This window comes from Flagellimonas maritima (assembly GCF_003269425.1).
GTDB classification, from domain to species: domain Bacteria; phylum Bacteroidota; class Bacteroidia; order Flavobacteriales; family Flavobacteriaceae; genus Flagellimonas; species Flagellimonas maritima.
Genome location: NZ_CP030104.1, coordinates 1,621,604 through 1,679,274, shown reverse-complemented (window position 1 = coordinate 1,679,274; position 57,671 = coordinate 1,621,604). Strand labels below are relative to the sequence as shown.

The following is a 57,671-nucleotide window of genomic DNA, read 5'->3' as shown; positions in this document are numbered from 1 at the left end:
GATGATTTTTATGGAGCTTCGGCAGGATTGGGGTTTAATCTTAACAAGAATCTTTCCTTAGGATATACTGTTGAAAAAGGATTGTCAAACGATTTTGAGAACTTTGGTGTTAGTCATGAGATTTCTTTAGCATATTCGTTCACTCCCAATTTAACGGAAGACCGTGTACTACTGGAAAAAGAGAATGAAGATTTTGTTAAAAACGAAGAGACTCCAGAAGAAGAATTAACTGTTTCTGAGAAAGACTTGAAAATTGCATACTTAGAAGAAAAGTTAGCTGAAAACGATATTATTTTGGATGAGTTGCTGCTTCGTCAAGACTCATTGGAAAACGCAAGGACCAAAGATTTAGAAAGACGCTTTGAGACCGTTATGAAAATGGTAAAGCGTGAAACTAAAGGTGAAATGCCAGAATTGCAAGAAAAAGCCAAGTCGGTATATTTTGCAAACATGGACAGTATGGATATTGTATCCGCCCAACCTAAAAAATCTCTTTCCAATAATAGTCTTTCCAATACTACTGCATCAAAAAAAGCAATCAGGCTTAATAATAAAAAATCTCCTAAGGTCGCTGAAAATACTTCGGTAAAGAAAGATAGAACCAATCGGTATTCCAAAAGAAAAATTGGGCGGTTCAAAAGTTTTGATATTCCAAATATTGAGAGTGGGCACTACTTAATAGCCAATGTTTTCAAAGATGTAAACAACGTAAATGCATTTTTGGAAAAACTTCAATCTCAGGGCATTGATGCCGGTTATTTTGAAAATCCCAAGAACGGTCTTAGTTATGTATACCTAAAAGGCTTCCAAAATAAAAAAGATGCCGTAGATGCTTATCATTCGCAACTCAACGGAACGTATGCAGGTGAAGCGTGGATTATGAATGTAAAAGGAGCTGATTCTTATACTAATTCTGCATTGGCCATAAACAATACGAATTCAAAATACAACAATAACACACTGCAAAATAATATAACCAATACCAAAAATGCATCTTCCCGAGTGTCTTACACGACTAGCAATGTTGATGGCCTGGGCTCTGGTTTTTATATCATAGCAAACGTTTTTAAAAAATCTTCAAACGCAAGACGCTTTGTAAAAAAATTAAATGCCCAAGGACTGAACGCAAGCTATTTCGTTAACCCAAAAGACAATTACAGGTACGTCTACATCAAAAGACATGATACTTGGACCAATGCGCTGACTTCTTATTACACCAAACTTAATGCTTCGTATGATGATAAAATGTGGATCATGCGAATAAAACCAAACTTTAATAGCTAAGATGACCAATCGATTTATTAAATCAGTTGTATGCCTAATAGGCATATGGTTTATAGGCTCTACAATCAATGCTCAAGTAGAGGTTCCCTTTACTCCAAGACTTGAAAATTCTTTTATAAATATTAAAGGAGACTATACCTTTTTATCAAACAGTATTATCAATAGGGTTGATGGCAGTAATACCGCCAATGACCCGTATAACGGAAGCTCAAATAACAATGGTTTCCATAGGGACTATATTGATGTAGATTCAGATCCTTCAACCTTTAGTTCCAGTAGCTCAACATTGTCGGTTCCTTTCTGTTCCAGAATATATTGGGCCGGACTTTATTGGTCTGCCAATTATCAACAAGAGGTATTGAACAACTCGGAGATTGCAAGCCTTCCTGCCAATGATAATAGAAGATTGGACTTTACACAAATAAAATTTAGGGTTCCAGGTGGTAGCTATATCGATTTGGTTGCGGACAATGACCCTGATCCCGTTGGCGAAGAAGATGCCATTGTACATGACGATGTAAATTTTAAAGATTCACCATACACCTGTTTTAAAAATGTAACCAACGAATTACAAGCATTGGCAGATCCATCTGGAGAATACTTTGTAGGGAATGTAAGAGCAACTAGAGGTAGAAGCGTTGGTGGAGCAGGTGGATGGACCTTAGTGGTTATTTATGAAAATCCAACGTTGACAGGGAAATATATTTCTGTGTTCGATGGATACGCGGGTGTTAGCGGAAGCTCAAGTGCAGATATCAATGTTTCTGGTTTTAATTCCATTCCTTCAGGACCTGTAAGAGCGAGGTTGGGAGCAAATGTTGTAGAGGGTGACAGAGGTATCACAGGAGATCAATTTAGAATACAAACACCCTTGAACCCAGGCTTTACCAGTCTTTCCAATGGCGCAAATCCAGCAAACAACTTTTTCAACTCTAATATTACCATAGATGGGGCAAACGTTACCAGCAGAAATATCACCGCTACCAACACGTTGGGATTTGACTCTGATATTTTTGAAATAAACAATCCTGCCAATAGTGTTATTGCCAATGAAGAAACAGATGCCACTTTAAGGTTGGTTACCAATGGTGACGGTTACGGGGCTTTCTTGGTCACTTTCGGTATAGAAATAATAGAGCCCAATATCGTATTGGAGAAAAAAGTAGAGGATATTGGAGGTAATGATATTACCGGGCAGGGCGTTAATCTGGGGCAATATTTAGATTACGTGCTTACTTTCGTAAATACGGGGAATGATGATGCAACCAATTATACCATTAGAGATATTCTTCCCTCCAATGTCACTTTGGATAATACGACGATTACAGTCCCTACAGGAGTTACCTACGTTTTTGACTCCGTTTCAAAAGAGATTACGTTTACCATTCCAGATAATTTAGTGGAAGAGGGCGATCCTGCATCGCAAATCCGTATGCGTGTACAAGTGGCACAAAATTGCTTTGACTTTGTGGATGCTTGTACAGACATTATAGAAAACGTTGCGTTTTCAACCTACGAAGGGGTAATTAACGACAACCAAATCAGTGACGATCCAAGTGTATCGGATTTTGATGACTGCGGTTTTACAACACCAGGTGCCACCAATTTTCTCTTGGATGATTTAACAGCGTGTAGCTTTACCAGAACCGTGCTCCTATGTGGTGCCAATGTGGTACTTGATGCGGGCGATGGATTTGACAACTATGTCTGGTATCGTGACGAAAATGGAAACAATGAGATAGATGCGGGCGATACAGTTTTAAACGATGGCGACCCGGATTCTGACCCTAGCACATTGTTGGTAGACGAGGCAGCTACGTTCATCGTAGATAAACAAGTAGCCGATCCTTGTAAAGACTTCCGTGAAATTATTATCGTTGAACGTTTTGGCGCTACACAGTCCAACCCAATTTCAGCGCTAATCAACGATACATCCAATACGGTTGATGGGGAAATTGTAATCTGTCCCAATGATGGTAGTGAGCTACCGGAAATCTTTCTCTGTGGATTGAACGATACCGAGCTCGTACAAATTAACATACCTGATGCGGACAGCATCGTTTGGGAAAAACTGGACGAAGCAAGTTGTGCTGCTTCAACACAAGATTGTGCTAACACAAATAATTCCTGTACTTGGGACCCTGTTGATACGGGGAGTGATTTTCTTGCTTCGGATGCGGGAGAATACCGTCTGGTCATCAATTATCAGAATGGATGCTTTAGCCGTTTTTATTTCAATATTTTCAAAAACCCATTAGACCCTCAATACACAACAAGAGATATTATTTGTACGACTGATGGAAATATTACCGTAACCAATATGCCGTTGGATTACGAGTATAGATTGATAAATCAAGATACAGGTAATGTTCTTGTAGGCTACAATTCCAATCCTAGTTTCAATATCACCAATAATGGAGCTTACACTGTTGAAATGAGACAACAAGGTGTAACCGATGGTTGTGTTTTTGTTTTGGATAACATAGGGATTCTGGATAGGGATTTTCAAGTAGATGTGGATACTAAGGATACAGACTGTAACGGTTTGGGTGAAATAGCCATTTCAATTCTTAATGTTGAAGCGCAATACTATTACGAAATAGCTCAAGGTGGTACTACTGTAGACACATTTGGTCCATCCAACGATAACAACTACACATTTGAAAATTTAAATGACGGTGTTTATGATGTATCCATATCAACGGATGATGGATGTACGTACACCGAACAGGTTACTATTAACGATGTCACTGATTTAGCTGTAACAGCACTTACTACTAAAAATATTGATTGTACCGATGGTGTAATTACCGTTACAGGTACGGGAGGTTTTCCAAATCCTGAATATGTTTACGCAATTTGGAGCTACAATGGCGTTGATCTATACACTGATATCGGTGATATTCCAGCCAGTGCCTACCAAGTTGAAAATGATTTTACCTTTATCAATGGAGAAGAAGGAGACTACGAATTTATAGTTGTAGACGGTAATAATTGTTCTTTTATATCGAACAGTGTATCTATAGCTGTGGCACCTTCCGCGGTTTATACTACCGCAGCAACAGATGAAACCTGTTTTGGTGCAGCTAATGGCACTTTTGAGGTCAGCGTATCCAACTCCAACGGATACAGTTTATCTTACACACTAACATATCCAGACACGTCTACCGCATCGAATACATCCGGTTTGTTTACGGGATTACCACAAGGAGCATATTCTTTGACCATTACACAAACCCAAGGGGCCGTTTCCTGTGACTTTGTGGAAACCTTCAATATTGGAGGACAGGCATCAGCTGTAACAGCTGACGCTGATCCTGTTGTTATACAAGACTATACGTGTTTACAAAATGGAATTATTGAAGTTCAAAATGTAACAGGAGGTGTCGCTCCATACGAATATAGCATAGATGGGGTCACCTTTGTAAATGGAGCTGGAGCAGAGCGGTTTTCTAATTTAACGGATGGAACCTATTCAATAACTGTGCGGGATGCCAACAATTGTACGTTTGTCACAAACCCTGTTGTTCTTGAGACTGACCCTCCAACAAATTTGGATTTTACAGCATCGTCTCCAACTTGTCCTGCATTGACTTCGGATGTTACGGTAACAGCGACCAATGGAATAGCGCCATTTGTTTTTGAAATTATTGCACCTTCTACAGTTTCCGCTACTTCAATTACTGGAAACTCTGCAGATTTTGATGGCATCGCCCCGGGGACCTACACATTCAGGGTCACCGACAGTAAAGATTGTGCTTATGACGAGACGTTCACTGTTGATCCAATTTCAGAAATAAATGTTACCGGTCAACTGATAAGCAACATTACATGTTTTTCCGATACGGATGGAGAAGTAACCTTTACAGTTTCTAATTTTAATACAGATTACGATTATTCCATTACCGGTCCAGCAAACTTTTCGGCAAACAACCAAACAAGCACTACAATTCCATTGACTGGATTGGACGATGGAACATACGACATCACGGTAACGGATAATGTTACCAATTGTACCGCTACTGCAAGCGTAACGGTAAACGCACCGCCGTCCGCATTAACTCTTGGGGCCTCTGAAACACAGCCAACCTGTACAACTGATGGTAGTGTTACATTAACCGCTACCGGGGGATGGGGTGGAAATACGTTTACATTAACCAATCCGGACACAACACCTTTTGGAACAAATAGCACAGGAGCTTTCGTGGGACTTACACAAACAGGGACCTATACTGCTGGTGTTACGGATGCCAATGGATGTGTAGTTACTACGACTTTTGCTTTAAATGCAGCTGTTGCTCCAGTATTGGCTATAGTTCCCAATAATAGCTGTTATGACGATGCCGTAGGGCTCACCCTTACCGCCAATGTTACTTCTGGTGGTGATGGTAATTATGAATATAGCTTAAATGGGGGTGCATTTGTAACTACCAACGTGTTTTCTGGACTAACCTCTGGAACTTATACTATTGACGTTAGGGATGGCAATAATTGTACAGATTCTGAATCGATAACCATAAACCCAGAACTCTCCGTAGTGGCTTCTGCTCCAAATATTACAGCATGTGCTACAAGTACAGATGTAGATGTAACAGGCGCAGGTGGCGATGGAAATTATGTTTATGCCATTGTTGCTGATGGCGCTGCCGCAACAGGCTTTTCGGCAACAAACCCAATTAGCGTAACAGGTGCTGGTAATTATGACGTATATATTAGAGATAATGCAGGGAATGCAGGCTATTGTGAAGCTTCTTTTGATTTAACCATCGCCCAAGATCCTCCATTGGCAATTTCCACATCGGATACAGGAATCCAATGTAGCGGAGAATCTCAAGCCACGATTACAATCACAGCGTCTGGTGGAGAAGCACCTTATGAATACAGCATTAACAACGGTGCGACCTTCCAAGCTTCGAATACCTTCGTAAACCAGCCCGCAGGAAGCTACAATATTCGTATAAGGGATGCCAATAACTGTATAGAAAATCAAATTTATAATATTTCCGAACCGCTCACGCTATCTGCATCTGCGGCTGTAACGCAGTTAGCAGAATGTAATCCTGGAATGGGCGCTGAAGTACGAATTACTAATGCAATTGGTGGAACTGCACCATACGAATACAGTTTTGATGGTGGAACCAGCTATGGGACCAATTCAATAGGCTTTTTGCTCCCAGGTACACACACGCTGTACATCAGGGATGCCAGCAATTGTACATTTCCCATGACGGTCACTATTGAGCCAGAACCAACCCCACCGGGAGTTACTGCCACAATAGATTATGAATGTGATGGCGAAGGTATTATTACCGTTACGCCAGATAATGCTGGATATAGCTATACTTACGAAATCGATGCTACTCCAAACACTCCTAATACCTCTAACACGTTCGAAAACGTATTAGTTGGATCACATACAATAACCGTTAACTATATAAACAATACGCCACCTTCAGAAAGTGTTTTGCTACTTGAAAATTTTGGAACAGGACCAAACACAAGTATTCCAGAAGTTGACCCTGCGTATTGTTATGAACCACAAGATGGTAGTGCCAGCGCCTGTGGCTTTGGCACCAATATTAGAATACAAGATGGTGAATACTCGGTAACGCAATTAATTGTAAGTCCATATGGTTCTTGGCGCAGTCCAAATGACCATACTGGAAATGCAAACGGTAGATTTTTGGCCATGAATGTTGGTGGTGTAGTAGGTCCCAACGGAATTATTTATGCTAAAAGAAATATTGAGGTTATACCGAACAGGGATATTACAATTTCTCTTTGGGCATTTAACTTATTAAGAACAGGTACAGGTGGTGCAGATCCAGATATCAATATTCAATTGGTTGATGGAGGTGGATCGGTAATTGCAAGCACAACTACTGGAAATGTTCCAAAGAACAACGATGAGGACGATTGGCAGAACTATACAGTAAGTTTGAATCCAGGAGCAAATACCAACTTGGATATTGTTATCCGTACAAATTCGGCAGTAACTGGAGGTAATGACATCGCCATTGATGATATACAGGCTACCCAGACTCCCGAGGTTTGTGAAAGTAGTACTACACTCAACGTAGTTGTTGAAGCTGGTAATGCATTTGGCTCAAATATTACTGCTTTCACAGACGTTTCATGTAGCTCCGGAACTGATGGAAGCATCACTTTTGAAGTAGAGAACTTTGATACTACCAATGGTTTTGAATATAGAATTGGTTCTACTGGCCCGTTCACAAATTCAACTACAAGCCCTGTAACCTTAAACAATTTTACTGCGGGGACTTATGATATTGAAGTGAGGGATGTATTGGATAACTCTTGTTTCATTACCTTAAATCAAACCATTGCAGAACCCAACGCGCTTGTTACAACAGCTTCGGTCACTGAAGTTGCAACTTGTTCAAATGGTGGTGCAACAATCACTGCATCTGTAACGGGAGGTACGCCTACTTACGAATATCAGTTAGAAGATAATGTCGGTGGTGTTATTACAGCTTACCAAAGCTCAACCGTGTTTTCTGGATTGACAGCTGGAGATTATATAGTAAGGGCAAGAGATACGAATTCATGTGAGGATCCAATAGACACGGCCATAACTGTGGCACCATTTGCGTCAATAGCCTTTACTTCTACCGCATGTTATGGTGGAAATAATGATGGAACCATTCAAGTTGATGTTACCTCTGGTAATAACGATTATCAATTTAGCCTTAATGGCGCACCTTGGGTGACTCCAAGTCCAACTACAGCAACAACATATACTTTCACGGGTCTTTCAAATGGGAATTATACCATAAACGTAAGAGATGGTTTTGGGTGTGAAGGAACTGTTCAAAATGTAACTGTTTACAGTACTCCAATTATTGATGTTGTGGACATAAGTACTTGTGCGGACGGAAACATAACCGTAACCGCCCCTGCAGCATTGACCAATTTGGAATATGCCTTTGTGCCAACAGGAAATAGCCCTGCCGGGTTGTTTTCCAGTGCAAGCACGTTTACCATGACGGCCGGAAATGATGGTGATTATGATGTTTATGTGAGGGATGCTTCCGTCAGCAATGCTTATTGCGATTTTATGGAAACCGTAACGGTTTCCCCAGCTACTCCTTTAACTATGACCAATACCCCGACTGACCCATTGTGTCACGATGGTACTGGGTCAATATTTGTCGATATAACTTCGGGAATTAGTCCATATACGATTCAAATCATAGATTTGGATAATGGCGGGGCGTCTGACCAAACGGACACCAACGTAATAGCAACCAGCAGAACCTATTTTAACCTAATGCCTGGCGACTACACCGTTACTATTACGGACGCTACAGGTTGTACGATTACCGAGACGCCTATAAGTATTACGAATCCTGATGAATTAACGGCAACGATTTTAGGTATAACACCTGCTGCTTGTACGGGAGACCCCAACGATTTTGGCTTTGAGTTTACGGCCTATCCAACAACTTTAGGGACTATCGAGTTCAGTGCTGATGGGGGAACCACGTGGCCTGGCGACAGTACAAATCCTGGAACTACCGACCGTTTTACTGGTTACAATTCCGGCGATGTAGTAAATCCATCCATGAGAACTGTTGATGGTTCAGGAAATATATGTCAAACTGATTTCCCTCCTTTTATCATTCCTTATCCTTTGGATGATTTGGATATAACGATAGCCGCACTTGTTGTTAACTGTAATGAATTACAAGTTACCGTTCAAGGTTCTGAAGGAACACCAGACTATGAATACAACTATACGGATGACCCTTTCAGTCCAGGAGCCCCTACACTTCCTTGGACATCTCCTGCAAAAGGATTGGGTGATCCGCATGTATTTACAGGATTAATACCTGGTAGAACCTATGTCTTTTTTGTAAGAGACGCAGCAGGTTGTGTACGCCAGAGTAATGTAAATGTAAACGACCTTATTACCGTTCCTTTGGAAATCACTTCAGACATAACACCATCATGTTCAGGAGGAGCTACGGGCAGTATAACCTACACCGTCACCGATACACAGGCTCCATTTGGAACTGAATTTAGATGGAATGTATATAATATGGTTTCAGGAACTCCTGTTGCTGTCGCTGATAGTGGCGGAAACGTTCCCTTCACTTCTCCGCAAAACATTGTTTTAAATGGTTTATCAACAGGAAATTATTTTATAGAAGTAGTAGAGGTTGATGGAGGTGTTGATAGTTGTCTAGGTGCAACGGAAAATGAACTGCTGGAAGAACTCGACCCGCTTACAGGAACGCCTGTCGTTTTAGAAAACATCAGTTGCGATAATCCAGGTCTTATCCAGATACAAAACCCTATGGGTGGAGGTGGAACTTACACCTATACGGTAACAGGTCCCGCTCCATTTACAACAATCGTTGCAACATCAGATAATCCTATCGAAATACCAGCGAACTCCCCTGCAGGAAACTATGCTGTTTCCGTTGAAGATCAATATGGTTGTTCGGCATCTTTAGGTTCTGTTCCAATGACACTTACACCCAACCCCGTCATTGGCCCTATTGTTGTAGATAATTGTACGGATCCTTCAACCATAACTATTACGGCCACAACTAGTGCTCCACAAATATTCTATTCTTTGGACGGTGGAACTACTTACATAGATAACGGTGGTGTTTTCAACAACGTAACCCCTGGAAGCTATAATATATCTGTTCGCGATAGCAATGGGTGTACTGCTTCAGCAGGCCCTGTCGTGGTTCATCCTGTACTTCAGGCCAATGCAACTTTGACAAAATTATTGGATTGTTCAGGCACACCGGACGCTCAAATCACCATTGAAGTTTTTGATGGTTCTGGAAGTTATGACTATGAAATTTCAGATGGGACTGGAATTGTTACTGCCAAGCAACCCTTGCCAAGCAATCCGTTTGTTTTCAATACCACAACGGTAGAAGACTATACCATTACTGTATACGACAATAACACGTCTACCCCATGTGCAAGAGTATTTAATATTTCGGTAGACCCTGCGATTGATCCTGCGTTCAGCGTAACCTCCCATACGGATTTGACTTGTCATGGAGCTGATGATGGAACCATATCCGTAAGTGCCACAAACAATGGGATTGGTCCATATACCTTTGAAATAATTTCCGGGCCTGGTAGTTCGGCTACTTTTCCAATAGCGGCAACTACTTCCAGCAATGTGAATGCTACATTTACTAATTTGGAAGGAACCGCGGCAGGTATTACCTATACGATTGAGGTAACCGCGGCAAATGGTTGTACCTCAACACAGACACAGGTTATTACTCAGCCAGATATTATTGCCAATATCAATGCAACTGTTGTTGAGTTTGGTTGTTCTGTTGGCAATAACAGCGATAATGCATCCATAACAATAGATGGTTCATCTATAACAGGTGGTAGCGGAATATATGTTATCTACGAATTTATAGAAGAAGACGATCCAAACACAGGTGCTGTTGAATCTCCCACAATTGTTCAATCTGGCACAAATCCCACATTTATTGAAACCGATATCGCGGGTGGTGTTTATACTGTAAATATTTACGATGATAATGGTTGTATCGGAACCATATCAGAAACTATTAATCCTTTTGATGAGTTACAATCAGCAAGTATAAACATAGATACTCCTGCAACCTGTGTTTCTGGAGAAGAAATAACCATAACTGCTACTGGCTCCATAACCAATTCAACAACGACCCCTGCCAACTACGAGTTTAGATTGTTGCCCGCGGGTACATTCCAAGCTTCGGGCAGTTTTACCAATTTGCCTATTGGAATTAACAATTTTGAGGTGAGAAACACTAGTACTGGCTGTATCATTACAATTTCCCATGAGGTCGCAGACCCAGAAGTATTGGATTTGGATGTAGTGAGCACTACAAATATTACCTGTTTTGGTGATGCCAACGGTGAAGTGGAACTAAACCTTAGAGATGCCGGTAGTATCACTTACGGCAGTGCAACGAGCTATACGCTCTATTATGACGTGAATAATACGCCGACCGATTTACTGGATGATGTAACAACGACAGGTAGTGATGCCGATGGAAGTTTTACCATTACCGGGCTTCAAGCCGGAACATATTATATAGAAGTTGTGGATACCAACCCACCGGGCTCTGCTTGTATTTATGGGGAATCTTTCACCATAGCTGGACCTAATATCGGGATTTCAGCAAGCACACAAATTACTGAGGTTACTTGTAACCTGAATGATGGAAGCATCGAAATCATAAATGCCGCCGGTGGTTGGGGTGGATACTCCTACTATGTTGGAACTACTGCACCATCTGCACCTGCAGACTATGTTGCTTCACCCTTGTTTGAAAATCTTATTGGAGGAATCGCTCCGGGAACAACATACCAAGTTTGGATAAAAGATCAGTTTGATTGTGAGCACCAATTATCCGATGTCGTACTCATTGACCCAACGCCAATTACTGCCACACTTCAAATCAATGTAGAAAACTGTACTAATCTACAGGGCGAGATAGAAGTTGTAGGAACAAGTGGTGGTCAAAACAGCAACTTCACCTATCAGCTTATCCGTGATGGAAGCGCTGTAGGTTCCCCACAACCAAATACTGTTTTTTCTGGATTAGGCTCAGGTTCTTATGAGGTGTTGATTACTGATCAATGGTCTTGTACGGCCACTATAGGAACTGCGGTGCTTTATGATGAAATGACGGCGACTCCAACTGTGGTAAAACCAATTGATTGTACCGTTGACCCAGGCGGTCATGTGACTGTAGCTGTGACTGGAGGTTCTTCTAACTTTGATTATGAAATACTCTTCCCCGATGGTACCACAACAGCAAATAATTCCACGGGTGTGTTTACAGGTCTTACGCAAATAGGAACATATACATTTACTGTAACGGATATAGATACAGCCACACCCTGTACCACAACCACAATACAAGTTCTAGAAGATAAGGTTGACCCTGTAATCTCCAATGTAATCGTTGGACCCGTCAGTTGTAATGGCGGTGCCGATGGAAGCCTAACTGTTGAATTGGACCCGGCAACAGTGACCGACCCTACATATACCTATGAACTTTATGAAATGTCAGATCTTGTGACGCCGTTTAGGTTCGCACAGACCAGTATAACGTTTGACAATCTTCCTGAAGGAGATTACCGTGTACGTGTAATTTCTTCAAGGTCATGTGATGATTTTTATGATGAAACAGTGACAGAACCAACTTTGTTAAATGTTTCTGCAACGGCAACACCATTTGCATGTAATGCAAGCAACACTGTAAATACTTCTACAATAACAGTTAATGCTTCTGGCGGTACGGGACCATACTTATATAGTATCGATAATGTGAACTTCCAAACATCAAATACTTTCGATATTACAGATACGGGTGCGGTTCAGAATATAACGGTTTATGTCACCGATGGTAATTCTTGCCCACAAACTGCAGCAGTTCCAGCAATTCAGCCTATAAATATCTTTAGTGCTACAGTAGTGCAAAACGCAGCCATTAGTTGTGTTAATCCAGAAGAAGTGACGATTACCGTTTCTGATGATGGAAATGCCTCGAATACCTACACCTACGAATTATTGCCAACAGGGAATCCATCAGGAATCTTAACAGGTACACCCACTAATGTAACCGCTGAGTTCGATTTAACAGCGCCCGGCAACTACACTTTTAGGGTAACCGATACCAATACAGGTTGTTATTTTGATACAGCGCCGTTCGAAATACTTCCTTTTGATACAATACAGGTTATCGCAACAGCAACAGCCCCCGCAGTTTGTTTTGGGGGAGCGGGTACTTTAGAAATCGATATCACAGGATATTCCGGCACGTATGATTATGAAGTATTTAATGGTGATGGTTCAACTGCCGGTATTACTGGAAGTGGAAACACATCCACCAATCCGTTATCCATAACAGATCCATTGTTGGTGGGTGGCAATTACTTTGTGCGTGTAACGCAAACAGCCAATCCATTGTGTTTAGAAAACTCTAATATAATTACCATTATTTCGCCAGATAGGGCATTGACAGCAACTCCTAATGAAGTGGCCAATGTGACCTGTACGAATGATCAGGGTGAAATTGAAATATCTCCTGATGGGGGCTATCCTCCTTACGACATCCAGTTGACCAATACGACTACAGCCCAAGTGTACAATGTTGCTAATGTTGCCAGTTTTGTATTCTCTGGACTTTCTGCAGGATCATTCACTGTACAGATTACTGATGACAATGGATGTGTTATCAATCCAGCTGCGCCTACTTTGGTAGCGCCTGTTCCAATTACTGCAACCATAGCGGGAGGTCCAGCAATGCTTACTTGTTTTGGGGATACTAATGGAAGTGTTACTGCAACAGCTTCAGACGGAAGCGGAAACTATCAATACCGATTGAATGTTTACGAGAATTTAGCAGATACTACACCAACTTCAAGTTCTGGTTTCCAAGCCAGCCCTAACTTTAATAATTTGGGAGCAGGAATCTATAGCATTACTGTTGCCGATGGTTGGAACTGTGATGATGAAACTCCAAAGTTTGAAATACAACCTACAGATGAAGTAGAAGCCTCGCTAATACAAGCGGCTCAAGTGACCTGTACAACCAATGGTAGCTTATTATTAACTGCCACTGGGGGGGATATTGGCGGAACGTACCAATATTTTGATACGAATACTTCTACTTGGGAAAATTTTGACAGTGGTAGCTCACACACTTTCACGAACGTAGTACCAGATACATACCAATTTTTGATAAGGGATGCCAACGCTTGTGAAGCTATGATTTCAAATCAAATCACACTGGATCCAGTAATTCCTTTAGGTGCTATTATAGACGACAGTGCTGCCCGCATCAATTGTGCCGGTGAGGCGTCTGCTACAATACGTGCAACGGCCACTGGTGGTTTGGGAAGTTATACTTATGAACTGTTTACAGATTCTGGTTTAACCAGTTCTGTCACGGGAACTCCACAAGCATCAGGAGAATTTAACGGGTTGCCCTCAGGATCATATTATGTACATATTACAAGTATGGATTGCGACTTTACGAGCGCTGTAATAAATATTATTGACCCTGCTCCGTTACAGATTGACAGAGAGGAATCAACTGATGTTACTTGTGCGGGACTCGAAGATGGTAGCATTACTGTTGAAGTTTCTGGTGGAACAGGAGCTATTGTTTATGCAATTACTCCGAACTTGGACCAGTTTGATACCGTAAATACGTTTACTGATTTAGCGGCGGGCATTTACGATGTAATAGCCCAAGATACCAATGGTTGTTTTGAAGTATTTCAATTTGAAATAGAGCAGCCCGAACCTATTCAAGCTGAGGCTGTAAATATCATGCACGAAGTATGTTTCAATAGTGCTGATGGTTCTTTTGAGGTAACTATTACAGGTGGTACAGCTCCCTACGAAACAGCTCTCAACTCCAACCTGGATTCTGATTATGTGTTGGGGCAAACCTTGTTCCAAAATCTTCCGGCAGGTACGCATGTTGCATTTATAAGAGATGCGCAGGGATGTGAATCCAACGTATTTGTAGAAATAAACCCGGGTGTTAACTTGGCGGCCACCGTAACGCCTATTTACGAATGTTCTGGAAACTTGCCGACAAATAGCTTGGAAATTATCTTTGAAGATCCAACTGTGGTAAATGAAGTTCTTTACGGAATGGATACTACAGACCCTGCAGCCATGCAATTGACTGCTGATTTTACAAATATCGCTCCTGGCGAACATGATCTTACCATTTTGCATTCAAATGGTTGTACCAACACTATCACTTTCAGCATAATTGCATTTGAACCTTTGGAGTTGGTGCTGGAAAACACAAATATCAATGAGATTACGGCCACGGCCACAGGAGGACTGGAAGAGTATACGTTCTACTTTGGTGATACGGACAATGGGAATGATAATACATTCATTATCAATAGGACCGATACCTATCAAGTAAGAGTAGTAGATCAGAACGGATGTGAGACAATTTCCGAGATATTCTTGGAGTTTATAGATATTGAAATTCCTAATTTCTTTACTCCGGATGGCGATGGTCTTAACGATACTTGGTTACCGGATAATCTTGAAGCCTTCCCCAACGTACTAATGATCATTTTTGATCGTTATGGTAGAGAGCTCTATCGCATGGGATATGGTGACGCTGGTTGGAACGGAATTTACCAGAACAGCGACCTACCTACCGGCGATTACTGGTACATCATAAAGCTTCAAGGCGAAACGGATGACCGTGAATTTATTGGACATTTTACCCTATATCGATAATAATGGCTTAACCTACAGCAGCATGTTTAAAAAAATCTCAACCTCAATCTTTATATTTTGCTTCATTGTAAGTGTTACAGCACAGGAATTGACCATTCCGCAGCTATCCCAATATATTGCGGACAATCCTTTTTTAATGTCCCCTACCTATGCGGGAATAGGAGATCACATAAAAGTTAGACTCAATGGCCTTACCCAATGGGTGGGCATAGAGGATGCTCCTGACACGCAGACCTTGGCAGCCGATGCAAGAATAGGTAATAGATCGGGCGTTGGATTGTTATTGTATAATGATAGTAATGGTCGTACTAGGCAAAGAGGTTCACGGATTTCTTTTGCTCATCATCTTACTTTAAATCGGTATGATGATGTCTTTCTATCTTTTGGTGTTTCATACAACTTTAACCAATTTAGAATTGATATCGAGGATATACAAGAAAATAATGGGCAATTACCAGAAGATGATAAATCCACTACCAATCACAATTTTGATTTAGGATTTTTATATCGTTATAATAAATTTTATTTTACATTAAATGCTTCAAATATCCTTAACAAGGATTTAACAAATTTTAATACGGCAAATGTTATTAATGAACCAAATCAACTAAGAAATTATTACGTATATACTGGATATAATTTTAGTAAAAGTAAAAATAGTAAGCTGGAAATAGAACCTTCCATCTTTTTTCAGTTATTTGAGAGTGATGGCCGTTCCGTTACGGATTTGAATACAAAATTCCGCTTTCATGATTTTGAGGATTATTATTATGTTGGTATTACCTATCGTTTTTTGAACGATCAAGTAGGCAAACCTCTATATGTTGCTCCTATTGCGGGTCTTAAAAAAAGCAACTTCTATTTTGGATATTCCTATCAGGTCATTACCAACGAAATATTGGGCTATAGTCAAGGAACACATGTACTAACAGTGGGCATGGATTTGTTTCAAGGTATCAGCAACTGTAGGTGTATGTATTAATCAATTGGTTTAAGTTATTTTTGTCCCTCTTAATTTAAGAATTGTGGGGAAAATAAAACTGAACAATATTAGGGTACATTCCAATCATGGGTGCCTTAAAGAAGAAATGCTGATTGGAAGTGATTATAGAGTAGACCTGGAAATCCATTCAGATTTGTCAAAACCTTCAGCATCCGATAAGCTTTCCGAAACTGTGGACTATGTTCATTTAAACAATATTGTTAAAGAAGAGATGGCTGTCCGTTCTAATCTTCTTGAGCATGTGGCCAAACGTATCATAGATCGTATCTTTTTAGAGCTTCCCTCAATTACAAAAGCTGAAATTGCAGTATCAAAAATCAATCCGCCTATTGGTGGCGATGTAGAAAGTGTTGCTGTAGTTTTAGGAGCTGATAGCCCAATGAAATGATTTGGGTAAGCTAAAAAAAGTAGTACATTTGCACCACTAAAATGGCATCGTGGCCGAGTGGCTAGGCACAGCTCTGCAAAAGCTTGTACAGCGGTTCGAATCCGCTCGATGCCTCAAAAAAAAGCCGGCTAATTAGCCGGCTTTTTTTCACTTATCCTTTCTATCCCATCCTGTATGTTGAACTTTTCCTTTGGAAGGAATCCTTTTGTTATTAGAACAATACCACAAACAATTATAACGATTCCCAACACCTTTTTTATCAGAAGTATTCTTTCTTGGGTCAAATATCTTTTCAATTGTTTTGCAAGAATTATTTTAACCAAATCCGTGATAAAATAAACTATGAGTACTGTACTAAAAAAAACCAATATCCTGTCACCTTCGTTATCCAAACTTGGCCCTACGATTACAATAAGACCCAACCAAAATACCAAAACGCCAATATTGATAAAGTTCAACAAAAACCCTTTGACCACAAGTCCCAAATAAGTACCTGTTGATGCTTTTAGATTTGCTTTTTTCCTTGTTTTTTTTATAAAAATTACTATTCCATAAACAAGCAAAATAGTACCTCCGAAGACAAATAAACCTGGTTGGTTGCTTAGGTTTTCCAACAATTGAAAACTACTGAAGTAAGCAATGGTCAAAAAAACAATATCCGCGATAATAACTCCTATGTCAAAGAAAACGCCTGCCCTGAAACCTTTGGTAGCACTGGTTTCCAAAAGCACGAAAAATACAGGTCCTATCATAAAACTCAGTAGGAATCCTAAGGGAATTGCAGCCTGTATATCATCCATCATAACTTTAATCCATGCGTTTGATTTTACCTCCAAAAACAGTTTTCTCGTCCATTTTCTCTGGATTTCCATAAACCAAAACTTCTCCGCCCGCCTTTACATTGGCCTGTACATATTCCGTGGCATAAACAGAAGCATTTCCACCTGCATTTACTGATATTGTCGTAAATTTTGTTTTATATCCTTTTCCGTTATAAACCCCTCCCGTATTAATAATTACGTCTTGGTTATCGGAAAATCCAATAGTTGTGATTTTTCCTCCTGTTACCGCTTTTATCAATAGTTGTTCAGTTTGACAATTAATGACCAATTCTCCACCTTCCTGCGCTTTAAGTTCCAAGATATCCTGTATGACGGGATCTTCCGAAGATATTCTGGCATCTTCGTTTACATCAATAATTTTAATTTCATCTGTATGGTACAGATCTATAAATGTTCTATATCCACTAAAAATCTTATCGATTTCCATACGTAATTTCAATACGCCCGCGTTATTGACAATGGCTACTTTTTTGGTATTTGCTCCAGTGATCACGGCTCTATTTGCATCTGATTTGATCAAGTTTATGGAAAGTCCGTCAAAACCTTTTACTTCGGTAAAATTTTTAAGCTCTTGGGTAATCTTTTCATTTTGTGAATGCAACCCTTGAAATGAAAGAAATACCAATAAAATTTTCACTACTACTTTCATGTGTTAAAATTTGATTCTCAAAAGAATAACAAGTTTTATTCCAAAATAGTATTACTTTTCTTACCAATCAACGAAAAATCCAAATGACGCTTCACTAAATCTGTATTTTTTACCATCACATAAACTTCATCACCCAATTGATACATGCGATTGGTCCGTTCTCCTATGATAGCATATTGTTTTTCATCAAAAGTGTAATAATCATCTTTTATATCGCTAATCCGCACCATACCCTCACATTTGTTTTCGACTATTTCTACATAGATGCCCCATTCCGTGACTCCAGATATGACACCCAAAAATTCAGAATCCTTATGGTTTTGCATAAATTTAATCTGCATATATTTTATAGAATCCCGTTCCGCACTTGCAGCCAAAATTTCCATGCTGGATGAATGTTTACATTTTTCTTCGTAAACCATTTCTTTTGGTGGTTTACCCCCATCTAAATAATACTGCAGCAACCTATGGACCATAACATCCGGATACCTCCTAATAGGAGATGTAAAATGTGTATAGTATTCAAAACCTAGTCCGTAGTGACCGATATTTTCCGTTGTATAGATGGCTTTACTCATACTTCTAATGGTAAGGGTATCTACAAGGTTTTGTTCTTTCTTTCCTTTTACATCTTTCAATAATTGATTTAAAGAGTTGTTCAAGCTCTTTTTATCTTTTAGGTCTATACTATGACCAAATCTTGAAATTACCCCGTTCAGTGCCATTAGTTTCTCTTCGTCTGGCTCATCATGAATACGGTAGACAAAGGTTTTCTTTTGCTTGCCTATAAATTCTGCAACTTTCTTATTTGCCAAGAGCATAAATTCCTCGATCAATTTATTGGCATCTTTTGCTTCTTTGAAATAAACACCTTCTGGTTCATTGTTCTCAGATAAATTAAATCTTACCTCAATTTTATCAAAAGAAATAGCACCATCGTCCATGCGTTGTTTTCGCATGATTTTGGCCAACTTATTAAAAGTCAATGTTGCTTCCACAATTTCGTCAGAGACGTTATAACCGGAATTTCTAATAGAGATATTATCTGGAATCATCCTTTTCCCCGATTCAATAATGTGCTGTGCTTCTTCATAGGCAAAGCGTTCATTGGAATTGATCACCGTTCTCCCAAACCATTGATTTATAAGATTTGCATTGGAGTCCATTTCAAAAATGGCAGAAAATGTATATTTCTCCTCATTCGGCCGAAGTGAGCAGGCATTATTGGATAACACTTCGGGCAACATAGGTACCACTCTGTCAACAAGATATACAGAAGTAGCCCTCTCGTATGCTTCATCTTCCAAAATTGTGTTCGGTTGTAAATAATGCGATACATCCGCAATATGGATTCCTATTTCATAATTCCCATTTTCCAGTTTTTGAAAAGAAAGTGCATCATCAAAATCTTTGGCATCCTTTGGGTCTATGGTAAATGTGAGCACATCCCGCATATCCCTTCTTTTTGCAATTTCTGATTCCTTAATCGAAGTATCCAACGTATTGGCAAATTGCTCTACTTCATAAGGAAATTCATAGGGCAGTCCGTATTCCGCTAAAATGGAGTGTATCTCCGTATTGTGCTCTCCTGGCTTCCCTAGAATTTGTGTGACCTCTCCGTAAGGCGAATCGGCATTATCTGGCCATTCTCCCAAATCTACCAACACCTTGTCCCCATCTTCAGCTTCTTTTAGCTTTTCCACGGGTACAAAAATATCAGTATACATTCGTGGGTCGGACGGCCTTACAAAAGCAAACGTCTTTTGTTTGTCGACAATTCCAACATAGGAGGTTTTCTTTCGCTCAATTACTTTTGATATTTCTCCCTCTGCTTTTTTTCCCTTTCGTTTTGGTTTAAGAAAAATCTCCACAGTATCGCCATGCAATGCTTTGTTCAATCGATTATAGGGAACGAAAACGTCATCATCCATATCATCGATTATAATGTAGGCATTTCCGCTAGTGGTCAAATCAACGGTTCCCGTTAAATAGGTGTGGAGTGAAGGTTTCTTCCTAAACTTTCCTTTTTCTTCTTCTAAAATTCTGTCGTTTGCCTTTAACTGACCCAAACGCTTAATAAGTTCATTACGATCATGCGTATCTGTAATACCAAGCTTTGCACTTATCTGTTTATAATTGAAGGTTTTTGAAGGTTCTTTTTCAAGTACTGTAAAAATGCCTTTTGTTATCTCATTCTTTCGCTGACTTCTGGTCCTCTTCTTTTTCTTTGACATTTAAATTTTAATTTTTCGAAAAATACAAATTATAATCCTTGACCTTAGTACGAAGAGAAACTAATCGTAAATCAAAATTGATTTTATCAACAATACTTCATAATACTATTTTCTTTTTTTAAAATTTTAAATAAAAATGGTGATTATGATAGTGTGTTGAAATGTGGAATAAGTAATCCGAAAAAAAGTTGCTCTGAACATAGAAATATTTTTGTTCACAATTTGTCACATGGAATAAAATGTAAAAATCAAAGAGTTAGGTCTTTTATAAACCATATTTGATAAGTGTTCTTAACATGAATTTATTGAAAACTAAATGTATTTTTAATGTTAACTAGTACAGTAAAATGTTTTTTAAGTGTTGATTGTTTTTTAATTGAATAGTAGTTACTGATTACAAAAAAATACTATTGTGATTATTTTTTTTAAAATCAAAATTTAGTTGCTGCTATTTCTTTCAAAAAAATCAACAAAACCAAGTATTTTACAATCAACTGTGTTCTAATGAAATGGAGGTACTTAATAGTTTTTATCAACATGGCTCCATAAAAAGAATTGTATTTTTGTAATGCACCCCAATTAAAACAAGATATATGAAAATAGCTATAGGTAACGACCATGCAGGAACTGAATATAAACTGGCAATAATAGGGTTGTTAAAGTCGAAAGGAATTGAGATCATCAATTATGGTACGGACGGTACGGAAAGTGTAGATTATCCAGATTTTGTACATCCTGTGGCAACAGATGTTGAAGAAGGAAATGCAGATATGGGGATTGTAGTATGCGGGAGTGGAAATGGAGCGAGTATGACCATCAACAAACATCAAAACATACGAGGAGCACTATGTTGGACTAAAGAGATAACTGCTTTGGCGCGAGAACATAACGATGCCAATATTTTAAGTCTTCCAGCACGTTTTATAGCTCTTCCACAAGCATTGGATATGGTCGAAACTTTTTTAAATACCAAGTTTGAAGGAGGAAGGCATGAAAGGAGAATTGAAAAGATTCCCTGTAGATAAATAAAGATTTCATGGGACATCACCATCATCACCATGGTCATTCACATTCCCATAAGGATTTAAAAGGGAGAAACCTACTCATCTCCATTTTTCTCAACATTGCAATTACGATAGCTCAAGTAATAGGGGGAATCATTTCAGGGAGTCTTGCACTATTATCAGATGCGTTACATAACTTCAGCGATGTCCTTTCATTGATTATCAGTTATATCGCTACCCGTTTGGGAAAAAAGAAAGCGTCGTCCTTTAAAACTTTTGGATATAAAAGGGCGGAGATAATGGCTGCCTTTATCAATGCGGCAACCTTGATGGTGGTGGCTATATTTTTGATGGTTGAAGCAGTTGAACGACTCGTTGAACCAAAGGAAATTGTTTCAGATCTAGTGATTTGGTTATCCCTATTGGGTATTGTTGCCAATGGTTTAAGTGTTCTGTTGCTAAAAAAAGATGCTAAGGGAAATATGAACATGAAGTCAGCATATTTACATTTATTGACAGATATGATGGCTTCCGTAGCTGTACTCATCGGAGGAATTTTAATGAAGTTTTACCAGGTTTTTTGGATTGATGCGGTCCTGACCATGGCTATTGGCATTTATCTTATTTATATGGGGTTCGATTTATTGAAAGAATCCACTAAAGTATTGATGTTGTTCACACCAAAATCAATTGTGGTGAAAGATATTGTAAGCTCCATTTGTACTATTGAGTCTGTTAAAAATGTACATCACGTTCATATTTGGCAATTGAATGAGGACGAAATACATTTAGAGGCGCACATAGACTTTAAGAATGACATTAGGTTGTCCGAATTCGATGAAATCTTGGAAGAAATAGAAGAACACGTTTACCATAAACATGGAATAAATCACGTGAACATTCAGCCAGAATTTGATAAATGTGATTCTAAAAATGTTATTGTTCAGGATTAATGAAAGTATGTAGCAAAACATTCAATGAACTTTCCAACACAGAACTCTACGATATCATGCGTTTACGGAGCGAAGTTTTTGTTGTAGAACAGAACTGTATCTATCAGGACTTGGATGATAAGGACCAAAAAGCGTTGCATGTCTTTGGTAAAAAAGATGAAAAGGTAGTTGCGTATACCCGGATTTTTAAACCAGGGGATTATTTTGACAACGTAAGCATAGGAAGGGTCGTAGTAGCCAAAGAAGAGAGGAAATATGGCTATGGCAAACTGATTATGGAAGCCTCTTTAGAAGAAATAAACAAAAGATTTTCCAGTGTAATCATCGAGCTATCGGCACAGACCTATCTTGTAAAGTTTTATACTGATTTGGGTTTCGTTCCTTTCGGGGAAGAATATTTGGAAGATGGTATTCCCCACATCAGAATGAAGAGAAATTAGATTTTAACCCTTTGTGCATTCTGAAAACCGGAAATCTTGATTCAGCGTCGTGTTAAAACTGATTTCAATTTTTGGGTGATAATAAAAATGTAATGTTTTAACACACATACCCCTAAAAATTGAACTGCGTGCAGACTACTATTCATTTGAACTAATGTCAGGTCGAGCGCAGTCGAGACCTGCTTAAAAGTTTAAATCATGAGGACTTCTCGACTGCGCTCGGAGTGACGGCCAACATAATTAATGACATTCGTCTACAATTCTTTCATGTTTTATATCGAACTCACCTTAAAGTAAGTAGCGCTCAACTAACCTCTAAAAATTAAATAAGTGCTATTCAATTGCGCGATTTTTATACAATTCAATAGCATTCAAATAATCCTTGGCGCCTCTCATGCTCAAGTCATGGACGAATCCGTTAAGTTCGGGATGGTTAACCTCAATCCACTTGACCAGGGAGTCCCTTTCTTTTTCCCATATTTCCCAATCAGCATCAATGCACTCCAAGTTCTCTATCTTGGTTATTTTCCCAGATTTAAAATGGAACCTGTGTCTGCAAGTGAGCGGATTATTTTTCAAAAATTCGAACTTTTTGGATTTTACGGATACAGTAGCTATGATTTGTTCTCCCTCATTTTCCAACTCCATCAAATGATAATCAGGTTTAAAGACGGAATCCCATTTAAACTGTTCATAAAAACTCTTAGGGGTAAAGGGCATTGTGTAGTCGCCTTCGGTAATGGTTAGGCTATCGCTTATCGAACCTCTTATCTGGTCATAATCCGAATTTTTAAAGCCTTCATAGTATTTCCTTACCTGGTCTGTTGCTATATCCTTTTTTTTGGAGCAACCAGAAATTGACAGTACAACAAAAAGAAGTAAAATGTATTTCATGGTACTTTTTTGGGTATTTATTGCCACATTATCATGGATAAAATTGGCCTAATTTAAGGATTTGGTCAATTTGGTATTTTTTTTGCAACCCCTATTTCAATCAAAAAGTCCAATCTCAAAATGAGGTTTATGGGTTGTTCCACCTTATTTTTTCTAGAAAAGAAGACATATCCTTGGTGTCTTGAATCGATTGCTTCCAATTGCATTTTTCCATGAAAGTTACCCGAAATAGCCTTTAAATGCTCAAAATGTTCTTGGGTCAGTCCTAGGGAATTCAAATAGACAATTAGTTTTTCCCTATTGACAAGCGTAATGCAACAAGAAGTAAAATCAGCAATAGCATCTGTATATATGCCCGTTACCAGCGCGTAGAATTGCGTTTTCTTGTTTTTATCGAACAGCCAGCCCTGTTTTTGTTTCCCATTGATTTCATAGAAGAGTTCAAAGGCAAAAGTGGGGAGATTATCGTTAAGGTAGTCCAGTTGGGCCTTTTCATCAACATAGAACAGTGAGTTGTTTTTTCTGCTCTTAAAAATTACGTCGACCCCAGCTTTTTGTTCTTCTAAATCATAAATACGTTCAAAAACATAGTGCCGAAGGTATTTAGCATAGTATGCGTCCAGAAACTTTGAAAGCCTTTTTTCTTTTGATAAATCGGACAGGAAACTACTTTTCAAGCTTTTTTATTTTTTTGACCAAGGCATCACCAATTTTGTCTACCACCCCAACAACAAGCGCATTTCCCATAAAGAACGCTCTTTTTGCATCGGAAATACCTTCCAATTTTGTATGGTCATCGGGAAACATGTTCAACCGTTCCAACTCTATTGGGGATAACCTTCTAAGCCCTTTTTTTGTTGCAACCACGTGTTTGAACCGTGAAGGGGATTTGCCACCTTCACCCGTAATAATTGTACGTGATGGTTGATTTAATGCATCAGGAAATATCATACTGCCCTCGCTGTAGTTGTACTTAAAACCAGATTTGGTTTTCCGCATCTCTTTTTTCGCACCCTTTAAATATTCCCATTTGGGAAGCTCTTCTTCCGAAATATAAAGTTCGGGATCGGCAGTGCCATTTTCCATGATATCAGCGATAACTTTTCTATCGCCATCATAACATGCGGCAGTTTTAATAGTTGAGACCATATCATCTATACAAACCCCTGAATTTAAAAAAGGAGAAAGTCCTCCATCTTTGTTAAATAAATTAGACAATGATACCAGGTCACCTTCCAATCCAAAATCAGAAATAGTTTTAGAAACGGTATCAGCTGGAAAAGCAGTAGGAAGAATACCGTCTTTTACCAACCAATTCTTAGTATTGGAATTTTGAAGCTTTTGATAAATTAAAGTTGACCTGTGGTACCCCAAAAAGAACACTCTTCTTCTGCGTTGCGGCATACCATAGTCCGCAGCATTGATAACCCGCCATTCAACGGCATAGCCCAAATTAGAAAGACTTTTCAGCATCAAGGCAAAATCACGGCCCCTTTGGTTGGAGGGTGATTTCAACAACCGATCTACATTTTCAAGCAGAAGGTACTTTGGTTTTTTTTCTTTTTCTGAAAGAATACGATGAATGGACCACCAGAGCACCCCTTTTTTGCCGATCAATCCTTTTGAATTCTTAAGTGTGGTGGCTACGGAATAATCCTGACAGGGGAATCCGCCCACCAACATATCGTGATCGGGAATTTTTGATGTTGGAACCTCTTCGATATTTACATTGGAATGGTTCTTGGCACCAAAACGGGCTTCATAGACTAAGGAAGCATGTTGTTTTTTTGTGGAAGGCTCCCATTGGTTGCTCCAGATAACCTTGAATTTCTCCGTGTTTTCCAATCCTAATCGAAACCCGCCAACACCTGCAAAAAGTTCACAAACGGTAAGTTGTTGCATTTTTCAAAAGTAGGATTTGTTTGTGGGGTTATCAAAAATGACAACATTTTAGTACATGGAAAAATTCTAAGCCAGTTCATTAACTGGATTTGGAAAGCCATTTCTGTATTACCTCCTTTTCTTTGCCTACAGAATAGTATTTCATTTGTTCTCCATTTACAATTTCACCGAACCTTACATCATCTTTTGGATTCCTTTTTAAATATCCGTTGATTTGGTCCGTAACCATTTCGACCACTGGACGATTGATCAAACCAGCATTCACTGCTTTTTGAACATTAAAACAATAGGACCCTGCTGGTTTGGTTCTCCAAAGAGGAACTATGCTATATGGCAACAATCCATTTTCAATTAGAAAATTACCGTCAACCCAGTGCAATTTTTTTGGCATTTGCGTAGCATGTATGAGACCGGATATGTAGTCCTTAAAAGGCATAGGATGGTGGGCAACGTTGAACGACCCAAAAGTTTTTGTTTTTGAACAATGAACAATAAAATCTGTCATACTCTTTACGTCCGTAATTTGAATATGGTGATGAGGTACATCTGGCAATAAGATTTCTCCTCCACGATAAAAGCGTACGGGCCAAAATGGTTCGGCATTGGGATCACCTGGTCTTGTAACCCTGTAGTCCTTCATTCCATGTGATCTATAGATGGTGTAGTTGCTTATTCTCTCCCTAATGGCTTCTTCCGAAAGTGTTTTTCTTATGGCGTACCTGTAATCCTCACTAATGGTCTCCGGGAATTTTGGAAGAGGATTTAATGGCTCTGTTTCTTCAATGAATTTTTTATCCCATTTGTCATAAACGGAAATGGTCGATATGTAATGATAATGTCCAAAACGCCCCTTGAATTCATCAAGGAAATCTGAAACTGCTTTTGGCGATTTTTGCCAAGTGTCGACTACTATATCCCAATACATGTGTTTGTATTTTTTTTCGATAGCCTTCAATCCCTGTTTATTTTCTTTTTCCCGGTCACATATAATTACATCAAGATTTTTGAAAAGATGCGTATTGGTCTTGCCCCTATTCAATAATGTGACCTGATATCCAGATGCCAAAAATGCATTGACTATAGTTGGCCCTATAAATCCCCTGCCTCCCAAAATCAAGACTTGTTTTCCGTTTTCTTTGGGCGCTTCAAAGGTCAACGCTCTCAATGGGTTCACAAAAGCCAACGCCGTAGCGGCCCCTGCCGTTTTAATAAAAGTTCTTTTATTCATATGGATTAATTCTATTATGGCTACAAATAACAGAATCTAGAAGAGACACGGGAATCTCTCAATTAATCCGTACTAATTTCTTTTTTGAATTGACCCGGGGTCTTGCCCGTAATTTTTTTAAAATTTTGAAAGAAAGCTGATTTGGAATTGAAACCGCATTCATAACCAAGGCCTTCGAGAGAAATATTTAAACTACCCCCTTCGCGTATCCTGAACATTGCATATTCAACTCTTTTGGTATTTACCAACTCATAAAATGTTATGCTCATTTCAGAGTTGATGACCTGAGAAAGATGATGTTTGGGAATACCCAATCTTTCTGATAATAGCGCCAATGAAAAATCTGACCGTAAATAAATGCTGCTCTCTTTGAAAAAGTCATTTATATTTTTACTGATTGTAGCGACCGTACTTTTCTTTAATGGGCTATACACGTATTTTTCCCTGCCTGAATTGGGTAATATTTCAGGCTTGTAGACCATTCCATATTTTAAACCAAAAAAGCCAATGATTGTCACTAGAACAACATATCTCAACAAATCCCAAAGTTCAAAATACGCAACACCTACCAAAAGCTCAATAGCTAATCGTATTAGACTTATTGCTAAACTTAGAAGAAACAGAATGGCAACAACCTTTATCCAAGACAGCCCATGCCGATCAAATTTAGATGCGCTTTTACCAAAAGCTTGGTGTTCTTTTTTATAATAAAATAAGATATAGATAGGGTAAATACTTAAAGAAATCAATTTAAATAGGAGAACAATTATTTCCCACTTTGTTTCAAATGTACTAGATATAAAAAAGCCTATAATCGTAAAGCCTAAAAAAGCGGCAAAATGGACTAAATCAATTTTAGGAAAACGATGTTCAAATACGGATTTGGTATATACAAGAAACATGGGCCCGTGCAAGAAACCAATGCTCATAATAAATATATTGGTTATATGCGTTGGATCTACTTCGTTAAAAATACCTACAAGCAAATGGGCAAAGAAGATACAGAACCAAACAGCCAAAATCCAATCAGATAACCCCCGTCTTTTTTTGATTGAAATCAATAGGACAAATAGGATGCATTGAACGGCACCGATTCCTGAAACTATAAGCAAAAGATTTGACATTTAGAGCTTAGGTTTTGTCCAGTTTAAAAATAATACTTAAACTTTTTAGAGCGCAACAGTACATTGTTATCCTTTATGATCTCTATTAAATAGTTGAGATAGCGGATTTCAGAATTACATGTTAGTCCGTTATTTGTTCAAGAAATGTGTTCTTATCCCCATTCTTGATTAATAGCGCCGCACCTATTGCTGCAAGCGATAAACCACCTGCTAATTTTATAGCAGATAGTTTTTTTCGTTTGGCCGTCTCAATTTTAGAAGTGGATAATTTCATTATCCTCCCATTTATCAACAGTCCAATGTTCCGTTCGTTTACCTCTTGGCATGTTGATTCAAAACTTTGACCATTTTTAAGGGTTATTTCGTAAGTTTTTCCTTTTTTAATTTCTGAGACACTTACGTTTCTATAGGTATAACAACTTTGGAATAAGATAACCAGAAAAGCAAGTAAGGCCAATTTTTTCATTTTATATAGGATAAATTGAACGTAAGTTTAGGGAATATTTTCAGAAACCTTTTTTCTAATTTTTAAATCCATATATAGTAGTTTGCATCCCTGCAATTTTCCATTCGCCATCTATCTTCTCCATTAATCTCGTTTCCCTTTTAAGTCCACGTAAGGAATCTTGTTGTTCGTAAAACACCCAAGCACCATTTTTATAAAGGCTCACATTTATGGCATTAAGTAGCTTTGGAATGGGTTCTGGTTCAGGATGTTCATCAAAATAATTTTGTACAAAACCGCTTATCTCTTCCCAGCCAACAGATTCTGAAAAACTACTATCCGCAAAATTGATGTATGTTTTTGTGATGTTCGGATCCTGTACCCATTTACTCTTCCAGGTATCATAATCTCTTTGAAAAGCAGCTTTGGTTTCTTCATTCAGTGTTGTCAAGATTGCTTTTTTTTCTTTTTCGAACTTATTTGTTTCATTCGTTTGTAATATTGGTTTTTCATCTGTTGTTTCTTTACATCCTGCTATAAACAGTATTACGGTAGTGAAAAAAATGATAAGGGTTTTATTTTTCATAGGTGTATTTTATAATTTGGATGATGTCTAAAAACAGTGAAAAAGATAACTCTAAATTCTATGGCCAATATTTTCTATCAACTAGTGTTTTTTAGAATTGTTGAATTGCCAAAGCACATTTACAATTTGCCATTTGCCATTTAGTTTTACAATGTGCATATAATCTATCCAATCATCCGCTATAAGTTTCACCGAAGCTGTTTTATCAAAAATATCCAGAATGATGACTTCCTTTTTTGGGTTCTCTGGAAATTTATCTCCTTTTTGATTGTAAGTTTCCGCAAGCAGTACCATTGCATCAGTAAAAGTTTCCCTCAAATATTCCTTTCCTGTTATTTTGTTTGTCCAAAAAGTCCTTTTAACCATTCTTGGATGGGCGGAACGTTCAAATTGTTCAGCCTTTACATTATGCTGTGATTCAATGTAGTCAAGTGCTGCTTGCTTTATTTCTAAAGAGTCCTTTTTGTTTTGTCCTTGAACACAGAAGCTTAAAAGAAAACATAGTATTGTCGTGAGAATAATTATCTGCTTCATAAATGACTTTTGCTTTTTCAGGGCTTAATTTTTAAATGTATTACAGCGGCTACTTGTATAGCACGTGGCATGTAAATTATAAAATTATTTCCCCTTTCTCTATTAACATAATTTAAAAATTTGGGGATTTTCCAAGAATACAGAAAATACGGTGTTAGCAGAGACTTGTGCTCTTTTTTGGCATCGCTAAAAAGCAATTGGTCCGAGCATCTTTAAAGTGCTTTAAATCTAAACGATATGGAATCTCAACAAAATTCCCTACCAAAGCTATTTATCGGTATCGACATTCATGAGCAATGTTGGAATAGGCATTAGTTGAATTTATAAGATTTAGGAACTTTATAAACATATGCAGACCTTTGGATTTTGCCCAAAGGGGCGCACTATATTTAGGTTTTCTCGTAGCCCATTTTAATCTACGCTAAGTGAAAAATTATCAACAAACAATTCGATATTCCCAGCGGTTGGATTAGCAGTTGCCCCAATTTGTACGCGCTCGTAGATGGTAGGCTCTTTCAAAGTGAAATCAATTCCTTCGTTTGCAAATCTGTCTTTGAAAATTTGTGCGTTTGGCATATTCATAGCGCTCACATTCAGAACCTCAGTTCCATCAATAAGTAATCTATTAAGACCATTTTCATTAGCTGATAGGGTCATTTCCCATTGAACTGATACCCATTGGTTTCTAGGAAAGGCAAAATTCGTTTGCTGTAGTGTGGTTCCTGATATTTTCCCCCTTTCAATTGAGAGATAATCGTTACCGCCAGACATCATTAATCTAACCCCTGGGCACTGATTTTCTGCACCATAATTATCTCCAACACTTGGGTCCCAACAAGAACAGCATTCCAGGTCGATCAGCAAGAGGTTTTCTAATGATTCATTGCTGTTTATATAGAAATCAGCTTTTATAGTCACTTTATCTCCCGTCCCTATATTTAAACCACCTTTCTCAATGTCAATTTTTGATAATTGGTCATCTGATCGGTAGGCGAGAAAACGAATTGCATTTTGTCCTTCTGAAAATTCAGTATTAATAATCGAAATTTCATTAGTGGCGTTCGAAGGATTCGTTTGCTGTATTAACGACCATCTTGAACCATTCGAAGCAAAGAGTTCCTCCAAAGAATTATTTTGGGTTTCAAATCCATCTTCGAATAGGAAGTTTTCTGTAAAAGGCTCTTCTTTGGCACTTTCGTTTTTGTCGCAAGCCACAAAACATAAAAGCAGAATTGCAAATAATAAGTAATGACCACATTTCATAAACATTTAACGTTCAAGTTATTGTCTTGTTGTAATCTTTATGCCAAATTTGCCACAACATCCTTGGCCGTGAGTAATTATGTGGTCTGGCTTTTAATTTTGGAAGCCTGTCCAGTGTTTGTCGGATGGTAGGTGGGAACGGCGTCATTATTTATTGCCATTGTTGTGTAGCGTTTTTATTGTTCATAAATCCATTCGGTTGCTCTTTGAATAACTGCGTCTCCATGTAACCCAACCAAACTAAAGAGAACATCTATTGTTTCATCTGGACTGATTCAACCCCCAAAAACAATGTCTTTTCTATCAGCGTAAATACTTGTTGTAAGAAATATTGCCTAACCATCACTTAACTTGAATTGAGCATTACCAGTAGACAAACCGGTAGTGCTTTTTCCAAAACTTCTCGTATTTTCTTTATTGTCAACAAAATAGCCACAGATACCATCACCTATTAGCGGACCTAATCCAGTCAATATTGGCCAGCAATTTCCTCCAGTATTTTCTCTTAAATGCAGGATCAAACCTTTAATGTTTTTATGGTCAATTGATTTTAATCTGTAAACTATCTGTATATTTTTGGATAGAAATTGAATCTCCACTACTAAATCCCCACATAGAAATATATCCGATATCATTATTTTAGGCTTTGCCATAAAAAGCAATCAATTCAGTAATAGTTTTTTCTTAGAGGTTGATTCCCATTTGATTATTTGCGCTTTTTTATAATGCCGACAGCTGGTTTTGTTCCGTGACATGTGATTTTAAAAATTCCAAAATTTCACTTACAATAATATTTAGTTGTTCATCTCTCGTAATGTTGGCAGCATGATCACCCATTTGATGTCCATAGTATCCGAATTGTGAATGGTTCCCTCCATTTATTTCAAAAAACGCTGCATTCAAAGGCAATCTTGATTTGTTTTCCTTAATTTTTTCAGGGCTAGCAACACCATCGTTCGAACCATAAATTTTTAGCACATTAATATTCAAGTCAGAAAGGTCAATATCTCTTGGATGGGTTGTTCCAAGTAGTATAAGATTTTTTATAGCTTTTGGATTTTCATACACGAATTGCCCCGCCATTTTACCGCCTTGAGAATGTCCGATTAGAGTATAATTACCCTTATCGGTTAATAAATTCTGCTCTTTTATTAAATTATACCCTTTGGTTGCCATTCGCCAAGGCATACGAACGATAATAGTTTTATATCCATTTTTCGCCAGTTCAAAACATAACGGAGAATATGCAAATGGGTCAACTAATGCTCCTGGAAAGAAAAATATTGTGCTTTTCGTTATAGATTTTGGAACAAAGGAAATGTGTTCATCAGAAATATTTACTTCTATGCTAGGGCTATTTTTTAAAATTGACTTATCAAAACCTCTAGCCTTAAAGGTTGAAAACATATAAAGAAAAAAAGATATTCCTATAATTACCCAAGCTGCACCAAAAATTTTAAGGATTTTTTTCATTTAAGTATACAGGTCTTTGAGTTCATTTTTCAGCTTATTGCCAACGGTTTCATAGACTGTCTTTTTCGCCGATGAACTTAAAATTCATTTCGTTTCAGGCTGGATAATTTCCCTAATGGTTGCCCATCCCGTTGGGCTTTTGTCATAGCGGATGTATGTTACCACCGTTCGCCCGTTAAAAATAAATGGTTCCCCTCCTGCCTTTGGCGTTCCTTTAATTGAAAACATGGTTTGTTCGATTGCAATATTGTCTCGAATCAAGATATTCTCCACATCGTTTTTTACAAATTCCAGTTTAAAATTTTCTAAGATTTCAACCAGCCCGTCCATGACTTCATCTCTTCCAATTTTAAGATCGGTATAGCCAAGGGCTTTAATTACATCAGGATGGTGAAGGGATTTGATTTTTTCAACGTCTCCATCTGAAAATGCTTTTCGGATTGTTTCTCCATTTTTAATAATTTCTTTCTTAATTTTTTCATTTTGCGCACTTGCCCTTATTGGGATGATGAGAACCAATGAAAATAATAATATTGAGATGTTCAGTATTCTTCGGATTTTGTTCATAATTTTTGTTTGTTTAGGTCGTCTACAATGGCTTCGGCCATGAGAAGTTGCGTGGTTTGGCAATTGACTTGGCAAGCCTGCCTGCAGTTACACACCAAACTGAAAATCTGCTAGAATTTTCAGAAGCCAGCCCTGAGCGGAACCAAAGGGTAGGTGAGAACGGCGCCATTACTCATAGCCATAGTTGTGGTGCGTTTTTTATATTTCTTTCATTATTGAATAAGTTGTAAAAATCAAATAAAAACTTAATAAAATCAATGCTTCCCATCTATCAAGTTTTTTTCTTTTCCCTGTGAACATTGCAATAACCAAAAAAACTGTTCCTCCGATTAAGATTAATAAATCTTGGTTGAAGTTCGTATTGTATTCTATGGGATTTAAAAGCGAGCTTATGGAGAGTATTAACAGTATATTAAAAATGTTAGAACCAATTACATTTCCAATTGCGATATCGCTATTCTTTCTTAAGGCAGCAACAATTGAAGTGACTAATTCTGGAAGTGACGTTCCAGCCGCAATTATCGTTAAACCAATCACTTTTTGACTAATGCCCAATTGAGTTGCAATATTTATACTATTATCAACAACTAATTTTCCGCCAATTATTAGTCCAGCAACACCAAATAATACCAAAGTCCAAATTTTGAGATTTGATTTATGTTCATAATTAATTATGTCTGTTTTTTCTTGTTTCAATTGGCGAAAAACATAATAGATAAAACAAATAAAACCCGCTAATAATACTAATCCATCAACTCTTGAAATTTTAGGATTCTGATTGAAAAAAAAATCGTTGCCAAACACAAATAGCAATATTGCAACAATTAAGGAAATAGGAATTTCTTTCCAAGCTGTTGAAGATTGAACCGTAATCGGATAAATTAAACCTGCTATTCCCAGAATTATAAACAAGTTAAAACTGTTACTTCCAATAATATTTCCTAAAACGATGTCAGAGAGTCCGTTAAATGAAGCTACCGAATTTACCACTAATTCAGGTGCGGAAGTACCAAATGCAACAATTGTTAATCCAATAACTAAATCGGAAACATTGTTTTTTTTCGCCAATGAAGAGGCTCCGTCAACAAGCCAATTCGCTCCAAAAATTAGGCTCAAAAAGCCTACAATTATCAATATCGAAGATAATATCATATTTTATTCTCGGTGTTTTTTCAAGTGCACCAGAACGGTATGGCTAAAGCTTATGCATTTAGCGACTTCATAAATATACACAGACCTTGCGATAAAGCCCGAAGCCTAAACTATATCTTTTAAATCTTGCCAACCTTCTTCAGCGTCTTGATTTGAAGTCAGTTCAATTAGATTTTTTGTTTTGGCTAAATCCGAAAACACTACTTAAAATTCCAATTATTAATATCAGATTCTTGATTTTCATTAGGTTGCTCTCAAATGCACTACAACGGTCTCGTATAACCGTAGGTTACGGGTTTTAAGTTACTGTTTTTCGGTTTGGCACGGACTTTAGCAATTCCGAGTGGATTGAGCCAGCCCCGAGCGTAGTCGAGGGGTAGTCGAATCCGCCGACTAGCTTACAGCGACTGACGAACTCCATGATAAAAACATAATATTAGTGAGTAATTTACGACTATAGATTGTCAGCCATTAGTATTTTATTCATTTTTCGGCCATATTCTTTTAAATTCTACAGCGACTATGAGCATTTCTTCGGTCGGTTTCTCTCCGCTTTCTTTTAAGAAGCTCTCAAAAAAATCCCAATGTGCTTTTTTCCATTTTTCAAGAGGTTCGGTGTTTGTTCCCATATCCAATTCAGCGTATTCTTTAGAGATTTTGTTGAATGGAATGGTATCGACACTTACATTTTCTATTATAGCTATTGCTCGTCCATTAAAGTCAGTAACGATTTGTTTTGTTCCAACAGTTGGTAAATCCGCATTGTATTGTTGGTATAATTTATTAAGTCCAGATGAAGCTCTCTTTTTTCCAGTCAGAGTCAATTCAGCCAACCGGTTTGCTTCTTTCTCGTTATTGTGGAAAAAGTCAGATTCAGGAATTTCATCGTTTTTAAATTCAGTGTTTGCTTTGGTAAAGTCGTTCCACATTTCAGAAACTGATTTATCAATTCCATCTTCGGTTTCAGTTGTCATTTCAGATTGATTGTCAGTTTCGATTTCACTTTTGTTTTTGGTTTCACTTTTACAACCCACTAAAATTAAAAAGAGGAAGATTGAAATTTGTCTCATAGTTTTTTAGGATTAATGACAACGGTCTCGGCTATGAGTAGTTGCGTGGGTTAGCAGTTAATTTAGCAAGTAAATCACAGATAGAAAGTCCGCGAAGACTTTCGTAAATAGGCTCTAACTAGCAATGAATTATACATGGTGTTCTACGCAGTTTTTATTCAAAATTCAGTTTTATTCAGTTTAGGAATTGTCAAATAAACAGTTCTTTTTTCTTGTTTAATATTTCCGTCGTTCCATTGTCTTACAAATGTGATTTGTATTTTTTCATAGTCAGAAACATTGCTTAATTGTTTAATTACAAATTCCGCAACTTCTTTTGCCGATTCCGTTGCTAATTCTTCGTTCCGATAGTCAGTCAGATTTTTAGAATTCAATAATACAGTTTGCAACCACATTCGCTCATTTATTTGTTCTTTGGTTTCTTTGTCATATCCGTGAATATGATAAGTTCCGATTTTAGATTCTTCCGCAGAAAATAATTCTTTAACTTTAAATTCCGCCGATTCTTGGGATTCAGTATACTTTGGTTCAATCACATAACTGTAATCTGCTAGTGGCATATTCTTTAGTTCATTCAGAGCTTTATATACTTTCTGATTACAAGAAAATAAAGTTATAATTATGATACTTAAAAATGTAAGTTTAATTTTCTTCATAGGTTTTTGTCAAATTGCAGGCAACGGAAGCGCTATACGCAGTGCGGCCGTGGATTTTGTTCTGTTGGGTATCTAAGATAGCCATAAAGGGCAAAATACAGGTAAGGCCGTGCCAAATTGCTTATAGCCAGGTGTTCATGTCAGTTCAACCGTGCGCACTGGGTTATCTGGCCGGGCGCCGGACCTGGAGAGGGGAAAAAGCAATTTGGTACAGCGCTTCCGTTCAGGTCGATTTCCCGTGGGGCGGGTTTTTGCGAAGCAAAATATAGCAACGCGGGTCGGCACCGGCCGAATTGACCTGAACGGTCTTGTATATGGCTCGTAGCGTGCAAATTAGCTTTTATTTTTCGGTTGAGCACAAGCCAGATTTTTAAATTTTACTATTTATCTTTTTTATTGGAAATCGTCAAATTTAAAAATTTGGCGACTTTCCAAATATGCCTTAACTTCGTTTATGCAATCGACTAGCTATGAGCTATATACGTTGTTAGCTGCTGTACTTTTCATCTATAATGTTCCTTTTTACTGCCTCATCATAAAATGGCCAAAGTCCGTATTTAGAAACTTTATCTCTTTCTTTTGGCATAAAGTCCGTTATTCCTTTTTTCAAGTCGTCCTGTGTATCTGTACTAACGGAATTAAATATTTGTTGAAAAACGTCCATTTGATGTCCAACGTGCCATTCATCTCCACCAAAATGGACAACACAAAATTCCGCTAAAGTTTGTAACTTTTCTTTTCCTCTTTTTGTGTGGATGTATTTTCCAATTGTAGAATAAGTTTTGTCATTTGCTAAATCTCTTGAATCCTCAAAAATTGATTCGTAGAGAGAAAGCATATAAATAGCTATCATTTCTTGGTCATCTTTATCTAACTGACCAATTTCTTCGTGAAAAAGGTTGTACAGAGAAAGTACTTTAATACTTTCTCCTCTAATGACAGCATCTTTTAATTCAGCTAGTTGGTCCGTAATAATATCATTTGATAATAAAGGCTTTAACTCTTGAATTCTAGGTTTAATTTCTTCCAAATTCCCTAATTCACTAATTTCAGACTTTGGGTCATAGTCAGACATCAATTTATAATGCTCAAAATTTGATTTAATCGTTTGCTCAATTTTTATTAATTCAGTTAATAATTTCTCTCGCTCATTTTTATGCAATTTGGTTATTACCATTCCATAAACTGATTGAAATTCCCAGTCGTTTTTTAGTTTTTCTAAAGTTTCATTTGCGCTATACCCATATTTATCGAAATGATTAGTTCTTAATTTTTTTAGAATAATATCGAGAAGGATTTTTGCAAGTTTTGCCGTCTCAAAATCAAACTCTTCTTTTGTTCTGACTTCTTTTCCTGGATGAATAAGATTTCTATAATCTTTTATAATAACAGCTAGTTGCTTTTCTTTTGATGTTATAAGTTTAACGGTTTCTGCAAAATCGAGTAAAGTTCCAAGATTTGATTTTAGAATATCATTTTTTGATTTTCCCGTAGGTAAATTTTCGATAAAAAAGTCAGTCAAAACTGATTCAACAATGCTACCCGAAAGAAGAAGAATTGATTTAGATGATTTTGTGGTAAAACACGAAGTCAACTCATTATAATCTCGTTCAAGAATTTCTTTAAATTTTCTGTCGTGTATAAAATCAAATATCATAGGTTTTTTTCAGTATTGCAGCTAACGTCTCGGCTATGAGTAGTTGCGTGGTTTAGCACTTAACTTGGCAAGTACACACCAAGTTGGAAATTCCTTCGGAATTTCCAAAGTAGGCGAGAACAAGCAATTACTTATAGCATCTATGTAAAAGCAGCGTGTCCTTTATCTTTAAAGTTCTCTAAAACAAAAAGATATGAAAACAGGACACACTGCAAGACCCAAGTTATTCATTGGTATCGACATACACAAGCGCAGTTGGAAGGTCCACTGTGCCACGGACCTGTCCTCCGGTAGGACCTTTTCCATGTCCCCGGACCCGGAAGGGCTAAGGGAATATGTGGAGCGGCACTATCCGGGTCATGAGGTTTCGACGGCCTACGAGGCGGGATGTTGCGGTTATCGGGCCCATCGTTCTTTCGAGGGTTATGGCTGGTGCTCACTGGTGGTGAACCCTGCCGATATATTCAGGAAGGGCAAGGAGCGCCATACCAAGACGGACCGTATAGATGCGCAGCTCATAGCCCGTGAACTGAAGGACGGCCGTTTGGAGGGCATCGTGGTCCCCGATCCGGAACGGGAACAGTTGCGCAGCCTGTTCCGCAGAAGGAACGACCTTGTCAAGGACATGCGCCAGATCAAGAGCTATATCAAGATGCAGCTGCTGTATTACGGCATCAAGGTTCCCGAGCGGTACGACAACGATAACTGGAGCCACGCTTTCAGGGACTGGTTGGACAATTTGGAATTCGCACACCCAACGGGGAAAGAGGTACTAGAAAGCCGCATGCGCAGTTTCCGTTTTATAGACCGGGAGTTCAGGGACGTATCGACCCAATTGCGCAAATGGACCAAGAAACATTACAAGGGGGACTATATGCTTTTGCGCAGCATTCCCGGTATCGGCCCCATCGTGGCCAGTGGCATATTGAGCGAACTGGGAGATCTGCGCAGGTTCAACAACATCAAGCAACTGGCGGGCTATGTTGGACTCTCACCTGGTATTTATCAAAGTGGCGACACCATAAGGCACACGGGAGTAAGTATGCGTGCCCACCGATTGATACGCAGTTATTTTATAGAGGCCTCATGGCAGGCCATACGCACGGACCCGGTGATGCAGGGATACTACCGGAAGCACCAGGGCAAGAACGTGAAATCCGTGATCGTCAAAGTGGCCCGTAAGCTTTTGAGCCGTACGTTGGCGGTCATAAAAACGGGAATCCCCTATGAAATAGGGGTTATAGCATAATAAAACCATAACAAAGCTCACAATGGAAGTAGAGAAGTTTGGATCACAGAACAATGTAGGTGACCTTGCCCATGGCAGGGATCACATCGGTTAGCAAGTGACCAAACTTATTATAGCTTATGATCGTACAGATGCTGGTGAACACAAAAAAAAGTGTATCACATATAGGATGCCGAGCAAGTTATATTAAAAGAAAAAAAGTGGTTTAAGGCAAAAAGAAAATATTACTTAACTTTAGAGAACTGGACTAGGGCTTTTCATAGGAGCCATTGTTATGTGGCGTTTTTATTATGGGCAATTCGATGTAACTTGAATTTTCTTTAGAATGATATATTTTTTGTGTTGCTACCTTGTAATCTCGTTGAGTAGCTTTGTTTATTTCAATGAATTGCTGTGGGTTCATATCAATCAAAGGAAACCAAGAACTTTGAATATGAATCATTATTCGATGCCCTTTTTTAAAAGAATGGCTTTTTGAAAGCAAATCAATTTTATATTCAACGATTTGATTTGAAGGTACAGGCTCAGGTTCTCTTAGATTGTTTCTAAACTTAGCTCGTAAGACTTCATCAGCTAAAAGCATTTGAAAGTTGTCCATGTCATACTTCGTATTTTCAATTTCTTGATTGTAATCTGTGGGGAATACATCTATAAGTTTCACTATCCAGTCGCAATCTGTTCCTGAGGTAGCAGCAAAAAGTCTCATTTGTATGTTTCCTGAAATCTCAACATTTTCTTCTAAAGGAGCAGAAACCCATGTAAGTACATCTTCTCTATTAATGAAAACCGACTGGTCATCTGCTTTCCATCCTAAACTCCCTCCTTGCCAAAAACCAGGAACTGTTCCTTCCATGTAAGGTACAGGACTTTTAGGGTCTGAAATATAACTACTGTAGCTATCTGAAACTGTAGGTTTGTCTAATGATAATCTAAAGTCTTTTTTTAAATACCATTTCGTGGGTTTAAGATTTTCTTTTGGTGGCCATGATGTGAAATCCTCCCATTGATTTTTACCCGTTTTATAGATTTTAGCTTCTGGCAATGTGAAATTGCCCTCATTTTTTAAATGATACTTGAACCATGGTGCCTGAATTTCTTCCAGATAATATGTTGAAACAGAACCGCCCAAATCGATTTTTTTATAGTAATCATCTGGGTCTTCCCAACCAGCATGATACCAAGGTCCAGCAACAAGCTTGTTGAGATTTAAAGAGTCATGTTTTTCAAGTTGTTCATAAACTTTTAAAGAGCCATAAAAATCTTGGTCATCCCACCAACCTACTACATTTAATGTTGGCACGGTGGTATTTTTTAAAAAATTAGTGAGTGTTCTATCTTCCCAGAATTCGTCATAGTCCAGGTGGCTAATAAAGTCATTCCAGTATTGGTTCTTATTATTTAGAGTTTCTTTGTCATTTATATTTCTCAAAGTGCCTTTTTTCAGAAACCAGTTGTATGCATCATTGTTTGGGAATTTAAAGCCATTTTGCTCTTTTTCCACAACAGCATATCCGAAGCTTGGACTCAAACGAAAAGCTCCATTATGGTAAAAATCATCTCCTTTGTAGAGGTCTGACGGTGTACCTTGAAGATTGACGGCAGCAAGAGCATGATGTGGATTTATCAATGCCATGGCAGCAAGCCACGAATTGTATGAATTTCCGGTCATCCCAACATTACCGTTGTTATTAGGAATATTCTTAATTAGCCAATCTATGGTATCAAATGCATCAGTGCTTTCATTGGTTTTTGCTCCATTATTAATAGGGCGAAGAAGAGAATATTCCCCCTCTGATTTGTATTTACCTCTCATGTCTTGAAATGCGAATATGTACTTCTCTTTTGCCAAGGTTTTATACGCACCATTAAGCCGATAGTCTCCATAATTAGTATTGGTAGTTCTAACACCATAAGGTGTTCGAGTAAATATAATGGGTAAGTCTTCTGTCGTATTTTCAGGAATATAAATTTCGGTGTAAAGTTGGATTCCATCACGCATCGTAATCAATGTGTCAATAGTTTTATACCCAGTTATCTGTCCAAGTATTTTACTACTCGTCAGAAGAAAAGTTAAAATTAATAAGTTAATCCTCATGTCTTGTTTTAATGCCACATAACGGAAGCGCTATACGCAGTGCGGCCTTGGATTTTGTCCTGTTGGGTATCTAAGATAGCCATAAAGGGCATAATACAGGTAAGGCCGTGCCAAATTGCTTATAGCCACATGTTCGTGTCAGTTCAACCCTGCGCGCTGTCTTGTCTGGCCGGGCGCCGGACCAGGAGAGGGGAAAAAGCAATTTGGTACAGCGCTTCCGTTCAGGTCGATTTCCCGTGGGGCGGGTTTTTGCGAAGCAAAATATAGCAACGCGGGTCGGCACCGGCCGAATTGACCTGAACGGTTTGCATATGGCTTGTGGCGGTTTCGAAGTAATTTCCTGTCCACCGAGACCAAAGCTGGCTACGGGGCGAAAACCTTGCTGGTAGCCGTTCATCCGCCATAAGCTATATGCGTTGTTGTAGGCAGTGTTTTATTAATTTTCTTCATTATTTTTCAGGTCACCTATTATTGTCTTTGCCTCAACATAGCCATCTTCAACTGGTTCACCAAGTATAAGTCTTTCAATTTCGTAGGGTTGAGTTGCAAAATCTTTATTTTTCTCCAACATCTCATCCACCAATTTCCGCCATTCAATGTATGCACTATCTTTCTTTTGAATTAAAACATCTTGGTAAATTGAAGCCCAAGTTCCCCGCATTCTTTCGTCCCATCTATTTTTTATTGTTGTATAGAACATGGCATTCACATTGTTAATATTCATTTCTTGTTGGGTCTCGATAAGTTCTTTTCTCAAACCTCTTGCACACATTTCAGCTACATCAAATAATAATTGGTAGACGACTAACTCTGTAGAATCCTCTGATAGAATGCAGGAGCAATTTTTGCAGAATATGGGTGCTAAATAAAGTTTATCGTTCCCTGTCCTTTTTTTAATCTTTCTAGACAGATGAGATTTCGGAATATCTACGATACCAAGGAGTTGGATGTTGGCAGACATTTTTAACCCATATTTTTCATTGTAATTTATACAGTCCGCATCTGATTCAGATTGAAAATGTGAGTAGTCAATTTCAACATTTGGTTGCCAATATAAATTGTCTTTGTCTTCTGTTTCAACATGATTTTGTGCAGTTGCAGAAGATTTGGCAACAATTATTAGGATAAAAATGAATGTCTTAAAGTTCATATGTCTCAAGTCTTGATTTCCGAATCGGATGTATTTCTTCACATTGCCTACAACGGTTGTATATATAAACCTACCCAAAAAAGTAATGGTAACCAAAAGGCTAAACTAGTTATACCGTAGCTTTTTTAAGCTTATGGAACAACCAAATAAATACTGGTTATCTTATATTTTCCCCAAATTTTTACAGTTCCAGTAGTCTACAAAAAGTATTTCATCTGGCCAAAAGAAGGGCAGGAATCAAAAAGAATGCTACGCTGCATACATTAAGGCATAGTTTTGCAACACATTTATTGGAAAACGGAACTGATATAAGAATCATTCAAAAATTATTGGGACATACCAACATAAACACAACATTGATATATACTAAAGTTTCAAATAAGATAATAACCCAGGTACGAAGCCCACTGGAAGATTTGTAGTTTAGTAGGCCCGCAGTATTTTTTACCCTACTTTTTTGGATAAAACAGCTGTATAAAATCGTCAACAAGCTTAGCTTGTTCAGGTGTGGAATTATAGAGAAGTTTGTTTTTTCTGGAATATACCCTTACAAAAAGGCCAAACTTTAATCGGTAAACCATCTTTTTAATTTCCGCATCGCCATTTTCCTTTAGCTTGTTTAATTTTTCAACTTCTTTGTTCCACCACTTAAGATTGGCCCTGCCAACATCCTCCAAATCCTTTAACAACCGTGGGTCCAATTTTTTCTTCAATTCCGTCTCCAGCTCTAAGGCAGCTGTTAAGGACTTTTCTTGCTTTATGTAGCTTTTGCTTTTTTTAAGTTCTTGATGTTGCTCTTTTAGGCTATCGCTTTTTATAACTTTATCATAGGTTTGTATCATCCTATCATAAGCTTCAGATGCGAACAGATACGCACCTTTTTTCTCGAATTCTTTTGTTGTTTTGTAATCGGATTGGTATTTCAACAATATATCATCCAACCGTGAAGGATTGTTTTTTATCAATTTTTTGGTGTTCAACCAATCAAAAGCCCTTAAAATCTGTGATTGGGGCGGCCAAGTATGTTCCCCATCAAAAGTAATCAAGGTGCTGTTGAATTTTATCAAACCAAAATAGTCCACGTTCCCCAACATTTCCTTGTAGTTCATGTCCCTATCACCGCACAGTCCCGCATAAACAAAGTTTTGGGTAGAGGGCATATGTTCCTGTATATGAGAAAACCCGGCGCCACATGCCACTACGCCCGTAAACCTATCGGTAAGGGAGGCTATCGCTGTTGCCAAGCGGGAACCTCCGGACAAGCCAGAAATGTACATTTCATCTTCTTTAATCTTAAAGTTGGCAAAAATGTGGTCGAACAATCTATTGGCAATATCAAAATTACGGTCATAAGGGCCATTTCTTGCATTGTTGGAACAGACCAGAACATATCCGTATTTTTCCGAGGCTTCCAAAAATGGGGAGATGCCAATGAATCCTCGCGCAGCAGGCTCAAAAATAAACACAATGGGATTCAGCTTTTCTACAGCATACGATTCCGGGAGGTATAGTGTAAAGGTTTCACCATTACTGTTCGATACTGCAATAGAGTCGAGAACAGTACCTTTTTTAAATGTTTCTTGGGCATGTGCCATGTTGGCCATACAGCACCAAAATAAAAGTAATAGTGTTTTAAAAAGTATTTTCAATTTAAAATCGCATTGTATTCAGGGCTGTTGCCCAAAAGTTCCTTTGCGGCCAAGATGGCATCGTCATGTTTAAGATAATAGGTATAAAGGCCATCACGGTAGAAGTAACGCTTTACAATTTCATCTTCAAGGTCTTTTTTAATTTCTTTCTTGAATGTATCCAACGCCATGATCTTGCCCCTATTAACGGCCAATAGCAAATCCTTATATTTTTCCTGCACTTCTGAACCCAAAAGGTGCTCATCGGCGTTTATGGATTTCTCCAATAATTTTTCGGTCTCGGTTTCAAAAGAAAAATTCTGTGTTCTTGCATAATTTTTGAATGCGTTGAAATCGGTATCGGTGAACGCAAAATCATTGACATTATCAAAAGAATGGTCATAATAATAATCGGTTGCAAAATCAAAAACGATATTGTTCTGTTTTAGGGCATTGATCAAGGTATTGGTTTTTAAAGATGCTATTTCAACATCTGGCTTAACACCGCCCCCATCTTGTACCTTTCGCCCTTTTTTTGTGGCAAACTCATTAAATTTTGTGTTGCGTATAGCATTTCCTTCCCTATCCCTGTTCCAATAATCCAACGATTGAATACATCTGCCGGAAGGGGTATAGTATCTTGAAATGGTAACCTTTAACTGTGTGCCGTAAGTAAGTTTTAAGGGGCGTTGTACCAATCCTTTTCCAAAACTCCTGGCACCCATAATCACCGCACGGTCCAAATCTTGCAATCCGCCAGAAACAATTTCACTGGCAGAGGCACTGCTTCCATCTATCAATACCACCAAAGGAATATCAAGATCAAGAGGCTGGTTTTTTGTTTTATATTCTTGATTGAATTTTTTAACGTTCGATTTGGTAGTTACGATCAATTCGTTTTTCGGCACAAATAAATTGGTAACATTTATGGCCTCTGAGAGAAGTCCCCCAGGGTTCCCGCGCAAGTCCAAGACCAACCTTTCGGCACCTTTCCCTTTTAAATCTTCAATGGCAGATTTTGTCTGGCCGGATGCTTTTCTATTGAATCTTGAAAGCACAACATAACCGGTCTTATCATCGATCATTTCATAAAAAGGAACAGCATCGACATCAACACCTTCTCTTTTGAGCGTTGCAGTTTTTGTTTCTCCCTGCCTTACAAATGTAATGCCCACACTGGTATTGTTCGCGCCTTTCAACAGTTCACCGGCATTGTCATCAAAATCAGACACTTTAATATCACCTATTTTAATGATTTCATCGCCTGCTTTCAGCCCAGCCTTATCCGCTGGATAGTCTTTATAGGGCTCTACAATGAGCAATTTGCTTTCATAGGAACGCACCAAGGCCCCTATTCCCGAATATTCTCCTGCATTATTTATTTTAAAGGATTCAACATCTTGCTCGTTTAAAAAGCGCGTATAGGGATCAAGCTCTTCCAACATGTTCTTTATGGCGGAATCCATTAGTTCTGCAGGATTTGTTTCATCCACATAGTTCATGTTGAGCTCCTTAAATAGCGTTGTAAAAATCTCGATTTGCTTTGCAATCTCGAAAAAGTCACTTTTAAAACTACTGCCGACCACAAGAATGGTAAGTGCGAAGACGGGAATTAAAACCTTCTTTTTAATCAATTTTTTCATGGGACTCTTTTTTTAGAAAACCTTTCAAAAGCTGTTTTATGGATGTATCCACTTCTTCAAAAGTGGGCATCTGTTTACCAAGATATAAAAATAGAAACGCAAAATCCCCCTCTATGTTGTTAAAAACAAGATGCTTGTTAAGCCTATAAGCTTCACGCAGCAACCGTTTTATCCTGTTGCGCTTTACTGCGCTTTTAAACTTTTTTTTTGGAGCGACGACACCAACTTTTATGTGCGGTCCATCATCAAATTGGGTACGGACGTACAATAATTTTACTGGAAATGCACTGATACCTTTCCCTCCAATAAAAAGTTCCTCAAAAAGTTTTTTGTTTTTGAGTTTTTCCTTTTTGGAAAAAGAGAAGGTTTTTGGGCCTTCATTTGAAGTTTCGCTCACTTCGTTTTCAAAGTTTTTATTTTTAGCTTCCTTTTAAGGGAACAAGAACGGCATCATTTACAAATAGAACAATTATTAAGGATTGGACTGATAAACATTGTTCTCCCCGTTAACATCTGCCATAAGTTGTGATGGGTCAATGGCAATCGCCTTTATGGCACTCAACGGTTTATCTATGGTAAATTCATAGGTTGGATAAGCCCACGCCCAATCTTTCACCACCGTTCTTTTAATATTGGGATACGGATTATCTTTCTCTCCCCGCATTAGCTGTAAAGGAATGTAATAAGTTTCTTGGGTGCCATCGACACCTACCACTAAAATATCAAGCGGCATTGGCATTTCGCCCAAGCGTTCCATGGTAACCTTGGTTTTCTCTCCATCGGCCTCAACATTTTTTATTCCGTAATCTATGGTATACGTGGTTTGTGTCCAATCGGTCAAATACCAATCCAATTCCATACCCGAAACTTTTTCTGCGGTCCTTTTCACATCATTGGGCACAGGATGTTTAAACTTAAAATCCTCATAGTATTTCCTGATGGTTTCCATTAATTTATCTTGACCAATTACATAGCCGAGCTGCGATAGAAAAATAGCACCTTTGCTATAAGCCGAAATACCGTAAGCAAAATTTGTAGTATAGCGATCTGCGTGCGTTGTTTGAGGAAGTTCCATGCCCGAGTTTACCAAGGCATAATATCCTTTGTACGAACCTTCAAAAGGATTTTCTTTGTTTTGTTCCATGATTTCGTTCATGCAGAGACTACTAATGAACGATGTAAAACCTTCATCCATCCACTCATATTTGGATTCATTCGTTGCCAAAACATGCTGAAACCAAGAGTGTGCCATTTCATGCACCATAACACCGACCAAGCTTGAAAATTTTCGATTTCCGGTTATCAAGGTGCTCATGGCATATTCCATTCCTCCATCACCTCCCTGTACAACAGAATATTGCTCATAAGGATATTCGCCTATATTTTTACTGAAAAACCGCATGGCAGCTTCTGTTTTGGGCTGAAGATTTTTCCAGTTCTCAATAATTTCAGGATTGTTCTTGTAGTAAAAATGAAGCGTGGGCCCATCTTCCATTTGCACCATATCATGGATATAATCAGGGTCTGCCGCCCACATAAAGTCATGTACGTTAGGTGCTTTAAAATGCCAAGTCAAGGTTTTGCCCTTTGTTTTAATTTTACTGCCAGGAGTTTCATACCCATGGCCTATTTCTTGGGGATTCTGCAAATAGCCTGTACCGCCAACGGTATAATTCTTATCAATGGTCAATTTAACATCAAAGTCTCCCCATACCCCGTGAAATTCACGTGCTATATAGGGATTGGGGTGCCAACCCTCATAATCGTATTCAGAAAGTTTGGGATACCATTGGCTCATGGAAAGTGCTACCCCTTCTTTACTGTTTCTACCTGATCGTCTTATTTGTAAAGGAACTTGTCCCTCAAATTCCATGGACAGTTCGGTTTTCCCTCCAGAAGGAATCGGTTTTGCCAAATCCACGACCAATATGGTACCTTCTTCTGTATATGAAACTGTATTTCCATCTTGGTTCAAGGATTTCACATGTAAATAGCCCATTTCTTCGTTGGAAAGCGATGCAATCCTGCTTTTGTTGCCTTCCATCATTCTTTTATCAGGATCCTTAATGCTCTGGAGCCTTATATCCATTTCACTTCCAGGCTGAAATGCATTAAAATATAAATGATAATATACCCTGTCCAATTCATCTGGAGAATTGTTGGTATAAATCAACTTCTGTGATCCCGAATACTGAAAGGTTTCAACATCCATAGTGACATCCATGGTGTAATCTACATGCTGCTGCCAATAAGAACTATTGCCCTGGGCCAAAAGCACGGAGCTAAAACTCAAAAAGGCAAAGAAAAAGAATACTAGTTTTTTCATGGTTATTTGGTATTATTGGTTAAGGTCATCTTCCCTTTTGAAATCTGTTCAGCAAAGATGAGCGCATTATAGGCATTGACCATTTTTCCTGATTTCGAAATTTTATCAAAGGTAGTGGCCTTGGTTTCGTCCCCCGCAACGATTACCGAAGATTTAGAGCTCAGTCCAGACTGTATGATAATCTGTTTTACCTGCGAAGCCGATAGCTGTGGATAATATGACCTGATCAATGCTGCAACACCGGATACTGCAGGAGCGGCCATAGAAGTGCCCCCTTGAAAATCATAATCGTTATTGGGCAATGTGGAATAAATTGCATCTCCAGGAGCAAAGACATCCACATTCTGTTTACCGTAATTTGAAAAGTTCGCCACCATTTTAGAACCGTAATCACTGGTCAGTGCACCTACTGTAATTACATTGTTCGCAAATTCCGTATCCGCAAATTTATGATCGTTGGGATAATTGGGATTTTCCATATTGTCTAGATTATCGCCATCATTTCCTGCGGCATGAACAATTAAAACATCTCTGGAAGCAGCGTATTGAATCGCATTGTAAACCCATTCCGCATTAGGGGAAAAAGACTTTCCAAAACTACAGTTGATTATTTTTGCCCCGTTATCGACTGCATAGCGTATGGCAAGTGCAATATCCTTGTCGTATTCATCGCCGTTGGGTACTGCCCTTATGCTCATCAACTTAACATTTTTTGCGACCCCGTTAACGCCTTTGCCATTGTTTCTTTCAGCAGCGATTATTCCTGCAACATGGGTTCCGTGGCTTTCAGAATCAACACGATTTTTAGGATTTCCGTTTCCATAGGATTTGTCATTTATATCGTAGGGGTCATCGCCAACGGGTTTTCTTCCGTTAAAATCCTTGTTGAGATTATAGTTGACCTGTTCCGTAAAATATGTAATTCCTTCTTCAAGTTCTTCTTTAACAGTATCTATATCATCACCATAAGTGAACATTTGGGTCAATACAGCAATACTCTGCTGCATTTCTTCAGTTTTGGCATCTATAGCTGATAAGTCCTTTTTGGTATAAGAATCTTTTCCCAGTTCTTTCCTTACCATAGCATCAGCATTTTTTACTACTTGAAATATCTGTTCATACTGCTTTTTATTTTGAAGTGCCTTGGGATATTCCTCATCCAACTTTAAACGTGCTTTTCCTCTGGCCGAAGCATCACCGATGTTGAGACGAAGCATACGAACATATTCAAGTTGCTCGTGATAGGCCTCTCCTAAAAAATTATATCCATGAATATCGTCCACATACCCATTCCCATCGTCGTCCTTACCATTGTTTGGGCGTTCTCCTTTATTTGTCCAGAGCACATCATCAAGGTCCTCATGTTCCAAATCCATTCCAGAATCCACAACGGCGACTATTACAGTTTTTCCACTTTTGTTTTTGATGATTTCTGTGTATGCTTTGTCCACGCTCATTCCAGGAATCGTATCTGCAATAAGATCAGCATGTCCCCAGGTTTTTTTCTCAGCCTCGGTGAGTTCAGAAATTTTCAACGGAACAGCATCTATGTTTTCAACAGGAGTGGAAACCAATGACGTGGCACCACAGCCCATTAAAAAGAGAGATGCGGAAAGTAAAGTGAAATAAGGTTTGATGTATGTTTGATTCATATTTGATGTTTTATTGATAAGTAAATTTTTTATTGTGGGTTGAATATTTCATTAAAGGAGAACAATTTGTCCAAACGAACGCCTTTTTCAGTCTTTTTTAGTGTACAAAGTTCATTATGGGCATCATGTTCAAAGAACAATAGATACTTGTTTTCGGCGACGGTATTCAAAAAATCTGCTTTTTCGTTCAAGGTCAATAGAGGACGTGTATCATAGCCCATTACATAAGGCAAGGGGATATGGCCAACGGTCGGGATAAGATCTGCCATAAAGACAATATACTTTTCCTTGTATCGTATATGGGGAATCATCTGCTTTTCGGTATGGCCGTCAACAAAAAGAATATCAAACCCCAATTCAGATTCCTCCAAAAAAGCTGTATCGTTTCTTTGCACAAAATTGAGCTGCCCGCTTTCTTGCATTGGTAGGAGGTTTTCTTTTAAAAAAGAGGCTTTTTCCCTTGCATTCGGGTTAGTGGCCCAATCCCAGTGGTTCTCATTGGTCCAAAAACGGGCATTTTTAAAAGCAGGCTCATAGCCAGTTTTATCCGAGTTCCATTGTATGCTTCCTCCGCAATGGTCAAAATGAAGATGCGTCATAAAAACATCGGTGATATCATCACGATGAAACCCTAATTTTTTCAAGGAGCTATCCAATGTATGGTTGCCCCATTGATAATAGTAACCAAAAAACTTCTCGGACTGTTTGTTGCCCATACCATTATCTATCAAAATAAGTCGCTCCTTATCTTCGATCAAAAGACATCTTGCCGCTATATCGATCATATTATTGGCATCGGCAGGGTTGGTTCTTGTCCAAATGGATTTAGGGACTACGCCGAACATGGCGCCACCATCTAGTTTAAAATTACCGGTCTCAACGGGATAAATTGTCATTCAAAAAAGGAAATGGCGTGCAAAATAAGAAAAGACAAACGCAATTGATTAAAAAACACGGTTTTATTAATCGTATTTTAACAAAAAACCCCAAAGAAACTTTGTACAGGAAGACAAGTACCTGTCAAGTCAATATTGTAAAGGAGACCGATTTAGAATCAACACCAAAACATTAAGGGAACAAAGCGTGATTTTCAAATGGGTTTTATTGATTCACATTTGAAAGAAAAAGAGTAATTTTCCAAAAAACTAGTTTAATGCTGGAACTTGCGGGGATTATTATTTTGGGAATTATTGCACAGTGGATGGCCTGGAGATTAAAACTGCCCGCAATATTACCATTGATTTTAATAGGGTTATTGGTAGGTCCGATAGCTACATTATATACTGAAGATGGGTCAAAATTGATAGAACCTATCTGGAACGGTGAAAAAGGACTTTTTCCAGGGGATGGATTATATTATTTCGTTTCCCTTGCAATTAGTATTATTTTGTTTGAAGGAGGTTTGACCCTTAAACGGGCGGAAATTGCAAATGTAGGCCCTGTAATTACAAAATTGATAACGATAGGTACATTGGTAACCTTTCTTGGAGCAGGAGTGGCGGCCTATTATATATTTGGCCTCTCATGGCAGATATCGTTTCTTTTTTCAGGACTTATAATTGTTACGGGACCTACGGTAATTACACCAATCCTTAGAAATATACCATTAAAAAAAGATGTATCGACCGTTTTAAAATGGGAAGGTATATTGATCGATCCCATCGGAGCGTTGGTAGCGGTTTTGGTTTTTGAATTCATCAGTGTGGGCGAAGGCAGTGCCTTTACAAAAACGGCGTTGGTCGAATTTGGAAAAATCCTTCTTTTTGGTTTTACATTCGGTTTTACATTTGCTCATGCCTTGGCTTTTGTAATCAAAAAAAATTGGATTCCGCACTACTTAATGAACGTTGTTTCCCTTTCAGTGGTGCTATTGGTTTTTGTTGAGTCCGATCTTTTTGCGCACGAGTCTGGGCTACTTGCCGTTGTGGTCATGGGAATGGTCCTGGGGAATACCAATCTTCCAAACCTAAAAGAACTTCTATATTTTAAAGAATCATTGAGTGTTTTGCTGATATCCATCTTGTTTATTTTGTTGGCGGCGAATATCAACGTAAGCGATATGGAACTGATTTTTAATTGGAACACCGTTATTCTTTTTGCGGTAATTGTATTTATCATTAGACCTATAGGGGTTTTTCTGAGTGCTCAAGGTTCTGGGCTAAAGTTCAACGAAAAGATTTTTATAGGCTGGGTGGGTCCACGTGGAATCGTAGCTGCAGGTATTGCTTCCCTATTTGGTTCAAAGCTTTTGGCAAAAGGAGTGCCAGGGGCCGAATATATAACGCCCTTGGTTTTTATGATTGTTTTGGGAACTGTATTGTTAAATGCAACAACGGCTAGGTTGTTCGCAAAAATGGTCGGTGTATTTTTAACCGAATCCGAGGGGGTTTTGATTATTGGGGCCTCCAAAGTTTCAAGACTTATTGGGAGCTACTTGAAAAAGAACAATAGGCATGTTGTATTGATAGACAATAACCAAACGAATATAATGAAAGCCAAGAATCTGGGATTGGAGGCCATATCCGCTAATATCTATTCAGACTCCTTAACGGATAATATTGAACTTAACGACATGGGCTACCTTATGGCATTGACGGGCAACTCGGATATTAATCAATTTGCTATTGATAAATTCCAGAAACAATTTGGGGAAAATGGCGCATTTAGGCTTGTAAATACAGATGAAATGAACGACCCCGAAAATAATCCCGAAGCTGGATTGTTCTCACATACCGATGACTTTATTAAATTGACCGAAGCCGCCAGAAAATTTCCCACAATTCATGAAATAGAGTTAAAAGACCAAGAACAGTACATGGGACTTATAGAGATAACCAAAGCAGATAAAGATATCATTCCATTATTCTTAAAGGATGAAAGGGGAGACTTAAAAATAATTTCTGCATTCGGTAAAGACTCCATGAATATAAATAAAGGTTTTAAACTGGTTTATTTGGGAAAAGCGTTCGATTTTGAAAATGATGGAGACGTTCAAGAAGTAGATTAATTTGAACTGTCAACGGAGAAAACGTAATAAGTCCTAAAAGAACTGTAAGGGTTGTTCCCTAATGTCATAATAAATTCGTCTGGCTGGGCACTTAATAACAACCCCTAACTTATTGCAATCCACAGTAGCTTGCTTTGTGCAAAGCTTAATCGTTAAGCTTTAAAACCGCCATAAAGGCCTGTTGTGGAATTTCGACATTACCTACTTGGCGCATACGTTTTTTTCCCTTTTTCTGTTTTTCCAACAGCTTTCTTTTACGGGAAATGTCACCACCATAACATTTTGCTGTTACATCCTTACGTAGTGCCTTTATGGTTTCCCTTGAAATGATTTTAGAGCCTATTGCGGCCTGTATGGGAATATCGAACTGTTGCCTTGGAATAAGTTCTTTCAGTTTTTCGCACATCTTTTTTCCTATATGGTGTGCATTATCAAAATGAACAAGTGCAGACAAAGCATCCACAGGCTGCGCATTTAAAAGAATATCGACACGAACCAGCTTTGAGGTCCGCATACCGATAGGTGTATAGTCAAAAGAGGCATAGCCTTTGGAAACGGTTTTTAAACGATCATAAAAATCAAAAACGATTTCAGCCAAGGGCATATCAAAAATAAGTTCTACACGTTCCGTGGTAAGATAGGTCTGGTTTGTTATCTGGCCTCGCTTTTCAATGCAAAGAGACATTACATTGCCAACAAAATCAGATTTTGTAATAATTGTAGCCTTTATGTAGGGTTCCTCAACTCGGTCAACTGTCGAAGGGTCTGGAAGGTCCGTGGGATTGTTTACGATAAGCGGTATTTCCCTGTCCTTTGTTGTAAACGCGTGATAACTAACATTGGGGACCGTAGTGATTACGGTCATATTGAATTCACGCTCCAATCGTTCCTGTATGATTTCCATATGAAGCATTCCCAAAAAGCCACACCTAAATCCAAAACCAAGAGCGGCACTACTTTCCGGGGTAAATACTAAAGAAGCATCATTAAGCTGTAATTTTTCCATGGAAGAGCGCAGCTCCTCAAAATCCTCGGTATCCACAGGATAAATTCCAGCAAAGACCATTGGTTTTACATCCTCAAAACCTTCAATTGGATTTTGGGTGGGGTTGGCAGCATCTGTAATGGTATCTCCAACCTTTACTTCCCTGGCATCCTTGATTCCAGTAATAAGATAACCCACATCACCGGAAGAGATTTTGTCTCTTGGAACCTGGGTCAATTTCAAGGTTCCTATTTCATCTGCAAAATAATCCTTGTCCGTTGCAACAAACTTTATTTTTTGACCTTTTTTAATTTCCCCATTGATTACCCTAAAATAAGTTTCAACACCCCTAAATGGATTATACACGGAATCAAAAACAAGGGCCTGCAATGACTCTTCGTCGTTCCCTTTTGGAGCGGGAACACGTTCTATTATAGCGGTAAGAATTTCTTTTATGCCAATCCCTGTTTTAGCGCTGGCAGGAATTACCTCCTCGGGCTTACATCCCAATAAATCTACGATATCATCGGTAACCTCTTCTGGGTTTGCACTGGGAAGATCTACTTTATTCAGCACTGGAATTATCTCCAAATCGTTTTCTAGCGCCAAATATAGATTGGAAATGGTCTGCGCTTGTATACTCTGGGCAGCATCTACAACCAAAAGTGCACCCTCACATGCAGCGATGGAACGGGAAACCTCATAGGAAAAATCCACATGCCCCGGAGTGTCTATTAAGTTGAGCACGTAATCATCGCCTTCATGAACATACTCCATTTGAATGGCATGACTTTTTATGGTAATGCCACGCTCCCTTTCCAAATCCATGCTGTCCAAAAGCTGGTCTTGTTTTTCGCGTTCTGTTACTGAGCCCGTAAAATCCAATAGGCGGTCCGCCAAAGTACTTTTACCATGGTCTATATGTGCAATAATGCAAAAATTTCTAATCTTTTTCATAACAACTAGGGCTCAACGGGATGAGGCTGACTTAGCAACTGCAAATATAAACGTTTTAGCTGCCTGAGAATGTGTTTTTTCTAAATATGAAACTGGAATCACCCACGCCCCTCTAAAATATTTTCTTAGATTTGAAATTCAACCTCAATTCTAACATGAAGTATTTCACCTACATTTTTTTAGTGGTGTTTTTAATTTCAAAAAGCTTAAGCGCACAGACGTATCAAATTAAAGGAAAGGTAATTGACAGTGAAAATAAGGCGATTCCCTATGCCAATATTCTACTTTTAAAAGCATCCGATACCACGTTTGTAAATGGTACTTCTGCGGATGATAATGGATTTTTTATACTTGAAAAAGTAGAGCCAAGACTATATTTATTGCAAGCCAGCTATGTAGGAAAGGGTTCAGAACCTTTGGCATTGGACGTGAAGGAAAGTATAGTATTGGGGGCATTGGTCATTTCTTTGGCGGCGAATGACCTAGATGAAGTTGTAGTAACTGCCAAAAGACCTACGCTACAAAGATTATCGGACAGAATTGTTTTTTCGGTCGAGAACACTGTTATCTCTCAGGGCAGCTCTTGGGACATTCTTAAAAGCACGCCAGGAGTCATTGTAAACCAAGAAGCACTTCAAATTAGGGGGCAGAACGCTACGGTCTATTTAAATGATAGAAAAGTACAGTTGTCCGGCCAAGAAGTCAGAAATCTGTTGGAAGGCTTTTCGGGAACAAATATAAAATCTGTTGAGGTCATTGCGAATCCCCCAGCCAGATATGAAGCGGAAGGCGGACCTATTTTAAATATAGTAACCAATAAGAGCATTGTTCCAGGATACAAAGGGAGTATCAATGGTTCTTTTACACAAGCCGTGTTTCCTAAATATAGTTTAGGGACCAGCCATTATTACAAAACAGATAAACTGAATCTTTTTGCCAATTATACAATCAGTCCCAAAAAAGAGCTAAGGAAAACAAACAAAGGAATCAACTTTATCAATGATTCCGATTCAATTTTTTCCAGATGGACAACAAATTACGATCAGACAAATAGCTCTCAGGCCCAAAATGCAAGTTTAATCCTTGATTATGATTTTGACGAGCGAAATAGCCTAAACCTTTCTTCCAATCTGGCATTTAACTTAAACCAAGAACAGGAATCCTTACTGGAGACCGAAATCAGAAATAACCAAAGAGCATTGGACTCTACTTTTACAACACAGAACAACACAGGAATTGACAATACCAATTTGGCTTTTGACCTGACCTACGTACACAAATTAAAAAAAGAAGGAGCTAGATTTTCCCTGAATGGCCATTACACCTACTATAATGGAGAATCCCTCCAGAACGTAAACTCCGATTATTTTGACAATAACGGCTTCTTTTTGAGAAATTTTGGTTTTGACACAGATTCGCAACAGGATATCAAGATTTTTACGGGACAGGTAGATTATTTAACACCGATTGGCAATGCTTCAATTGAAAGTGGTTTAAGAATTTCCTCTATCATTTCGGAAAGTACGGTCGATTTCTTTAATTTTTCAGGTTCTGATGATGAAGTGGATTCTTCTTTATCCGATAACTTTAATTATGATGAGAATGTTTATGCAGGATACTTCAGCTTTGTAAAAAATTGGGAAAAATGGTCGATGAAATTGGGTTTAAGGGGAGAGTTGACACAAGCCACAGGAACATCATTGACCTTGAACGAAATAAATACCCAAGACTTTTTTGAGCCCTTTCCATCGGTTTATGTGTTGTATTCTCCTTCGGAGCGGCATAGTTTTGCTTTTGATTATGGAAGAAACATAGCAAGGCCAAAATATAATGACTTGAATCCGTTCCGATATTTTTTCAATGAAAATGATTTTGAAGAGGGCAATCCTGGTTTGAGACCTAATTTTTCCAATAATTTCAATATCAACTATACTTTGGACAGCGAATATTTTTTTGATATCTACTATCGGGACAACGGCAGGAATATTGCCGAACTGGTTTTTCAGAATAACGAAAACCTTACTTTGGTAGAATTGAAACAAAATGTCCTCGAGAGCAAATCTTACGGGTTTGATTTCACGGTCAGCAAGGGAATTTTACCTTTTTGGTTTTTATACGCCTATACTTCTGTTTTTCATGAAGAGGAAACCTTTTTGGCCGTTGAAAGTGACAATCAAAGTTTTACTGCTGAGGTAGATGGCTTTTATGGTTATTTGGCAAATTATTTGACACTTTCCAAAGATGGAACGCTCACGGGAGAAATGACAATGACTTATATATCCCAGTTTCTCTTTGGGTCGTACATATCAGATGAACAATTTAACTTGACCTTGGGTCTAAGAAAATCTTTGTTCAACAATAGGGCAACAATTTCCATTGCGGCAGAGGATTTATTGGAGCAATATGTTCCTACGTACACATCTAGATACCTCAACCAAGATAACTTTTACAGGAGACGCCCAGAAACTCAATTTATAAGGGTCGGGTTTACCTATAATTTTGGGAATTTCAGGTTGGACGATAATCAAAAAGAGATTGATAAGAACGAACGGGAACGGCTTAGATCCGAATAAACTGTTGATTTTCTGACATTTTGTATTTTTGCATTCCCAAAAACTGAGGATTTGGTAAAAATAAGAGACATAGAACTTCCTGATTTCCCATTGCTTCTGGCCCCAATGGAAGATGTCAGTGATCCACCGTTTCGAGCTTTGTGCAAGGAACAGGGAGCAGACGTTGTTTATACTGAGTTCATATCTTCCGAAGGCCTTATCCGAGATGCTGCCAAAAGCACCATAAAATTGGATATTTACGAAAAAGAGCGACCAGTGGGAATCCAAATTTTTGGTGCCGAACTGGACTCGATGTTACAAGCAATTGATATTGTGGAAAAATCCAATCCGGACATCATTGATATAAATTTTGGTTGCCCAGTAAAAAAAGTGGTCTGTAAAAATGCTGGGGCAGGAATTTTACGGGACATTCCCCTAATGGTAAAATTAACTGCGGAAATTGTTAAAAGAACCAAACTTCCCGTTACCGTAAAGACAAGATTGGGATGGGATACGAATTCCATAAAAATTGTTGAAGTTGCAGAACGGCTACAGGATGTTGGTATCGAAGCAATTTCCATACACGGGCGAACGCGAGTTCAAATGTATAAGGGCGAAGCTGATTGGAAACCTATTGCAGCGGTCAAGAACAATTCGAGAATGCATATTCCCGTATTTGGGAACGGTGATGTGGATACGCCCGAAGCTGCCGTAAAAATGAGAGACGAATATGGACTTGATGGGGCCATGATAGGGCGTGCCAGTATCGGTAATCCATGGTTTTTTGCTGCCGTAAAA

At 38.4% G+C, this 57,671-nt stretch carries 40 protein-coding genes and 1 tRNA gene (2 of these 41 running past the window's edge); 13 read left to right on the top strand and 28 right to left on the bottom strand.

Annotated features, from left to right (window positions below):
- From HME9304_RS07390 to HME9304_RS07370, 5 genes are all read left to right on the top strand, one after another.
- On the top strand, positions 1–1,284 hold the 3' portion of the coding sequence (locus HME9304_RS07390; RefSeq protein WP_112377976.1) for a PorP/SprF family type IX secretion system membrane protein. It extends 777 nt beyond the left edge of the window; 1,284 of the gene's 2,061 nt are visible here — the last part of the coding sequence; its start codon lies beyond the left edge, outside the window; it ends in the stop codon at positions 1,282–1,284.
- A 1-nt stretch (position 1,285) separates the two neighbouring features.
- Complete coding sequence (locus tag HME9304_RS07385) at positions 1,286–15,565, top strand: T9SS type B sorting domain-containing protein (RefSeq protein ID WP_112377975.1); 14,280 nt, start codon at positions 1,286–1,288, stop codon at positions 15,563–15,565.
- Positions 15,566–15,587: 22 nt separating this feature from the next.
- Positions 15,588–16,547 carry a PorP/SprF family type IX secretion system membrane protein gene (locus tag HME9304_RS07380; protein WP_239023414.1) on the top strand — a complete coding sequence of 320 codons (960 nt, stop codon included), beginning with the start codon at positions 15,588–15,590 and terminating at the stop codon, positions 16,545–16,547.
- 43 nt (positions 16,548–16,590) lie between these two features.
- A complete protein-coding gene (gene folB, locus HME9304_RS07375) occupies positions 16,591–16,956 on the top strand; it encodes a dihydroneopterin aldolase (protein ID WP_112377973.1) in 366 nt (121 codons plus the stop codon).
- 43 nt (positions 16,957–16,999) lie between these two features.
- Positions 17,000–17,070: transfer RNA gene (locus HME9304_RS07370), tRNA-Cys, on the top strand.
- Between the two features lie 14 nt (positions 17,071–17,084).
- Here HME9304_RS07370 and HME9304_RS07365 read toward each other — a convergent pair.
- The 3 genes from HME9304_RS07365 to rnr are packed head-to-tail and all read right to left on the bottom strand — an operon-like array spanning position 17,085 to position 20,681.
- A complete protein-coding gene (locus HME9304_RS07365; RefSeq protein ID WP_112377972.1) occupies positions 17,085–17,759 on the bottom strand; it encodes a LysE family translocator in 675 nt (224 codons plus the stop codon).
- Between the two features lie 4 nt (positions 17,760–17,763).
- Complete coding sequence (locus HME9304_RS07360) at positions 17,764–18,447, bottom strand: head GIN domain-containing protein (RefSeq protein ID WP_112377971.1); 684 nt, start codon at positions 18,445–18,447, stop codon at positions 17,764–17,766.
- 35 nt (positions 18,448–18,482) lie between these two features.
- Positions 18,483–20,681, bottom strand: a complete 2,199-nt coding sequence (rnr, locus tag HME9304_RS07355; protein ID WP_112377970.1) for a ribonuclease R — start codon at positions 20,679–20,681, stop codon at positions 18,483–18,485.
- Positions 20,682–21,274: 593 nt separating this feature from the next.
- Between rnr and rpiB the strand changes: the two genes are divergently transcribed.
- The 3 genes from rpiB to HME9304_RS07340 are packed head-to-tail and all read left to right on the top strand — an operon-like array spanning position 21,275 to position 23,078.
- Positions 21,275–21,706 (top strand): ribose 5-phosphate isomerase B, encoded by a 432-nt coding sequence (rpiB, locus tag HME9304_RS07350; protein ID WP_112377969.1) that lies wholly within the window; start codon positions 21,275–21,277, stop codon positions 21,704–21,706.
- An 11-nt stretch (positions 21,707–21,717) separates the two neighbouring features.
- Positions 21,718–22,638: a cation diffusion facilitator family transporter gene (locus tag HME9304_RS07345; RefSeq protein ID WP_112377968.1), complete on the top strand. Its 921-nt coding sequence runs from the start codon at positions 21,718–21,720 to the stop codon at positions 22,636–22,638.
- A complete protein-coding gene (locus HME9304_RS07340; RefSeq protein ID WP_112377967.1) occupies positions 22,638–23,078 on the top strand; it encodes a GNAT family N-acetyltransferase in 441 nt (146 codons plus the stop codon). Before HME9304_RS07345 ends, HME9304_RS07340 begins: the two co-directional genes overlap by 1 nt.
- 333 nt (positions 23,079–23,411) lie before the next feature.
- Here HME9304_RS07340 and HME9304_RS07335 read toward each other — a convergent pair whose 3' ends face one another.
- The 16 genes from HME9304_RS07335 to HME9304_RS07260 form a co-directional block, all read right to left on the bottom strand.
- The gene (locus HME9304_RS07335; RefSeq protein ID WP_112379759.1) at positions 23,412–23,972 is read right to left on the bottom strand and encodes a hypothetical protein; all 561 of its coding nucleotides are present in this window, start codon (positions 23,970–23,972) and stop codon (positions 23,412–23,414) included.
- Positions 23,973–24,037: 65 nt separating this feature from the next.
- Positions 24,038–24,649 carry a hypothetical protein gene (locus HME9304_RS07330; protein WP_112377966.1) on the bottom strand — a complete coding sequence of 204 codons (612 nt, stop codon included), beginning with the start codon at positions 24,647–24,649 and terminating at the stop codon, positions 24,038–24,040.
- Positions 24,639–25,874, bottom strand: coding sequence for a DNA (cytosine-5-)-methyltransferase (dcm, locus tag HME9304_RS07325; RefSeq protein WP_112377965.1), 1,236 nt, complete (start codon positions 25,872–25,874; stop codon positions 24,639–24,641). Before dcm ends, HME9304_RS07330 begins: the two co-directional genes overlap by 11 nt.
- Before the next feature lie 79 nt (positions 25,875–25,953).
- Positions 25,954–27,102 (bottom strand): NAD-dependent epimerase/dehydratase family protein, encoded by a 1,149-nt coding sequence (locus tag HME9304_RS07320; RefSeq protein ID WP_112377964.1) that lies wholly within the window; start codon positions 27,100–27,102, stop codon positions 25,954–25,956.
- A gap of 62 nt (positions 27,103–27,164) precedes the next feature.
- Positions 27,165–28,226, bottom strand: coding sequence for a helix-turn-helix domain-containing protein (locus HME9304_RS07315; protein WP_112377963.1), 1,062 nt, complete (start codon positions 28,224–28,226; stop codon positions 27,165–27,167).
- Between the two features lie 121 nt (positions 28,227–28,347).
- A complete protein-coding gene (locus tag HME9304_RS07310; protein ID WP_112377962.1) occupies positions 28,348–28,692 on the bottom strand; it encodes a hypothetical protein in 345 nt (114 codons plus the stop codon).
- Positions 28,693–28,747: 55 nt separating this feature from the next.
- Positions 28,748–29,257: a nuclear transport factor 2 family protein gene (locus HME9304_RS07305; protein ID WP_112377961.1), complete on the bottom strand. Its 510-nt coding sequence runs from the start codon at positions 29,255–29,257 to the stop codon at positions 28,748–28,750.
- A gap of 81 nt (positions 29,258–29,338) precedes the next feature.
- Positions 29,339–29,791 (bottom strand): nuclear transport factor 2 family protein, encoded by a 453-nt coding sequence (locus HME9304_RS07300; protein ID WP_112377960.1) that lies wholly within the window; start codon positions 29,789–29,791, stop codon positions 29,339–29,341.
- Between the two features lie 411 nt (positions 29,792–30,202).
- Positions 30,203–31,054, bottom strand: coding sequence for a hypothetical protein (locus HME9304_RS07295; protein ID WP_123877396.1), 852 nt, complete (start codon positions 31,052–31,054; stop codon positions 30,203–30,205).
- A gap of 335 nt (positions 31,055–31,389) precedes the next feature.
- Entirely contained in the window at positions 31,390–31,707 is a 318-nt protein-coding gene (locus HME9304_RS07290; protein ID WP_112377958.1) for a S41 family peptidase, read from the bottom strand.
- 67 nt (positions 31,708–31,774) lie between these two features.
- Positions 31,775–32,527: an alpha/beta fold hydrolase gene (locus HME9304_RS07285; RefSeq protein WP_112377957.1), complete on the bottom strand. Its 753-nt coding sequence runs from the start codon at positions 32,525–32,527 to the stop codon at positions 31,775–31,777.
- 84 nt (positions 32,528–32,611) lie between these two features.
- Positions 32,612–33,094 carry a YybH family protein gene (locus HME9304_RS07280; protein ID WP_112377956.1) on the bottom strand — a complete coding sequence of 161 codons (483 nt, stop codon included), beginning with the start codon at positions 33,092–33,094 and terminating at the stop codon, positions 32,612–32,614.
- Between the two features lie 198 nt (positions 33,095–33,292).
- The gene (locus HME9304_RS07275; RefSeq protein ID WP_112377955.1) at positions 33,293–34,246 is read right to left on the bottom strand and encodes a calcium/sodium antiporter; all 954 of its coding nucleotides are present in this window, start codon (positions 34,244–34,246) and stop codon (positions 33,293–33,295) included.
- 479 nt (positions 34,247–34,725) lie between these two features.
- Complete coding sequence (locus HME9304_RS07270; RefSeq protein ID WP_112377954.1) at positions 34,726–35,316, bottom strand: ASCH domain-containing protein; 591 nt, start codon at positions 35,314–35,316, stop codon at positions 34,726–34,728.
- Positions 35,317–35,474: 158 nt separating this feature from the next.
- Positions 35,475–35,972 carry a hypothetical protein gene (locus tag HME9304_RS07265; RefSeq protein ID WP_112377953.1) on the bottom strand — a complete coding sequence of 166 codons (498 nt, stop codon included), beginning with the start codon at positions 35,970–35,972 and terminating at the stop codon, positions 35,475–35,477.
- 487 nt (positions 35,973–36,459) lie between these two features.
- The gene (locus HME9304_RS07260; protein WP_112377952.1) at positions 36,460–37,629 is read right to left on the bottom strand and encodes a hypothetical protein; all 1,170 of its coding nucleotides are present in this window, start codon (positions 37,627–37,629) and stop codon (positions 36,460–36,462) included.
- Between the two features lie 193 nt (positions 37,630–37,822).
- Between HME9304_RS07260 and HME9304_RS07255 the strand changes: the two genes are divergently transcribed.
- Entirely contained in the window at positions 37,823–38,878 is a 1,056-nt protein-coding gene (locus HME9304_RS07255) for an IS110 family RNA-guided transposase (protein WP_112377951.1), read from the top strand.
- Positions 38,879–39,125: 247 nt separating this feature from the next.
- Here the strand turns inward: HME9304_RS07255 and HME9304_RS07250 are convergent, their stop codons facing one another.
- Together HME9304_RS07250 and HME9304_RS07245 are read right to left on the bottom strand one after the other, a co-directional pair.
- Positions 39,126–40,991, bottom strand: coding sequence for a CocE/NonD family hydrolase (locus tag HME9304_RS07250; protein ID WP_123877393.1), 1,866 nt, complete (start codon positions 40,989–40,991; stop codon positions 39,126–39,128).
- Between the two features lie 418 nt (positions 40,992–41,409).
- Positions 41,410–42,123, bottom strand: coding sequence for a hypothetical protein (locus HME9304_RS07245; protein ID WP_123877390.1), 714 nt, complete (start codon positions 42,121–42,123; stop codon positions 41,410–41,412).
- 146 nt (positions 42,124–42,269) lie between these two features.
- Here HME9304_RS07245 and HME9304_RS07240 point away from each other — a divergent pair, with 146 nt between their 5' ends.
- Positions 42,270–42,545, top strand: coding sequence for a tyrosine-type recombinase/integrase (locus HME9304_RS07240; protein ID WP_112377948.1), 276 nt, complete (start codon positions 42,270–42,272; stop codon positions 42,543–42,545).
- A 27-nt stretch (positions 42,546–42,572) separates the two neighbouring features.
- Here HME9304_RS07240 and HME9304_RS07235 read toward each other — a convergent pair whose 3' ends face one another.
- The 6 genes from HME9304_RS07235 to HME9304_RS07210 form a co-directional block, all read right to left on the bottom strand.
- Complete coding sequence (locus HME9304_RS07235; protein WP_112377947.1) at positions 42,573–43,727, bottom strand: hypothetical protein; 1,155 nt, start codon at positions 43,725–43,727, stop codon at positions 42,573–42,575.
- Between the two features lie 41 nt (positions 43,728–43,768).
- Positions 43,769–45,394: a S41 family peptidase gene (locus HME9304_RS07230; RefSeq protein ID WP_112377946.1), complete on the bottom strand. Its 1,626-nt coding sequence runs from the start codon at positions 45,392–45,394 to the stop codon at positions 43,769–43,771.
- Complete coding sequence (rnpA, locus tag HME9304_RS07225) at positions 45,378–45,791, bottom strand: ribonuclease P protein component (RefSeq protein ID WP_112377945.1); 414 nt, start codon at positions 45,789–45,791, stop codon at positions 45,378–45,380. The genes HME9304_RS07230 and rnpA overlap by 17 nt, the downstream gene beginning before the upstream one ends.
- A 75-nt stretch (positions 45,792–45,866) precedes the next feature.
- Entirely contained in the window at positions 45,867–47,720 is a 1,854-nt protein-coding gene (locus tag HME9304_RS07220; protein ID WP_112377944.1) for a M1 family metallopeptidase, read from the bottom strand.
- A 2-nt stretch (positions 47,721–47,722) separates the two neighbouring features.
- Entirely contained in the window at positions 47,723–49,372 is a 1,650-nt protein-coding gene (locus HME9304_RS07215; protein WP_112377943.1) for a S8 family peptidase, read from the bottom strand.
- A 29-nt stretch (positions 49,373–49,401) separates the two neighbouring features.
- Positions 49,402–50,268 (bottom strand): MBL fold metallo-hydrolase, encoded by an 867-nt coding sequence (locus HME9304_RS07210; RefSeq protein WP_112377942.1) that lies wholly within the window; start codon positions 50,266–50,268, stop codon positions 49,402–49,404.
- Positions 50,269–50,525: 257 nt separating this feature from the next.
- Between HME9304_RS07210 and HME9304_RS07205 the strand changes: the two genes are divergently transcribed.
- On the top strand, positions 50,526–52,379 hold the full coding sequence (locus HME9304_RS07205; RefSeq protein ID WP_112377941.1) for a cation:proton antiporter: 1,854 nt from the start codon (positions 50,526–50,528) through the stop codon (positions 52,377–52,379).
- Positions 52,380–52,524: 145 nt separating this feature from the next.
- Here HME9304_RS07205 and lepA read toward each other — a convergent pair whose 3' ends face one another.
- The gene (lepA, locus tag HME9304_RS07200; RefSeq protein WP_112377940.1) at positions 52,525–54,321 is read right to left on the bottom strand and encodes a translation elongation factor 4; all 1,797 of its coding nucleotides are present in this window, start codon (positions 54,319–54,321) and stop codon (positions 52,525–52,527) included.
- A gap of 155 nt (positions 54,322–54,476) precedes the next feature.
- Between lepA and HME9304_RS07195 the strand changes: the two genes are divergently transcribed.
- On the top strand, positions 54,477–56,894 hold the full coding sequence (locus HME9304_RS07195) for an outer membrane beta-barrel family protein (RefSeq protein ID WP_112377939.1): 2,418 nt from the start codon (positions 54,477–54,479) through the stop codon (positions 56,892–56,894).
- A 51-nt stretch (positions 56,895–56,945) separates the two neighbouring features.
- Positions 56,946–57,671, top strand: the 5' portion of a protein-coding gene (gene dusB / locus HME9304_RS07190) for a tRNA dihydrouridine synthase DusB (RefSeq protein ID WP_112377938.1). Its footprint extends 267 nt past the window's final position; 726 of the gene's 993 nt are visible here — the first part of the coding sequence; it begins with the start codon at positions 56,946–56,948; its stop codon lies off the right edge, out of view.

Bases quoted from the DNA above. Each gene is read 5' to 3' on its own strand.
- HME9304_RS07245 (WP_123877390.1), bottom strand. From the start codon at position 42,123: ATGAACTTTAAGACATTCATTTTTATCCTAATAATTGTTGCCAAATCT.
- HME9304_RS07285 (WP_112377957.1), bottom strand. From the start codon at position 32,527: ATGAAAAAAATCCTTAAAATTTTTGGTGCAGCTTGGGTAATTATAGGA.
- HME9304_RS07255 (WP_112377951.1), top strand. From the start codon at position 37,823: ATGAAAACAGGACACACTGCAAGACCCAAGTTATTCATTGGTATCGAC.
- HME9304_RS07300 (WP_112377960.1), bottom strand. From the start codon at position 29,791: ATGAAGCAGATAATTATTCTCACGACAATACTATGTTTTCTTTTAAGC.
- HME9304_RS07270 (WP_112377954.1), bottom strand. From the start codon at position 35,316: ATGAGACAAATTTCAATCTTCCTCTTTTTAATTTTAGTGGGTTGTAAA.
- HME9304_RS07365 (WP_112377972.1), bottom strand. From the start codon at position 17,759: ATGATGGATGATATACAGGCTGCAATTCCCTTAGGATTCCTACTGAGT.
- HME9304_RS07210 (WP_112377942.1), bottom strand. From the start codon at position 50,268: ATGACAATTTATCCCGTTGAGACCGGTAATTTTAAACTAGATGGTGGC.
- HME9304_RS07295 (WP_123877396.1), bottom strand. From the start codon at position 31,054: ATGAAATGTGGTCATTACTTATTATTTGCAATTCTGCTTTTATGTTTT.
- HME9304_RS07280 (WP_112377956.1), bottom strand. From the start codon at position 33,094: ATGAACAAAATCCGAAGAATACTGAACATCTCAATATTATTATTTTCA.
- HME9304_RS07345 (WP_112377968.1), top strand. From the start codon at position 21,718: ATGGGACATCACCATCATCACCATGGTCATTCACATTCCCATAAGGAT.
- rnr (WP_112377970.1), bottom strand. From the start codon at position 20,681: ATGTCAAAGAAAAAGAAGAGGACCAGAAGTCAGCGAAAGAATGAGATA.
- HME9304_RS07380 (WP_239023414.1), top strand. From the start codon at position 15,588: ATGTTTAAAAAAATCTCAACCTCAATCTTTATATTTTGCTTCATTGTA.
- HME9304_RS07290 (WP_112377958.1), bottom strand. From the start codon at position 31,707: ATGGCAAAGCCTAAAATAATGATATCGGATATATTTCTATGTGGGGAT.
- rpiB (WP_112377969.1), top strand. From the start codon at position 21,275: ATGAAAATAGCTATAGGTAACGACCATGCAGGAACTGAATATAAACTG.
- HME9304_RS07205 (WP_112377941.1), top strand. From the start codon at position 50,526: ATGCTGGAACTTGCGGGGATTATTATTTTGGGAATTATTGCACAGTGG.
- HME9304_RS07265 (WP_112377953.1), bottom strand. From the start codon at position 35,972: ATGAAGAAAATTAAACTTACATTTTTAAGTATCATAATTATAACTTTA.
- HME9304_RS07235 (WP_112377947.1), bottom strand. From the start codon at position 43,727: ATGGCCAACATGGCACATGCCCAAGAAACATTTAAAAAAGGTACTGTT.
- HME9304_RS07340 (WP_112377967.1), top strand. From the start codon at position 22,638: ATGAAAGTATGTAGCAAAACATTCAATGAACTTTCCAACACAGAACTC.
- HME9304_RS07335 (WP_112379759.1), bottom strand. From the start codon at position 23,972: ATGAAATACATTTTACTTCTTTTTGTTGTACTGTCAATTTCTGGTTGC.
- lepA (WP_112377940.1), bottom strand. From the start codon at position 54,321: ATGAAAAAGATTAGAAATTTTTGCATTATTGCACATATAGACCATGGT.
- HME9304_RS07385 (WP_112377975.1), top strand. From the start codon at position 1,286: ATGACCAATCGATTTATTAAATCAGTTGTATGCCTAATAGGCATATGG.
- HME9304_RS07275 (WP_112377955.1), bottom strand. From the start codon at position 34,246: ATGATATTATCTTCGATATTGATAATTGTAGGCTTTTTGAGCCTAATT.
- HME9304_RS07195 (WP_112377939.1), top strand. From the start codon at position 54,477: ATGAAGTATTTCACCTACATTTTTTTAGTGGTGTTTTTAATTTCAAAA.
- HME9304_RS07320 (WP_112377964.1), bottom strand. From the start codon at position 27,102: ATGAATAAAAGAACTTTTATTAAAACGGCAGGGGCCGCTACGGCGTTG.
- dcm (WP_112377965.1), bottom strand. From the start codon at position 25,874: ATGCAACAACTTACCGTTTGTGAACTTTTTGCAGGTGTTGGCGGGTTT.
- HME9304_RS07310 (WP_112377962.1), bottom strand. From the start codon at position 28,692: ATGAAAAAATTGGCCTTACTTGCTTTTCTGGTTATCTTATTCCAAAGT.
- HME9304_RS07230 (WP_112377946.1), bottom strand. From the start codon at position 45,394: ATGAAAAAATTGATTAAAAAGAAGGTTTTAATTCCCGTCTTCGCACTT.
- HME9304_RS07315 (WP_112377963.1), bottom strand. From the start codon at position 28,226: ATGTCAAATCTTTTGCTTATAGTTTCAGGAATCGGTGCCGTTCAATGC.
- HME9304_RS07260 (WP_112377952.1), bottom strand. From the start codon at position 37,629: ATGATATTTGATTTTATACACGACAGAAAATTTAAAGAAATTCTTGAA.
- HME9304_RS07360 (WP_112377971.1), bottom strand. From the start codon at position 18,447: ATGAAAGTAGTAGTGAAAATTTTATTGGTATTTCTTTCATTTCAAGGG.
- HME9304_RS07220 (WP_112377944.1), bottom strand. From the start codon at position 47,720: ATGAAAAAACTAGTATTCTTTTTCTTTGCCTTTTTGAGTTTTAGCTCC.
- HME9304_RS07305 (WP_112377961.1), bottom strand. From the start codon at position 29,257: ATGAAAAATAAAACCCTTATCATTTTTTTCACTACCGTAATACTGTTT.
- HME9304_RS07215 (WP_112377943.1), bottom strand. From the start codon at position 49,372: ATGAATCAAACATACATCAAACCTTATTTCACTTTACTTTCCGCATCT.